Consider the following 57,671-nt stretch of genomic DNA (forward strand, 5'->3'; position numbering starts at 1 on the left):
GAAACAGGCTTTCTGTGGATAACTCTTTAAACACCAAGGTTTTAACCCTGCTATATCTTGAATTATCCTTAGTTATCCACAACTTATCCCATAATTCTTCTTATTCTCGCTAGGTTTATAATAAAGGTCATAGCTAGCATAAAGTCTAATAGTTGCCATTATTGATGAATTTATTGATGGATTCACATGAAACAATAGGCTTAAATAATATATTCTGCCTTTAACGGCAATAAAAAATGAAAAGAGGTTGATATGTTTACCGGAATTATAGAAAGCGTCGGCAAAGTAAAGTCTATGCAGCCGACTGGCGGTGATATCCGTCTAACGATAGAATCTGACGGTTTGGATTTTAGTGATGTAAAACTGGGAGATTCGATTGCTTCTAATGGCATTTGTTTGACCGTGGTCGAGTTTGGTAGTAATTACTACTCTGTTGATGTTTCACGTGAAACGATTGCTCGTACGGCTTTAGCGGAATTAAAGCCAGGTCATATTGTGAACCTAGAGAAAGCAATGCTGCCGACCACCCGTTTTGGTGGGCATATCGTCGCCGGTCACGTCGATGGGGTAGGTGTGGTCAGTAAGCTGCAAAAAGATGCGCGCTCTATTTATATCGAAGTTGAGATACCACACGAGCTGGCGCATTATACGGCGACCAAAGGTTCTATCACCCTTGATGGTATCAGCCTAACCACCAATTTAGTACGTGACAATATCGTTGCGCTGAATATCATTCCGCATACCGCGCAAGTGACCAATATAGCGCAGCATTGGTTGCTAGGAGCTAAGGTCAATGTAGAAGTGGATATCGTGGCGCGCTATTTAGAGCGTTTATTGAATAAATCGCAAGCAGATAGCTTAAATACAAGCAGTCCACAGAGCAAGATTACCGAGGCGTTTTTGGCAGATAATGGTTTTATGAAATAACGGCTAAAGTCTAAATTTATAACTGTCCTTCTGGTGATTTAGCTGTGATGCTGCTTTAATAAGGCTGGCAAACATTGCAAACGCATACTAGAGCGTGTCCTCAATTCAATCGATGGACATCTAAATGGTCTAAAAATGGCTAAATTTTGCCAAACTTCGTCAAATAGCTGGGTAATATCCCGATATTAACTGCACTATTTTCCTTGTTTGGCTACAATTTATCTCATTTTTATCACCGTTTTTAAAATGAGGACACGCCCTAGCTTTTAATGAACGTTTGCAAAATCTCTTGTAGTTTAAGTTTATTAATAGGCTTGGCTAAAAACTCATCCATGCCAACTTGCAAGCAGGCGCTGCGATCCTCTTCGGTATTATTTGCCGTCAGCGCCACGATAGGAATATCATCCCCTTGCGCACGAATAGCTTGGGTCGCTTGTAGTCCATCCATCACTGGCATCCGGCAGTCCATCAAAATAAGCGCAATTTCTTGGCGTTGTTCTTTTAACTTATCTAACGCTTGCTGCCCATCTTCTGCAACCACACTACGATAGCCAAGTTTCGCCAATATTTTACAGGCTATTTTTTGGTTGGTTAAACTGTCTTCTACCACTAAAATTAATGGCGCCAGAGTTTCGCTGCTAGCTTCATCTACAGCTGTGACTAATTGGCTACTATTTTCTTGGGTATTCTCTTGGGTGTCCTCTTCAATATTTTCTGGTTGTATCAAAGTTTGCCTAACAGCCAAGGTCAAACGCAGTAATTCAGAGAGTAACAATGCCACATCGATTGGCTTGTTTAAAAAGCCGTCACACCTATCTAATAGTATAGACGGAATACGGCGTTCAGCTTTCATGCTAACCAATATCTTTGGCAGCGCAGTATCAGCAAGCAAACTGTTTAAAGCCTGTTGTCTATCGATATAAACAGACAGTTCATCTTCCGCTTTTTTATGCAAAGCTGCTATATTTTCTGTGTTTATGCTTTTTATTTTTTCAAAGTCTATATCTTTATCACTGGCTAAGGCTTGATTGGAAAGCGCGATATTTACCTCTTCATAGTATTCATAATCTAGCAGCAAGATAGGGGCGAGGCTCTGCTTCTCTTTTGCTAACCTCTCTCTCAGTTGCTGTAGCGTGCTTCTGTCTATAAAAGTCGAGATGGTGGCTGGTATCGATAAATAGGCACATAAGCGGCGCAGATAGTCAGCTCGCAGCGGTTGTTTGATTACCGCAAGCAGATGAATCTGGGTCAGATGGGGATTAAGGTGGTAGACCGGCTGATAATTTGGCCGCTTGCAAGGCAGGTAAAGATTAAAAGTACTGCCTTTATTCACCGTGCTTTTTATTTCGATAAAACCACCCAGTAAGCGCGCAAAACTATTGGCGTTATTTAACCCGAGCCCTTTCTCAGTGCTGCTATGTTGAATGTAGTTAAGGTTCTGATTTTTGCTTGGATTATTTGCTTGATGGTTGTTTTGGCTGTTTTGGCTTTGGCGGTTATTTTGATTATTGTTCTGATTAAGATAAGTCAATAGTTGGTGTTGCTTTGCTATATCGATGCCTATACCGCTGTCTTTTATACTAAATCGAACCCAATCGTGTGCGGCATGACTGGCATTGTCGTTGTTGATGTCAGTGTTTTCAGGCGTGTTAGTATCTTTATTAACGTCTATCAAAGTTCGGTTTTTGATGGACAATACTTCTGTATTGCTCACCGTATCAATGGTCAATGCCACGTAGCCGGCCGTGGTGAATTTGACCGCATTGTCTAGTAAATTTCGTAATATTTGTTGCAGGCGTTTATGGTCGGTATCAATGCAACGCGGACTGTCCGGTGTAAAAAAGTAAAGCAGCTCTAGCCCTTGGTTTTTCGTCCTTTCTACGACTGATTGACTGACTTCTTGCCCAAGTTTATACAGGTCAACCGCCTCAATATTTAGGCGGGTTTTCCGCACCTCTATCTCACCGATATCTAGCATGTCATTAAGCATGGTAAGCATAGAATGACTGGTTTGAATTAAAATTGTGACAGTTTTATTTTGTTTAGCGGTTAAGGTGCTAGGGTCAATCGGCTCTAAGGTGTCAATCATCGCCTCTAACGGCAGGCGTAAATCGTGGCCCATCGTCGATTTAAGGGTATTAAACTCATCAAGTTGGCGTTGTAGCTGCTGGTTTCGTTGTTGTAAGTCCGCGCTTTGATTGACCATCTCATTGATATTATTCAGCAGTACTGTAAAGCCATGTACTTGCCCATGCTCACCAAACCACGGGGTAATATGCAACTGATAGGCTTTTTTATTATGTAATCCATACACCAATAAGGTACGAGTGACACGCAGCTCTACCAGTTTATATAATAGTGCCTGAGTTGTTTCGTCTTCTGCAAAGACAAAATCCGTCAATTGATAATTGCTATCGCTTTGAAAGGGCGTTGCAAATACTTGCTCAAAGCGCTGATTAAAAAAGCTGATTTGGCCATGTCTCATAATCATCAGCATGGGCAGCGGCGCATGATCAACCAAACGCTCGAGACGATGTTTCAGGGTGGTAATGCGTCGGTGATTATTATGCAGCTGATAACTGATGCGGCTAAGTGCGTGCCCTAAGCGCAAAAACTCAGCCGTGGTTTTATTTTCAATAAACGGCGGCGTGATGTAGGCATCTTTGGCATGGCTGCTTAACTCATCGGTATAAACGAGGAGCTGTTCCCAATTGGCACGGCGTTTGAGCGTATAGAGTAATGCCATGGTAAAAAACATGATGGCTATCATTAAAGGCAGCCAATAGCGATACGATATCCAATTGATATCGAGTGGCTTATGACGCAGGATGGTATAAATCTTATGACCACTTTCAAGCTCAATGGTGCCGATTAAGGCATTATTGTTTACCGTAGAGGCACTATAATGATTGCTACTAGAAGGCAGTGAAGCGATGACCTTGGGAAAGGCAATACCCCTAAACTCACGCTCATTAGGACGGGTATGACGATGAATATAAGTCTGTCCAGATGGCATCATAAAAATCAGCTGATAGCTGATGTCTTTTAGAAACGGCTTTTTTAAAATCTTTTTAATGTCAGTATTGTCAGGGTTGGCAAGCTCAGAAATCTCATACTGCAATGCATAAAAGCTCTCTATGCTGTCTTGCTTATTATCCTGCCTTATCTCATAAAACATGGTGAAGTAATACACTGACAACATCGCCAATAATGTCAGCGTATAAAAAATCAGCAAGCGTTGGAGAGACTGAAATTGTTGCATAAAAGCATGACCCTAAATCGACCGTAAGTCGGTGTGATGGCGCATCGTAAAATAATGATAAATCTGACAGATTTGCTTGCTATGGCTTATTTGATAAATAAGTAGCTGAGCCTGCTTACTATTATAGAGATAAATAGCACCATTAATAGCGCTGGATGGCTGCTATTACAATCATGGCACAACACCACAAACTCACCTATAATAGGCAAATTAACCATAAATAATGCCTGACTATGACCACACTTGCTGCACAATCTGATATATCTATTGACGCCAATCAACCTAAGCAAACTTTTATCACTGGGGCGCAGAGTGCCGCCAGCCCTTTAAGAGTGGTATTTGCTGGTACACCTGAGTTTGCTGCTGTCAGCCTTGAGTCGCTTATCAAGCAGCAAGATGCGTTGAATATAGATATCGTTGCGGTTTATACCCAGCCTGATCGCAAGGCAGGGCGCGGGCAAAAGTTATCAGCGTCTGCCGTCAAGCAAGTGGCATTGGCGCATGGTATTGCGGTTGAGCAGCCTCTCACCTTTAAAAAATCCAGCACAGAAGGTATGGCTGCACGTGAGAATTTACGTACTTATCAGCCAGATGTCATGATTGTCGCGGCTTATGGTCTGATTTTGCCGATTGGCGTATTGACCACGCCTACTTATGGCTGTCTAAATATTCATGCTTCGCTGTTGCCACGCTGGCGCGGTGCGGCGCCTATTCATCGTGCATTACTGGCGGGCGATTCTGAGACCGGCATTACTATTATGCAGATGGATAAGGGGCTTGATACCGGTGATATGCTCTACAAGGTCAGCGCGCCTATTGAAGCCAATGATACGGCTGCGAGCCTACATGATAAAATGGCTGAGCTTGGCGCTGCGGCAATTAAGACGGTATTAAAAGACTTAATGCATTATCAAGCGCAAGCAGTAGCCCAAGATGACAGCCAAGCCAATTATGCTGAAAAATTGGTCAAAACCGAAGGTGAAATCGACTGGACACAGTCTGCTACTAAGATTGAACGACAAATTCGTGGGCTGACGCCATGGCCAGGTGCTTATACTTTTTTAGCAGGGCAGCGGGTTAAAATTTTAGCCAGCTTACCTGTGAACCCATCACAGCAAACCAATGAGCCTGCTGGCACTGTCATCAGCGTCGGCCGCAAAGCGATACTGGTCGCTTGTGGCAAAGAAGATGAGACCAAACAAAAAAGCAATGAAGAATCAGCCAGTACTTTGGCTATTACCAACTTGCAATTCGCTGGTGGCAAGCCAATGACTGCTGAGCAAATCTGCCATGGTAATCAATTAAATGATGGCGACCAGTTTACGACCGATTCGAAATAACCTACGCCAAATTAAATCTGTATATTTTAATATCGGTAATTTAATACCAAATAATCCAACTTTTATCAGACGCGATCGACCAGACGTCAAGGAAATCCAATTTAATGAGACAAACCAACACTGCGCCAAGAAACAATAAGCTCAAACCATCAAGCAACCTTATTATGAATGGTAGCGTACGTGTACGGGTCATTCGCACTTTACTGGCCATTCAAAACGGTCAGTCGCTTGCCAGCGTTCTTGATCCGTTACTCAACAGTCTACATGATGGCGATAAAGGTTTTGCCCATGCGCTACTACTAACGACATTGCGTCAGTGGCACGCGCTGGCGCGTTTGCTCGATACCTTAGCTGACAACCCTATCGATGAAGTTGAAGTTCGTACCACCATTCAAGTGGGCTTAGTGCAGTTGCTGTATTTAGAAGTCGCTGACCATGCGGCGATTCATGAAACGGTTGAAGCGGCAAAAGAGATTGATTTTGCCCATGCAACAGGTTTGATTAATGCTATCTTGCGTAAAGTGGCTAAGAATCCAAGCAAATTTCGTAAGAAGTGCGATAAAAAGCATAGTCTACCGAATTGGCTCGCTTATCAGCTTAAGCAAGACTGGAGCGAGCAGTATGATGAGCTGACCCAAGGTTTGCGCCACGCGGCACCGATGTTTTTACGCGTAAACTCAGCGGTTAGCTCAGTAGAGGATTATCAGCAAGCACTTGATGGGGCAGAAATTGATGCAGACATCGTTGAGCTAACGACTGGTTTTAATTTAATGAACTCATCAGATACAGCTATAGCAACAACGCTATCCACCAAAGGTCTCCGGCTGCATCAAAGTACAGCCGTAAACGCTTTGCCTGATTTTGCTTTAGGAGTTGCCAGCGTACAAGACATGCATGCTCAACTTGCTGCGCCGATTATTAATAAAGCGTTAATGGCTAAAATAAGCGCTGATAAATCTAATACAGACATTGATTCAGAAGCCAATAATAATGAGCTGCATATCTTAGATGCTTGTGCGGCACCTGGTGGTAAATTGGCTCACTGGTTAGAGCTCATAAGCGCTAATAACGAATCATCGTTGTTTCACGTGAAACAAGATGATGCAGAAGCGACACCAGTAATTACTGATATCAAGGTAACGGCTATCGATAATGAAGCGCCGCGTATTGAGCGTATTCGTGAGAACTTACAGCGCTTAAATTTAAGTCAGCACGATTTGCAGAAGGCAGAGAAAAGTGTCGCACTGAATATTGTCTGTGCTGATGCCACCAGATGGCAGCATGGGAAAAATAAAAAAGCGGCTACCAATGAACCGGTATTTGATGCAATATTACTCGATTCTCCTTGTACCGCGACAGGTGTGATTCGCCGTCATCCTGATATCAGTATTTTGCGTACCGAAGAAGACGTTGAGCAAACCGCATTGTTGCAAGCCGATATTTTGCATAACTTGTGGCCACAATTGAAAGCGGGTGGTTATCTATTGTATGTGACCTGCTCTATCTTAAAGCAAGAAAACGTCGAGCAAATGCAGGATTTTATCAGTCATCATAATGATGCGGTAGCGATTGAGTTTACCGAAGACTGCAGTTGGGGTATCGCGCAAGCAATCGGGCGTCAGTGCTTGCCGATTGATAGCGAGAGTGGTGATGGTTTTTATTATGCATTGCTTCATAAGACAATGGCATAAAACTGCTGAATAAACCGTTTTAAATATTGAATAACCTCATTATAGACAGGACAATCTAATGAAATATATCAGTACCCGTGGTCAGACAGCGCCGATGGATTTTAGTGATGTGCTATTGATGGGTCTTGCGCCAGATGGCGGTTTGATACTGCCTGAGCACTATCCAAATATAGATAGCACGACCCTTGATGAATGGCGTACGCTCAGCTATCCACAGCTTGCCATGGCGATTATGCAGCGCTTTGCCACTGATATTCCTGCGGCTGATTTGCAAGATATCATCGAGCGTACTTATACCGCTGAGATATTTGGTTCTGATGAGATTGTCCCTGTCCGTAAGCTTGAAGATAATTTATATATTTTAGGACTATCAAACGGTCCGACATTGGCATTTAAAGACGTTGCCATGCAGTTCTTGGGCAATGCCTTTGAATACGTACTGAAAAGAAAAGACGCGCGTATTACTATTATTGGTGCGACCAGTGGCGACACGGGCAGCGCAGCAGAATATGCGCTACGTGGTAAAGACAATATCGAAGTCTTTATGCTGTCACCGCACGGCAAAATGAGCGAATTCCAGCGCGCGCAAATGTATAGCTTGAACGATGATAATATCCATAATATCGCCATCGATGGCATGTTTGATGATTGCCAAGATATCGTCAAAGCGCTGCAACAAGATGCCGAATTTAAAGCGGCTTATAACCTCGGTACGGTTAACTCTATTAACTGGGGTCGTATCCTTGCGCAAATCGTTTATTACTTTAAAGCTTATTTTGCCGTTACTACGAGCAATGACGAAAAAGTCAGCTTTAGCGTCCCATCAGGTAATTTTGGTAATATTTGCGCCGGTCATATTGCTCGCGAAATGGGACTGCCAGTTGACCGTTTAATCGTCGCTACCAACGAAAACGATGTACTAAACGACTTCTTTAATCAAGGTGCTTATCAGCCGCGTCCGACCGATAAAACTTACGTGACTTCTAGCCCGTCAATGGATATCTCTAAAGCCTCTAACTTTGAGCGCTTTGTCTATCTACTACTCGACAAAGACAGCGCCCGTGTCAGCGAGTTATTTGAAGGGGTGAAATCCGGTCAAGGTTTTGATTTGTCTGACTTGATGGAGGCGGTTAATACGCGTTATGGCTTTGCTGCGGGTAAATCGACCCATAGTGACCGCTTACAAACGATTAAAGCACTTTATGAGCAGCATGGTGAGTTGGTGGATCCGCACACAGCCGACGGTATTAAAGTCGCTAAAGAATTACAGCGCGAAGGTGAAGTGATAGTTTGTGCAGAAACAGCATTACCGGTTAAGTTTGCCGATACGATTGTCGAAGCTATTGGTTCAATAGAGATTGCTCGCCCTGCTCATACCGAAGGCTTAGAGGACTTACCGCAGCATGTGGTGGTGCTAGATAACAAGGCTGAACTGGTCGCTGAGCAAATCCGTCAGCACGTGACGCCAAATCTTGCGTAGGTAGCTTATTTATATAAAGTATTCATTGAAATTAATATCCAATTAAAGGTTACGCTATTGTAATAAAGTGTTTATGATTGTGTTATGGTAGATATAATTGTAATATTAGAAACAGCGTCGGCGAGTCATCATCATGCTCGGCGCTTTTTTAGCAATCAAACCCGTCAATCATATCAGTCGACAACACTGAACAGCTGCTCTAGAAGCTTTATGATGGTGATACTTAAGCCTTTTATGTTTTTATTTTCTAATCGTTATTTAATGACTAGAATGAGATTTTAAACCTAAGTAATAGACTTAAGTAGACCAGATTCGACGCTAATAGCGCTACATATTGTGGATATAACAATGAAGATGAGCTTAAAAAATATAGCAAAAGCACTATTGGTGACGACATTTAGTGGTGCAATGCTGATGACCACTGCCCACGCTAATAATCCACCGCCGACCATTAAAGCGGACGCACCCAATCGCTATATCGTCAAAAAAGGCGATACGTTGTGGGATATCTCAGGTCGCTATTTAGACAGCCCTTGGCGCTGGAAAGAGATTTGGGCGACCAATAAGCAAATCAAAAATCCCAACCTTATTTATCCTAATGACATTCTTATTTTATGTGTGATACAAGGTAAAACTTTAATTGGCGTTGATACAGGCGAGGGCTGTGCGGGCGTTGAAAAGCAGTTGACGGGTAATGTAGTGTCTAGCACAGTTTCGGTCACTTCGACCGCTAATAGTATTCCGCCTATTCCATGGTCTGCGATTCAGCATTGGCTCGATAAGACCATTATTGTTAATCCAGCAGATTTTAATACCACGCCCTATATTTTAGCTTCTAAAAAAGGCAATTTAATTACGGCAAGCGGCGATAAAGTCTATGCTAAAGGCGTACCACTTATCGTTGGACAGCGTTATGGTATTTACCGTGAAGGCGAGAAGTATGTCGAGCCTAAAACGCAAAAAATCATCGGTTTAGAAGTCACCCAAGTTGCTACCGGTTTGGTCACGTCTACAGAAACCAATGGTGTGACTAGCTTGCAGCTGATTGACAGTTATGGCAAAGAAGTCCGTGAAGGCGATCGCGTTTTTGTAGAATTAAACAATTCTATCCCGCCGGTATTTTATCCAACGCCTGCCACCGTCAACCGTGGCGGTATGATTGTCCGCGTCATGGATTCTATCAGCTCAGCCGCTAAAGGCAGCGTGGTTGCTATCAATCTAGGTAGCACGCACGGCGCTAAACCTGGTGATGTGTTGACCGTTTATCAAAAAGGCGCGGTCATACGCGATATCAAGGACAACGATACCCCAGTACGTTTGCCAAGTGAGCCTAGTGGTATGGTGATGGTGTTTAATACCTTTGATAATATCAGCTATGCGTATGTGCTTGACTCTGAGCTACCGCTCAACGTCGGTGATCAGCTCTTACCACCGCCTTACTTATAATTGACTTGAGCCTCTATTGAGTCATTATCCCCGTCAGTTACTATGAGTTAAGCGCTTATGACCGTGACCGCAGTCTCCTCTCTTTTATCCGATGAGCAGCGCGCAGTATTGGCGCTGTGGACTGAGGTGAATGCGTCATTATCGGCTTATGATAAGCTGGTTACTTCTTTTGGTAATGCCGAGCTTGCTTGGTGTGCCAAAGTAGAGGCATGGCGGCAGCTTGGCATTCATAGTATGCATCTTAAGCGTCACGAACAGCCAGAGCAAACGCAAGCCACTATCGATACCATCCAACAGGCATTGCTAGATAACAAATACGGTCTGCTATTTGCCGATCAGTCAGACTATCCTCCGCAGTTACTAGACATCTATGACCCACCGCCTTTATTGTTTTATCGTGGCGATAAAGCACGTTTGCAACAAGCGCAAATCGCCATCGTTGGGAGCCGAAAACCTACCACTCATGCCCAAAAAATCACCTTTGATATGGCGCAATATTTAGCGCAAGCCGGTTATATCATCACTAGCGGCCTTGCTATGGGTGTCGATAAGCGTGCACATTTAGGTGCTTTGGCTCAAGTTGATGCGGAATATCAAGGTCGTACGGTCGGCGTGATGGGTACAGGGATTGATGTCAATTATCCCAATCATCATGACAAGTTATTTAGCCAGATTATCGAGCAAGGTGGCTGTATCATCAGCGAGCTGCTACCGCATACGCAGCCACATAAGCATACCTTTCCACGCCGTAATCGCTTAGTTGCAGGACTCAGCCTCGCGACGATTGTCACTGAAGCAACGATTCAAAGTGGTTCGCTCATTACTGCGCGCCTAACCTCTGAGCAAGGCAAGCAAGTCTTTGCGATTCCAAGTCATATCGATAATAATAATGCTGCAGGTTGTCATCACTTGATACGTGAGGGCGCAACTTTAATTTATCATCCACAGCAAGTCCTCGAAGATATTAACAGTCAATTAGGCTATCAAAGCCGTAACTACAATTCATCGGATAACGCAGAACTTAATATTGAGCAAGCAAATCTTAGCCAAAGCTCTAATCCTCTAAATACAAACAGAACCTCTAGCACCACTATTGGTCACGCGCCGCAGTCTAATCTCAAATCTTCTTCCAATGCTATCGTTATTCCCGAGCATTTAACGCAGGTTTATGAGCAGCTTGACTGGCATGGACAAGATTTGGATGCATTATTAATCACTACTAACCTGACACCACCGCAATTGATTGGGCAACTTATGGAGCTTGAATTGTTAGGGGTTATCAGCGTGCAAGGTGGGCGTTATTTGCGGGTTTAGAGTTATGTTTTCTTTACTGTTAAGCTCCTCTATTTGCTAGTTTTTGAGTCTTTAGCCGAAAAGATTTTGGCAGTTTTAAACGCTACTTTTCGAGTCTTTCCGTGTCCTGTGTTATTATAAATGCTTAAATCTCTATCCTCTCGAAGCATTTAAACCATGAAAGAATCCCTGTCATTTATTACTCATTCTGTCGTTCAAGCTGCTCAGTGGCTAAAAGAAGGCGAGTTACTTGCTTATCCAACCGAAAGCGTCTGGGGTATCGGCTGTGATGCTTATGATAAAGCAGCAGTCCAGCGTATTTTAGATATTAAGCAGCGTCCACAAGCAAAGGGCATGATTGTGATTACTGATAGTGCAGAGCGTTTAGCGCCTTTATTAGATGCTTTAAAAGATCGTCAGCGCCAGCAAATCATCAAGAGTTGGCAGGCAGATAGTGACAATATAGCGCTACAATGCAAGCAAGCCCATACATGGTTATTGCCCATTCCGAGCACACTTACCACAACCATTCCTTCTTGGATAACGGGCCAACATCAGACTGTCGCGGTTAGAGTTATCGCCCATCCTACTATTCGTCAGTTGTGCCAGCAGATGGTTAGTGCTGATAACCCATTTGGGTTATTGGTTTCCACAAGTTGCAACCCGTCTGGTCATCAGCCTGCCAGTACCTTTGATGAAGCCTATGCTTATTTCGGCGAGCAAATAAGCTACTTGCAGACTGAAACGTTAGGTTATACGTTACCGAGCCAAATCCGTGATGCCACCACAGGTCTAATCGTTCGTTAGGGGGTAGCAATCATTCAAACAGACAGTATTACTACTTAGTTTCACTATTGACAGAAATAAAAGAATAGCGCACTATGAGTCAAGAAGGCAGTTATAAATTATAGAAAATATTGAGTAGATATCAATCATGAAACTAAATCCTGTGACCGAAAAGTTTATCTTACATTGGGGCGAAATGGGTTCGCAATGGGGCGTTAATCGTACCATGTCACAAATTCATGCATTGTTATATATCATCGGTAAGCCGTTAGATGCTGAAGAAATTACCGAAACCCTTGGTGTTGCTCGCTCTAATGTCTCAAACAGTATTAGAGAATTACAAAATTGGGGATTGGTACAAAAGGTTTCGATATTGGGCGACAGGCGTGATCATTTTACGACCAATACAGATGTTTGGGAGCTCGCACGTATCATTGTAGTTGAACGCCAAAAGCGTGAGCTGGATCCAACAGTACAGTTTTTACAAGAACTGATAGATAGTCCTGAGTTTGAACATGAAAATAGCGAAGTAAAAGCACGTATTCGTGATACCCAAGAATTCGTTGATACAGTCATCACTTGGTCATCTGAGATGCTTAGACTACCGACTAACGCCCTTAAAAAAGTTTTGAAACTAGGCGCGAGTATAAAAAAGGTTCTAGGGTAATCTAACTATGTAAAAATAAAAAATTTTCAGTATGTGTTTCTGTTTTGACAGAAATTAATGTAAGTATGTAAGGCTTATATAAACCCCCTTTATTAGCAGTAATGACAAATGGATGTGTGAAATGAAAGCAAATAAAACACATAGTAATAAAGAGCAATCGATCAAAAATGCTGTTAGATCAGTAGAGTGGCAAGACTTACGCCAACTGACTCGCGGCCAAATTGCTTACAACCTCATTTTGCCTTATCCGTTTTTATTGCTGTCGTGGTGGTTTGCCAGTCAATCTTGGTATGTAATGGCGTGCGTCGCGTCGTATCTATTTTTTGCTGCGGCCTTTCGCCAAGCTCACGATGGCTATCATCATAGCTTAGGTACGGGTAAACGTACGACTACCGCCATATTGCTGTTGCTTAGTGTGCTATTGATGACCAGCTTGCATAGCATTCGAGCTACTCATATGGCGCATCATCGTGACCCTCTAGGCGATAGTGATATTGAGGGCAGTTTGGCAAAAGTGTCATGGTGGCAAGCGATGTTAGGCGGCATAACCTATCGGCTCAATATCTATCGTCAAGGATTGCGTCTAAGCAGCCGTCGCAATCAAAACTTGGCTTGGTTAGAGTTTGGCTTAATTGCTTTAGCCGTCTTAGTTGCCCTTGTATTGACCGCGCTTACTATCCCAACTCTTGCTATGTTAGCGCAAGTGTTGATGTATCACCTACTGACCATGATGTTGGCGAATGCTAGTGTTGGAATCATTGCTGTTTGGGGTGTGCATCATGATTGTGATGAAACGATAGCCCGCACTGAGCGTAACCCATTGGTCAATATATTGACTTTTAACTTACTCTATCACGTAGAGCATCATCTATTTCCTGCTGTGCCATCCAATCATTTACCTGAGCTAGCCAAGCGTTTAGATGCAGTAGCGCCACACCTAACCAAGCAGCATGTATTGCCCAATATATCTGCTGTTATGAACTTTATAAATAATAGATGGAACAAACTAAAAGATAATTATCACCATAGCAACGATAAGAACGGGTGTCCTATTCGTAAGCGTTTTGCATAATAGGCAGGCTATATAAAACTGAGATAATTAATTATCTATCAATTATTCATAATGAATTCACCACCCACTACCGTAGCCATATTTATACTAAGTTAATCATTAACTTTTATAGGATAAATATAATGAAAATGAATGACAGGGTTGATGCTTATCCTTATTTACAAGTCATTATCTTATTTGCAGGGATTGGTAGTGTTATTGGTGGGCTAATTGTAGAGTTGTGCGTTTTATTGATATTTAGAAAAGTATACGTACATCTTTTTTAATTGGATTTATGACATCCGAATTTTACATGGGCTCAATTGTCATCTATTTAGGCATAAATTCATGGATGGAAATGGGAGTTTCGTTCGCTTTTATGTTTATCGTAGGTCTGTTCGGCGCTGTGAATGCTACTATCGCCAGCTGTATGGCTTTACCAAAAGTATGTAAAAGTGGTTTTGATATAACATCCGAAAAGGAAGAGGATAGTTACAAAGGATTAATTTTAATTGAATGATAAGCAAAAAATACAGGGAGTAGGGCATGAATATTCTAATCAGTGGTGGCTCAGGATTCTTAGGTAGCGCGTTCAGTGAAGCCCTTATCAAGCGCTATCGAAGTGAGAATAAGGAAGTGCATATTACGTGGCTGACCCGTGATAGTAGTCAGCCACATCCTGTCGATATTAAGATGATGACTTATGATGAGCTGACGAAATCTAATCAGAGCTTTGATGTCATTTTAAATCTAGCGGGCGCAGGGATTGCGGATAAGCGTTGGAGCGCTGCACGTAAAGAGCAACTGCTTGCCAGCCGTGTACAGCCTACCGAAGCGTTACTTGCTTTTATAGCGCGTAGTAGCACTAAACCTAAGCTGTTGGTTAGCGGTTCAGCGATTGGTTGGTATGGCGCTCAAGGTGATAAGCCTTTAATTGAGAGCGGTGACTTTAACACTGATTTTTCGCATAAATTATGTGACGATTGGGAACAGTTAGCATTGAAAGCTACCGATTATGGCGTTCCTGTTGCTATCGTGCGCACTGGTGTCGTTATTCATCCTGAGGGCGGCATGGTTAGTAAGTTATTAACACCCTTTAAAATGGGCGTTGGCGGTCAATTGGCTGATGGTAAGCAAATCATGAGTTGGATCAGCCGTGAAGATTGTGTAAGGGCAGTTATTTTTATCATCGAGCAGCATCTTACGGGTCAGCAGCAAGCTCAGTTAAATAATACCGGCAATACTTTAAACACAGCAAGCGATACGCCAGCCGTGGTCTATAACTTAACCGCGCCTAACCCTGTGACCAATCGTACTTTTACCAAGACGCTTGGCGCGTGGCTGCATCGTCCGACGTTTTTTACTTTACCAAAATTTTTATTAAAATTGATGTTTGGTGAGATGTCGACGTTGCTGATTGATGGGCAAAAAGTATTGCCACAAGCGCTACTCAATGCAGATTTTAAATTCAAACAGCCAACCCTTAAACAAGCGTTAGAGCAGCAAGTATAAGCAGCAACTATAAAAAGTGAGTAGCGAAAAAATTATCTCTTAAATGTAAGGGGTATCAACTTACATAATGGATTGTTTCATGTGAAACAATCTGCGCCTTAAAATAAGCTGACTTTTCGATAAACGTTTTGTATAACTGTGATTTCTTTTAAAACCTTTATACAGTTTCAATAAAAAATGATGCTGTCTATAACAGGTAAGAATATTGGCGTACTATAAGCCGGTCTTTGTCTGATTCAATTTTATTATGTGGCTTTTTATCATCCTTACCCAGCTGCTCGCGATGATGAGTAGCGAGATATTGTACTGGTTCATCAAACCGAAACGGCGCTTGGCTAAGACAGCTTTAGTCTTAAGCGTTTTTGTCATTAATAATGCTTTTCTTATTTACGGACTGAGTGAGTTTTGGCACGAGCGCTTCCATGTCTACTTGGTTGTCAGTATTTTACAAGGTTTTATGTTCTATGCAGGCTTAATAACCGCTGTCATTACCCTAGTTTATGTCTATATCCTGAAGAAAAAATACCATCCAATTATCATGAGAGCCGTTGCTGCTGTGGTTTATGCTGGTCTTGTGGGTTTAGCAGTATTTAATGCTTATTCGCCTGTCGTACATCACTTGGAAGTAACGACAGATAAGCCACTCAATAAACCAATGCAGATAGCTTTGGTGTCTGATACTCATTTGGGTAGATGGTTTGGCAATCGGCAGATAGATAAGATGGTCAAGCTGATAGATGCCCAAAGTCCAGATGTGGTGGTTATCGCGGGCGATGTCATGAACGATTCCACGGCTGCTTATGACAATACCAATATGCATGAGCATTTATCAAAACTAAGAGCGCCACTCGGTGTCTATGCTACTTTGGGTAATCACGATTATTCAGGTAATCAAGTTGCTATTGCTAATAGCAGTCGAGCGGGCAGGTATTCAAGTGATTGATAATAAAAGTGTCTGGTTGGATGACTCAGTCTTGCTGATAGGGCGTTCGGATGAAACCGATCCTGCACGCCCTGCCGCCACAGATTTACTTAGTGAAGTGAGGGCGGATAAACCGGTGATATTTTTAGAGCATAGCCCTGCCGATTTAGCACAAATCAAAGGTTTGCCCATTGATTTACATTTATCAGGGCATACCCATGGTGGGCAGATATTTCCTTTAACGACATTGCTAAAATGGTTCACGCCACTGGTTTATGGCGCCAAACAACTAGAAGGCACGCAGTTTTTGGTGACTTCAGGTTATGGTATCGGCGCGGTGCCATTTAGATTGGGTACGCGTTCTGAGATTTGGCTAATTACTTTGACAGGTCAAGCTTATTCATAGTAGCTGATTCATAGTAACTGATTCATAGTAACTAGCCGTTATGGTTATCCGTGCTTTTTTATCTATCTTTTTCCAATTGTCAGTTAATGCTAGCTTTTAGCTTGTTTTAATAGCTACCCGTATTTAGCTCGTAACCCACAGCCATTATTCAGCTATTCATGCAGCCACTAACTCTTGGGTGCTGATGACCTCACGTACAAAGCTAGAAAAACCATTAATAATATGACGCGTCTCTTGTCCAAGCCCTTGATGGACGCTCATAAAATGGATAAATCCATGCGGTGCGCCATAGACAGTATAGGTTTTGACCGCAACACCATGGCTTTCTAACTGCTTAGCATAAGCAAAAGCTTCATCACGCAAAACATCTAATTCGGCCGCGACGATATAAGTAGGGCAGATATGGCTATTGTCACCGAGCATAGGTGAGGTCAAGATATGCTGGCGCGGTAACGGGCTGTTTTCCAAACACGCGGCGTCGAATACCGCCACATCGGCATGATCTAATAGTAAACCCTCGCCATATAACTCCCAGCTAGGATAATCATTTTCAACATCCGTCACAGGATACAGAGGTATTTGCGCCATTGGCGATGGCACGCGCTGCAATATCTCAAAAGTTTTTTGCCCATTAATGCCCAAATCTTGCCATGCTTCTGCCGTTGGGGTGATGACTTGTTGAGCAACCATGGTTGATAGCCCGCCGCCCGCACTATCACCTGCCAGTACAATACGCGAAGGCAAAGCGCCAAATGCTTGGCAATTTTCAGCCAACCATCCATAAGCAGCAATACAATCTCGTAGCGCTGTCGGTGCAGGATATTCAGGTGCTAGACGATAATCAACACTAACCACCGGCCAGCCCGTTTGCTCACAGACGGCATGACAGAATTCATGATGGGTGTCGACATCACCGATACAAAATCCGCCACCATGAAAAAACAGCATCACGGTTTCATCAGGATTACGTTTCGGTTTCTTTTTAAAGCCAAAGCCTGTTGCACTTACTTGTTTTTGATAGCAACGAATGGTCATGTCACCATCATCAGCATTGGCAATGGTTTTGTCTTCCCACTCTACGGTAGGGCCATCTTTTTTGGTAAAGGGTTTAATACTGCTAAATAAGGTAGAGCTTGGCTGTTGCCAAACGTTTGGCGCTTGCATCGCAACGACGTCGGTCGCAAAGCGTTTGCGCAATTCGACCATGTCTACAAGGTGTAATGGCGTTTTAAGCTTGCTATTGACTGCAAGGATTAAGCGTAAATGGGCATCAACGTGTTCGTATTGCTTAGCGGTCGGTCCATCCAAATAGCCGACCAAGCTTTCTAATACTGACTCTGGTAAGCAGCCGATGCCTTTCATAGCGTAATGCAGTAGGTGCGGCTGATAGCTGGTCATTAGGTTATGATAAAGCACCTTATCTTTGATGGATAATGGCTTATCATCAGCGCTGGTTGCAATCTCTGCATTCTTTATTGGCAAAGTCGGTAAGTTTTCTGGTTTACGACTTTTTAATGAGCTACTTGATGCACTATCACATAAACTTTCAGGCTTTTCTTGAGCCAAAGCGGTTAGGTTAAGTGACCTCATTGCTTTATTAAGTAAGGTGTTGATTGATAATACTGTTGAATTAGGCATAACACCTCCTATAAATGATAGATAATATTTGCAGCCATCATATGATAAGTGGAAATAAAGTTGAGTATTCTTTGGTAATGGTTTAGGAGTGAATAGTAATTTATTTGGAATAACTGACGGTGTTCTGTTGGTTTTGTTAGCGAAATTAACCACTTATTGACAATAAGCGTAAAGGCAATGCGGTAATTTTAGGGCATAGTTGATAAGTATTATCCCAACATTAATGGATATCGAGAAAAATTCCTCAGATTAGGCTTGAAATTTGCCCTCATCACCTTTATCAAGCAGCTATCAGAAGAGGTTAAAAAAGCGATTGCTAAAAATCCGTGATTGATAAAAAAGTGAGTGATAACGGCTAGATGATTGTTAAAAGCCGATAAACCTATTAAGTAAGCAATGGAGAAGAACACAGTTTGGCTAGCTAGTCAGTAGCCGCTTTATTGCGTTTTTCAATCCATCATTATTATGTTAACAACCCCATTAATAATTATATCCCTATTAAGGAGCTATCATGAGCGAGCAGAATAATAACCACGAATCTAATGAGCAAAATATGTCACATGACAACGTCTCACACGACAACGTTTCGCACGATAATGTCGAACACGACGACAGTATTTTAAATGAAACCTTGCAAGAATTTGATCCACAAAATAATTCAGGTGCAGAGAGCACGATTGCAAACGATATCGATTTAGATACGTTTAAAGCGCGTATCGCTGAGCTAGAAAGCGAAGTCAAGCAAGCCAAAGAAGGCACCGCTCGCGCCAATGCCGAAGCGTATAACGCGCAAAAACGCATGGAGCAAGAAGCCGATAAAAGCAAAAGATTTGCGCTGCAGAAATTCGCCAAAGAGCTATTAGAAGTAGTCGATAATTTAGAGCGCGCTATCGAAAACGCTCATGCAGATGACCCTGTTACCGAAGGGGTAAGATTGACTCATAAAGCGTTGTTAGACGTGTTGAATAAAAATGGCGTTGAAGTCGTCGAGCCTCAAGGCGAGAAATTTAACGCTGATTTGCATGAAGCGGTCGGTATCGATGCCGATGCGCCAGCCGATACAGTAGGTACGGTCTTGCAAAAAGGCTATAGCTTAAACGGTCGTCTGTTGCGCCCAGCGATGGTACGCGTTGGTCAGTAGCAATCAAATATAGAAGGTTTAAGGTGTTAGTATTTAAAAAATAAGTCTTTAATTGTGCTAAACCCTATTATTAATGGGGTTTTACACAAAAAATCACACAAAAGGCAATATTTAGCTGTGGATTGACTTGAAAAAACGAAGCCTTAAACCGATATAAAGCAACAAGTGACCGATTAGATGTCGATAGTTTTCATAATCTAGGGTCTGATGATATAGATATTTTTATTTAAAAATAAATTAGGAGCAATTAATTATGGGTAAAGTAATTGGTATTGATTTAGGTACAACTAACTCATGTGTGGCAGTGATGGAAGGTGATAAAGTTAAAATCATCGAAAACGCTGAAGGTACACGTACCACGCCATCGATTGTCGCTTATAAAGATGACGAGATCCTTGTTGGTCAGTCAGCGAAGCGTCAAGCGGTCACCAACCCAAACAACACCCTATTTGCCATTAAGCGTCTGATTGGTCGTCGTTTTGATGATAAAGTCGTGCAAAAAGACATCGGTATGGTGCCTTATAAAATCGCCAAAGCTGATAACGGTGATGCGTGGGTAGAAATCAACGGTAAAAAATTAGCGCCACCACAGGTTTCTGCTGAAATCTTGAAAAAAATGAAAAAAACAGCCGAAGACTATCTTGGTGAAGCAGTTACCGAAGCCGTTGTTACTGTCCCAGCTTACTTTAATGACTCACAGCGTCAAGCAACCAAAGACGCCGGTAAAATTGCGGGTCTTGATGTAAAACGTATTATCAACGAGCCAACCGCTGCAGCACTTGCTTATGGTATGGATAAAAAGCAAGGCGATAGCACCGTTGCTGTATATGACTTGGGTGGTGGTACTTTTGACGTATCAATCATCGAAATCGCTGATGTCGATGGCGAACAGCAATTTGAAGTACTAGCAACCAACGGTGATACATTCCTTGGTGGTGAAGACTTTGACTCAGCGCTAATTGACTTTTTAGTAGCCGAATTCAAAAAAGACCAAGACGTCAACCTAAAAGGTGACTCTCTTGCGATGCAGCGTCTCAAAGAAGCGGCAGAAAAAGCGAAAATTGAGCTATCAAGTGCCCAAAGCACGGAAGTGAACTTGCCATATATCACTGCCGATAGCAGTGGTCCTAAGCATTTGGTTGTCACTATCAGCCGCTCAAAACTTGAGAGCTTAACGGAAGAATTGGTACAACGTACCATGGGTCCTTGTAAAACAGCTCTAGAAGATGCTGGTCTAAAAATCGGCGATGTCGATGACGTTATCTTGGTAGGTGGTCAGACTCGTATGCCTCTGGTACAGCAAAAAGTACAAGAGTTCTTCGGTCAAGAGCCACGTAAAGACGTTAACCCTGACGAAGCAGTTGCCGCTGGTGCTGCGATTCAAGGTGCGGTATTGTCTGGTGACAAAACTGACGTCCTATTGCTTGACGTAACGCCATTGACGCTAGGTATCGAAACAATGGGCGGTGTTATGACGCCAATCATTGAGAAAAATACCATGATTCCGACTAAGAAATCACAGGTATTCTCAACGGCAGAAGACAACCAACCAGCAGTCACCATTCAGGTTTATCAAGGTGAGCGTAAAATCGCTAACCAAAATAAACAGCTTGGCCGTTTTGACTTGACCGATATTCCACCAGCACCACGTGGTCTACCACAAATCGAAGTGACTTTTGACATCAACGCTGACGGTATCATGAATATCTCAGCGAAAGATAAAGGTACTGGTAAAGCACAAAGTATCCAAATTAAAGCGGATTCTGGTTTGTCGGACGAAGAAGTCGAACAAATGGTGCGTGATGCCGAAGCGAACGCTGCTGAAGACGAGAAATTCGCTAACTTAGCACAAGTTCGTAACGAAGCAGATGGTCGTATCCATGCGGTACAAAAAGCACTGAAAGACGCCGAAGATAAAGTGACTGAAGATGAAAAATCAACAGTAGAAACGGCTATCTCTGAGCTTGAAGCAGCTGCTAAAGAAGACGATCATGACGAAATCAAAACCAAGCTTGAAGCGTTAGACAATGCCTTCTTGCCAGTTAGCCAAAAGATTTATGCAGATAGTGGTGCAGGCGCAGAAGGTATGGATCCAAACCAGTTCCAACAAGGTGCGGATAATGCTGGCAACAGCAGCCAAGCTGATGACGACGTCGTCGATGCTGAGTTTACTGAAGTAGACGAAGACAAAAAATAAGCCATATTAAGAGCTAAAACTGACGTCTGATTTATCATAAAGAACGCACCTTTCGAGGTGCGTTCTTTTATTTTGCAAACTTAGCTCGGGCTAATGAGTAGGAAGTATTACCCAAAACTGATGGTTGTAACAAAAGATTTCATATATCAGCCTTTGTAACCCGAGTGCTGACAAACACTTGCAAAACTTAACTTTCTTACCATTAAACACTGACAGAGTCTTTGACATAGTTTGTTACTATGTATACATCGTTAGCAAACAAGGCGATATGGCTAAAAAAGCCCACATAAATAAATAACTTGTTTGTCCAAATTGATTTTAAGGAGCTACATATGAAAACTCTACAAAAAACTCTACTTGCACTAGCCGCTGGTTCTTTAGTAAGCATGGGTGCGCAAGCAGCTGTATCTTATGGTAACGGCTATACTGGTCAACCATACGTCGGCGTAAAAGTTGGTCAATTTGACTTAGACGTAGACGGTGCTGATAAGCCAACAGCTTATGGCGTATACGGCGGTTATAACTTTGATCCTAACTTCGGTATTGAAGCTGAATACGTAGGTTCAGATGACGCTGATTACTATAACGGTGATATCGACGCTAAGTCTTATGGCGCATACGGTACTTATCGCTATCAGTTCCCTAACACTGGTTTATATGCCAAAGGTAAGTTAGGTGTGGCTAAAACTAAGGTAGAAGGTAACTATTTAAGTAGTAATAGCAGTCGTAACACCTACTCAGATAGCGATACTAGTCTAGCTGGTGGTGTAGGTCTTGGATATTCAGTGAACCCTAACTTCAGCGTTGAAGCTGAGTATGACAAATTAGGTAGTGATGCTGATCTTATGACCGTTGGTGCACAACTTAAATTCTAATTATTTGAATCTTAAGTTCTTTAATTAGCAATAGCTTGAATAGTTAGTAAAATAAAAAACGATCACTTCGGTGGTCGTTTTTTTATGCGAAAAGAAAAAGTGCTGTAAGCGTCATTAAAAAAACGAGCATTACTAAAATTGTTCTGTTAGTATTGCGCGTTCAACAATAGTCTAACTAATTTGTACGCCTTGTAATACCCATCCAGACTGCATTTTAGTTTATTTAACAGGAACATATATGAATACTTTACAAAAAGCTTTGATCGCATTATCAGTTGGTTCTTTACTGAGTGTGAGTGCTCAAGCAGCAGTTAATTATGCAGGTCAGCCGTATGTTGGTGTTAAAGTTGGTAAGTTTCTGGTAGATACTGATGGTTTAGATGATCCTACTGCTTACGGTATTTATGCGGGTTATAACTTTGATCCTAACTTTGGTGCCGAAATTGAGTATGTAGGCTCTAGTGACACTGATATTGAGACGGGTGTTAGGGGTGTTAATGCTGAATACAACCTTAAAACTTATGGCGCCTACGGCACCTACCGTTATCAATTCCCTAATACTGGTCTATACGCTAAAGGTAAACTGGGATTTGCTAAAGCTGAGATTGATGTTTCTGCCAGCAATGTTTTAGGAGGCTCTGTTAACGAAAGTGATAGCGACAGCGGTCTTGCTGGTGGTATCGGTTTAGGTTATAACTTTAACCCTAACATGAGCCTTGAAGCTGAATATGACTATGTTGCTGAAGATATTGCGCTATTAACTGTTGGTGCACATTTCAAATTCTAGTATGAGTTTAGAGTTTGAGATTTTTAAAGTTAAATCAGTTAAATAAATAAAAAACGATCACTTCGGTGGTCGTTTTTTTATGCGTATAACTTTTAAGGCGCTGTTTGATAACAAAATGTGCTACATTGAAAGCTAGATTGGCAAGAATAGGGAATATGACAATAATGGAAATGCTTTGGATGATTCAACCTTGGCACTGGCTCGTATTAGGCTTTGTGCTGCTGATCGTCGAGATGTTTGTGCCGACGTTTGCCAGCCTTTGGTTTGGGGCAGCCGCTATTATCGTTGCCGCCCTCTTATGGTTAATACCTATCCCTGTCTCCGTCCAAATCATTATTTGGTTGGTACTTTCGGCTATCTTTTTAGTAGCGTGGTTTAAATTTATCAAACCCTTGTCTGTCGATCGCACCAAAGCGGGATTGGGCGGCAGTGTGATTATCGGTGAGACTGGTATGATTATCGTCGCGCCGCAACCTGAGAGAGCTGGTATGGTACGTTTTAGCGTGCCTATCGTTGGTGCTGCTGAGTGGATGTGCCGTACCAGAGGCGAGCAAGTAGCGGTTGGTGATCGGGTGATAGTGACAGATATCGTCGGTAATGAGCTGATTGTCAGTACGATGACCTCGCAAGCGGTCATTAATAAAAATAGTTAAGCAGAATAATAGGGGTGGAACATGGAAAGTTTTAGTATTGTGATGGTGGTATTGATTGCATTGGTGGTATTTACAGTGTTTAAAGGGGTGCGCATTGTCCCACAAGGGTATAAGTGGGTGGTGCAGAGACTGGGTAAATATAGCCAAACCTTAGAGCCGGGACTCAATATTATTATTCCTTATGTTGATAATGTCGCTTATAAAGTCACAACCAAAGACATCGTGCTTGATATTCCCTCACAAGAAGTTATTACCCGAGATAACGTGGTAATTATCGCCAACGCTGTTGCTTATATTAATATTGTCCGTCCTGATAAAGCCGTTTATGGTATCGAGGATTATGAATACGGTATTCGTAATTTGGTACAGACGTCTTTGCGCTCAATCATTGGTGAGATGGATTTGGACAGCGCTTTATCAAGCCGTGATGAAATCAAAACTAAGCTAAAACACGCCATCTCAGAAGATATTGCTGATTGGGGTATTACCCTGAAAACGGTAGAAATCCAAGATATTAACCCTTCGCAGACCATGCAAGCGTCAATGGAAGAACAAGCGGCGGCAGAGCGTTTACGTCGTGCGACCGTGACCCGTGCTGATGGTCAAAAGCAAGCGGCTATCTTAGAGGCTGATGGTCGTTTGGAAGCCTCACGCCGTGATGCTGAAGCGCAAGTGGTATTGGCGAAAGGTTCAGAAGAGTCTATTCGCCTTATTACGGCGGCGATGGGCAAAGAAGAAATGCCGATTGTGTACCTATTGGGTGAGCAATATATTAAGTCGATTCGCCAGTTAGCAGAATCGGATAACGCAAAAATGGTGGTATTACCCGCTGATATTTTAAGCACTATTAAAGGCATGGTTGGCGATAAGCTTAAGGTTTAATCAAACATGTTTTAAGCTGTTATAGAAGTAACTCTTAAAAGTAGCCAACGAGTAAAAATAGTCAGTGAGCGTTTTACGTGCTGGCTATTTTTTTAACTTTAATTTGTCCGTAATCATGTCAGTGATTTTTTAGCGTACGATATTTTTGTTGTTTAATAATAAAAATACGCCTATAAAATAAATGTATAAGGAAAATAATAATGACCACGAAAGATATAAATGCTGTAATTATTGCTATAAATGAATTTGCGCAAGGTAGCCCATTGCCTTATACCGTACTTGATGCGACGCATATTAATGCCGCTTATCCTGAGCAGAAAGTAGAGATTCGTGGCGGCGGCTACGGTTCAGATGCGGCGGCACATCCAACCAATGCCAATCAATTTTATGCCCTTACCGATCGTGGTCCTAATGCCGATTTTGATGGGATTGCTGGTAAGGGTAAGCAGTTTCTTGTGCCAAATTATACGCCGTCTATTGGGTTGTTTGAATTGCAAGCTGGCGGCAAAATTATCAAAGTAAAAGAGCTGCTGCTGAAAGACAGGCAAGGCAATCCCATCTCTGGGTTACCGAATCCAAAGGCACTGGGCGGCACCAATGAAGTACCTTATGACGTCAATGGTCAGCCGATGACCGTTAACCCAAATTTACCTTTTGATGCGGTGACCAATCCGATTAAAACCGATATCAATGGTTTAGATCCTGAAGGGCTAGCGGCGCTGCAAGATGGTAGTTTTTGGGTCAGTGATGAATATGGCCCACACCTTGTGCATTATGATGCCAATGGGATAGAGATAGCCCGTATCAATGCTTTTGCCAATGATGAGCGTAATAATGTAATTATCAATGGTAAGCAGGTTCTGTTACCGACAGAATTTACCAAGCGTCGTGCCAATCGTGGTATGGAAGCATTGACGATGACGCCAGACCAAACAACACTGGTCGGTATCATGGAGTCCTCTATGGACAATCCTGATAAGTCAGGGCGTTTGTCTTCTTTGGTGCGTATGGTGACGATCAATTTGGTTTCGGGACAAATAGCCCAGTATCTATATCGATTAGATAAAGCGGAGCACGTGACTTCTGGCATCGCGGCCTTAAGTAGTCATGAGTTTTATCTGATTGAACATGATCGCAAGTTCCCGCTACAAGATAAGTCAGCGCAAAAACTAATCTACAAAATAGATATCGCGCAAGCAACAGATATCGAAACTATTTTAAATGATGAGAATGTTAAGCAAGATGAAACGCTTGGCTTGCTAGTCAATGGACAAACGCTTGAGCAGTTGATTGCAGTAGACGAAAAAAACTGGCAAATGCTTGAAAACATAAACATTACGCCTGTTAAAAAAGCCTTGGTTGTCGATGTGTTAGCTACTTTAGATTATCCGCATGATAAGCTTGAAGGCTTATGGTTACGGCAAGATGGCTCATTAGGTTTGCTTAATGATGATGATTTTGCCATGACTGATTCAGAGGTCATCAACCCAAAAAGCACGGTTGAGCAAAAGTATCTCGATAAAGATAAAACCATTGAAGATGCCAATCGCTTATATATCGTCATGCCGACTGAATAGAGTAGCGTGATTTTTCGTAACTATTTATTCTTAACTATTTATTCTTACTACAGACAATAAAAAAGACCTCATACAAGTGAGGTCTTTTTTATTGTTAAATATTGACTCAGTGTATTTTAGATAACCTTGGAGAAGCGGTTTTTATGTTTTTTCTCAAGGTATTCATCAAATACCATAGCGACGTTGCGACCTAATAGACGACCTCTAGGTAATACGCGAATACCAGCAGCATCCATATCAATCAAGCGATCCTGTTGCATCTCACCCAACTGTTGGATTTCATCGATAAAGTAGGTAATAGCGTCGATACCAAATTTCTGATTGATATCTCGAAAATCCATATAGTCGTGACAGAGTAAATTCATAATCACGTATTCACGTAAGCGATCTTTAATCGAGGTTTTAATCACATTGACCGCGGGCATGACGGTTGGATTATTACGTGCTGCGTCGATATTATCTTTATATACCTGCAAATCGGTGTGGTTTTGTAAGATATAGCTGCTATTAGCATTAGAGATTTGACTGATTGACGACACCCCAAAGCCCAATAAATCACAATCGCCCATGATGGTATAACCCTGAAAATTGCGATGTAATTTGCCTTCGCGCTGGGCGATGGCAAGCTCATCATCAGGTTTGGCAAAATGGTCAATACCAATATATTGATAACCGGCTTCGGTTAAGGTATTGATGGTATTGCCAAGCATCGTAAGCTTGGCGGCTGGCGTCGGTAAGTCCGCTTCTTTAATCTGGCGTTGAGATTTAAAACGCTCAGGCAGATGGGCATAGTTAAATACCGATAAGCGATCGGGCGCCATTTCAATAATGCGGCGTACCGTTGTATCCAAAGTTTTAGGCGTTTGATGCGGTAAGCCGTAAATCAGGTCGACGTTGATAGAATGGAAGCCCAACGCGCGCGCTTCAGTAAGCACATTTTCAATAAGTTCAGCAGAATTTATACGGTTGACGGCAATTTGTACTTTTTCATCTAAGTCTTGTACGCCCAAACTTACGCGGTTAAAACCCAAGTTACGTAGTACTTTTAATGTCTCGTCACCCAGCTCGCGCGGGTCGATTTCAATAGAGTAATCGCCTTGGTCTTCTGGCAAAAATTCAAACTGGGTCTGCAAAAATTCCCACAGTTGTACCAACTCATTATCTTGTAAAAAGGTTGGCGTACCACCACCGAAATGCAGCTGTTTGACCAGTGGTTTTTTGCCGTCTTCTGGTGTTTGTAATAAGCTACGTTTATGCTTAATTTCCGCCATCAAATATTCTAAATAATCACCGGCATCGCTATTTTTTTTGGTGATGATTTTATTACAAGCACAGTAATAGCAAAGATGCCGACAAAACGGAATATGAAAATACAGCGATAAGGGCGCATGGGCTTCGCGCTCTTGTAGAATTTTGCTCTCGAGTCCTGCTGGCATCGGTGAGAATTCTAAAGCGGTCGGGTAGGAGGTATAGCGCGGCCCAGAACGATTGTATTTATTAATAATCTCTTCATCGAATGCTGGCAGCTGCTTACTGGTGATGCTGCCACGGGTACTGGCATACGGATTGTCCGGCTGCGTCACAGGGCGTACCGTGGTCGGCTGCTCGCTAGCATGAGCGAAAGACGTTTGGTCGCTATTGATATCGGATGGTTCTGACATGCGAGATTCCTCGGTTTAACTGTATAAATCGCCATTTAAGTAATAAGCAGTATAACAAATCATTGGTTATAGTGGCATGGATGGCAAGTTTTCGTATATACCCATAAAGTTGTATTGCTATCTGGAATAAAAAAAGACCTCAGGATTGGCCTAAAGTCTTTTTTATAACTATTAATGATTTGGCTATGACTCTTCCCTTAATTTAATCACTTCACCAACGGCTTTTTGGGAGATTTCGCTACTGCTGAAAGGCAGACGAATCCACTCTTTAGCTGAATAACGACGCGTCTGATCGCGATGATAAGGGCGCGTACTATCCCCTGCTTGTGAATAGGCAAGCAGCGCCTCTACGACAGGACCTTTAGCATCAAAAGTCACCGCTTGCATGTAGGTTGGCCCATTGGTCACTGGACCATAAGTGCCATCGCTGTTTTGACTTGAGCTTGCGACATTGAAGACGCCTTCAGGACCATAACCACCATGCATAGGAATTTTCTCACCATTTTTGCCTGCATCAATAACGAATTGCAAGCTGCCTAACGGGGCATCAAGCGCGATATCTTTACTGTTAAAGTAAGCAATTGAGTCACCTAATGCTCTACGCGTGTTCTCATTAATGATTAGATCACGCGGCGTATTAATAGGGTCAGCCTCATTAAAAGGGGTTTCGAATCCTGCATTAGTAAGTCCACTAACACGAAGGTTGGTCCAAAATTTTCTAAAGACATGAGCGCCTTTGCTATCAAGATTATTACGACGATCCCAAGTAGCTAAGACATTACATGCTTGAGTGGCATCGATAGTACTACCGCCAGTCAGAGGTAATATAGGAAGTTCTTTACAATTATCTATTACATCATTGAGTACCAGTTCAGCCGCATAACTACGATTACCATAGACAACTTCTTTCATATTTTTTATGTTAAAAGTAGTACCACCTAAACCATCTTTATTATCTAATCGATCCAAGATTTGCGTAAACGCCATGCGAGTTCGCAATGACAATGGAGTAGCTTCAGGAGTTGATACTCCAGCGAAAGATACTAAATTACGTTGTAGTAGTGGTGAGAATCCAGTTAATGGTTGTTCTGCATTACTGAGCCAATAACTGTCGTTAGAATTAAGGGCATAATCATCACGTATTATGAATGGTAAGTTTGAACCACCAAAAATCCCCGCTTGCGGTGAGTCAGCATCATTCCCCCATTCACAGGCAGCAGTACTACCATTAAGTGCAGGTAAGTCTGAGGCAATCAGGAGAGGAAGAGCAGCTCCAGCGTTAGCACTACAAGCTGCTAACTTTTCTCTAGTGACATTAGGTACGGTTGAAATATCAGCATAAAGCGCTTTACCGTTACGATCAGTAGCAATGGTATTGACAAACCCTAGGCCTAGAATGTTTTGCATTCTATCGACGAGATCCTCAACGCTAGTGGCCATATTCATACTGCGCCACTGATTAAGTGCTCTTGGATTTTCAGAAGCCGCGTCACGGATAGTATAAACGACGTTATTAGCATCACCCCATGCTGGTAAATTAGGATTAAGTAGTTTAGCGTTTAAGATTGGTCCATATTGTGAAACATATATGTTTCGAGTCATTGTTTGATTGTTTGGCATCTTAATAGTGACTGGAACCGTTTCAATGTCACGTTGTTCAACCATGCCTGCGCTGTTGACATAGTTGTATTTAAAAGGATTACCCTTGACTAGACTAAGCTGATAAAGCGTAAAGCGCTTAGCAGTTGATACCGTATGGCTCCAAGCGACGTCTTTATTAAAGCCGATATTGATAAAAGGTTGCCCTTGCTGAGCCGAACCCATCACGTCAAGCTCACCTGGTATTGTGGTATGAAACTCATAAAAACGCTGTACGCCTTCCCATGGTTCATGCGGATTGCCATACATCACGCCACTATCAGTACCTGTTACTTCACTACCAAAGGCATAAGCGTTACTACCGCCATCTAATACATTGATAGTCGTCATGTCGAATTCTTCATCCGACTCTGCTATAGGTTCAGGGCTACTCATTCTAGAGCTACCCATGACGATACCTGACACTGGAGGAGCTGTGTCTACGATTTGTCTGACGAAGTTAGAGAGTCCACCACGTAAGTTGGCTTTGCCATAAACCGTCAACAAATCATCTAGCGTGATCTCACGTACCCATTCCGCATTGGCACAAGCAGGATCGATATTAGCCGTACCTGTATCACGTAGATAACGGCTAAAGCCTGCAGCATAGCCTGTGACCGCATCGATAGTTTCAGGGTCTTGCGCTGCTAGAAATTCAGCACGCCTAGCGGGAGTGTTATACCATGTGTAAAAAACGTCGCTTCCTTCGTTACCTTGAGCACCTAAATAAAGCACGCTTTCACCTCTAGCAACGACAACTTCACGCGCTAGCGAACAAAAATTATCTTCGGCAAAGGCATAACCTACACCGTAGCCCAAGCCTTTATAGTCTTTAGCGGTGATATGCGGGATACCAAACTCAGTGCGCTGGATATCCACTGCATAGGTGTCATTAGTATTTCCATTGCTACTAAAATTGTCACTATCCGAACAACCAGGCAATCCCAACGAGACTGCCGCCGTTAATAGCGTAAGTGTGTACACACGCCGATTAAGCACTTTGATGCTCATAAGCTTACCCATCCATGGTTAATTGGTATTATTTAAAGCTGGAGCAGAAAATCATTCAACATGCTTTAAACGATCAATAAATTCCTTTTATTGCTCATGCTTTTTTATTGTTTAGGTTTATTAATCGTCAGGCTTTTCAATGGTTAATCGTGATGTCAGTTAAAACATCAAAATGTACTTAAAACCTATAGAAATTTGATGAATAAGGTAAACAAAAAGCATTTCCCAATCATATAACAATTTCAAACGTCTACGCTAGTGAATAAACCAAATAAATAAAAACACGACATTTGCGCACTGATTAATAATACTCTATTATCGATAAATATCTATATTAGGAAACGCTCATGTCGTTTGCCCAAGTCTATACGCGCTCAGTCGTCGGACTGCATGCCCCGCAAGTGATTATCGAGGTGCATTTATCACAAGGCTTGCCAGCGCTGACCATTGTCGGTTTGCCTGCTGCTGCCGTACGTGAAAGTAAAGATAGGGTGCGCTCGGCGATTTTGAATTCGGGATTTCAATTCCCTAATCGCCGTCTGACGATTAATTTAGCACCAGCAGACTTACCAAAAGATGGCGCAAGGCTAGATTTGCCTATTGCCATCGGTATTTTAGCGGCAAGCGGGCAACTTGAGCCAGAAGTACTGTCAGGGTTTGAGTTTATCGGCGAGTTGGCGCTCAATGGCGAGCTGCGGCAGGTAAGTGGTAGCTTGGCGGTCGCACGGGCAATGAAAGCAGAGTCACTAGTGGCAAAGTCTGCAACAGCTGACGAACAAGAGCCGCGCCAGTTACAGCAATTACGTCAATTAATAGTACCGATTGATAATGGCGCGGAAGCCAGCCGTGTTGAAGGCGTCGAGATATTAGGCGCTCAAAGCCTAAAAGCGGTTTGTGACCACTTACAATCGTTAGCTGACCCAAGCGTAATCACTGAGAGACTGGAGATAGTCACGCCCAGTCCGGCGCAGCAGCATATTGGTTATCAGGTAGATTTGGCGGATGTAAAAGGTCAGCATCATGCTAGGCGGGCGTTAGAGATTGCTGCAGCCGGTGGTCATTCACTGTTGTTTACAGGACCACCCGGTTCCGGCAAGACTTTGATGGCGTCACGCCTACCGACTATCTTGCCTGATTTGAGTGATGAGGATGCATTAGAAGTTGCCAGTACCTATTCAGTAGCAGACAGCGCCTATGATTATGGTACGCGGCCATTTCGCCAAGTTCACCATACTATATCAGCTGTTGCTTTGGTCGGTGGTGGTTCTCGTCCCAAACCTGGTGAGATTACCCTTGCCAATAAGGGCGTATTATTTTTGGACGAATTACCAGAGTTTGACCGTACGGTGTTAGAAGTTTTACGTCAGCCGTTGGAAGCAAAGCAAATCACCATTAGCCGTGCAAACTCACAGCTTACTTTTCCGGCAAATTTTCAACTAGTGGCGGCGATGAATCCTTGTCCGTGTGGCTATGATGGCGACGGATCAGGACGATGTCGCTGCCGACCGGAGCAAATTAAGCGCTATCAAGATAAGCTATCAGGGCCACTGCTTGATCGCATTGATTTGCATATTACCGTGCCCGCACTGCCAATAGCTGATTTGCAAAATGCTCAAGCTGGTGAAACCTCGGCACAAGTGCGAATTCGGGTCGCTGCTGCCCATAAGCAGCAATTAAAACGCCAAAAAAAGGTCAATAACGAGCTGAGTCCCAGCGAGATTGATAAATATATTCAGCTAGGAGAGGGTGAGCAGCAGTTATTACAGCTCGCTCAGCAACGTCTTAATCTATCTGCCCGTGGCTATCATCGTGTACTACGCGTCGCGCGTACCATTGCTGATTTAGCGGATAGTACTGATATTACCAGCGCTCATGTGTCAGAGGCGCTGAGTTATCGTAGTAAATAACTTACTTGAAGTTCAATTATTTATAATCTACTTTTTTTAAAAGGTATTTAACCAATGCCGCAAAATCATCAAATGCTGCAGTAGGGTTGAGTTCGCGAATATCTTGCCCGTAGTTATAACCATAAGACAGTCCAAGCGTATCCATATTGGCGTTTTGTCCGGCTAAGATATCGTTTCTTGAATCGCCAATCATGACCGCTTGTGCTGGAGTTACATTTAACGTCTCACAGACATGCAATAACGGTGCGGGGTTTGGTTTCTTAAGGGGCAGGCTATCTCCGCCCAGTACTTCAGAAAATAGATCCTGCCAACCAAAGGATTGCAGTATTTTAGGGACAAAACGAATCGGTTTATTGGTCACTAATGCCAGCGTATAGCCCGCTGCTTTGAGTCTTTTGAGGCCGCTATCGACATCTGGATAAGCGACGGTTTTGCTACCGCTAATATTTTTATAAGCGTCAAAAAACACCTGCTCGGCGTGATCCGCTGCCTCGACCGTTAATTCACCTTCTAGTACTTCTATTTTACCCACCAACGCGCGTTCGACCAGCATTCTTGAGCCATTACCGACCCAGTTACGTATGGTGCTAATCGGATAGGTCTCTTTACCAAGCGTGGTTAGCATGGCGTTCGTCGCATCAGCCAAATCTGGTACGCTATCAATCAATGTGCCATCAAAGTCAAAAATTAAAAGCTGCTTATCCATTATTTCTCGCCTTTCGGGTTATCACGTCTGTTTCTTACATTCATGTTTTAACCATAGCATAAGAAGCCATTAAAGCGCATGCAAAGCGCGTTTTTGCTCGATTATTTAACCTCTTCATAGCGCTCACGGTGTGCCGCTTTCATCTTTAGATAGGTTTCATTTTTACGGCACTTATCCCATTTTTGTTTAAAAATACGCGCAGATTCTGCTTTGATAGGGTCTTCAATTTGCCGTGGTAATTCTTCGCGTCCATGCGCACCGCTTTGGCCTTTTTTATCATTGGGCACGGGTCCCTTATACTTTTTGCCGCCTTTATGATTGGCATAGCGGCGGGCGCGGGTATAACCCATTTGGATAAATTTGCGCGCCATATCGGCACCGACAAAGTCATCAGCAGCTAAATAATCTAAAAACATCTGATAAATAATTTCGCTACTCTCAAGCGCGATATCAGGCGTCGCAAAGCGCCAGTGCGGCAGGATTTCGGATTTATAAGGCTCGACCAATAACACGCCTTGCTCACCGCGACCGACGCGATACAGCTCAGGCTGCGCGCGTAAGTTTAGGTTTTTATAATCCAAATCATAATCAAACTCTCTCATGGCTTCTACCTCTTGCAGCTAATTGGTTGTTTTAGTATAGAGAGCATTTGCACTTCAAAAACAGCCTAAAAATGTTATGTATTAGTGTGGGTATCAGATGTTATTGATAGGTATCCCTGTAATGTTTATAAAATTTTAAGCATAAAAAAAGCCCCAAACATAAATGTTCGGGGCTTTTTAGAATTCTTAAACGAATGGTGGCTCGAGGCAGGTTCGAACTGCCGACACACGGATTTTCAATCCGTTGCTCTACCGACTGAGCTATCGAGCCGTCTTCGTTGAGGCGCTATTAAACTAAATATCGGCGTTACTGTCAAGTGGTTTTTGCATAATATGCGATAAAAAGGCATAAATAGTCAAATATAAGCCAAATTCAAGCTTTTAACCTCACATTTAATCCTTAACGCGCAGTAGCTCATACTCGCTCATGATACGATGAATATCGGCATCGACTGGGACAAACTCACGGACGCCTTTTTTCACTTCGGCATCATAGACCAGTTTGATAAATTTAGCATCGATAGCGCGACCACGATTTTGGCTATGGACAGTGAGATATTGCAAGCGCTTGGCATCCGTTTGTCCATCATCAAAGCAGGCAACGGCAGCGATAGGCTTGTCATTAAACATACCGACATACAGGGTTTGACCACGCTTAAACCCTTGTTCAACGAGATTTAGTACTTCTGCGCCACTTGGCTGGTTCTCATCGCTGTCATATAAGGCATGCAGGCGCTCGGATAGTTCGTTTTCACGCGCAGGCTTTTTAATCAGTGGCGCATCCAAGCTGTTGATGGCGATCGCTTCTAAAGGCATAATCAGTTCCTATAAATAATCGGTTGCTATAAGGTGATACAGCGTGGCATCGAGTGTAGCATTGTAGAGTCGGTGCGGTTCATGATTGATAATACTGAACTCACTATTTTAGCAGAATGACAGGATTTTGTGCGTGGTTTACTGCTTGGTCGTGGCAGTAAATGCTAGGGTTTGCTATGATGAAGATAGACGATGCTTTTTATGCGAAAAGCTAATACTTTGGCTTTTATGCATAAGCTTTTTGAATAAGCATTGAACCCATTTTTAGCTTAGTTTTTTATATTTTTTATTCATTGTTTTATCATTTGCTTTAGACGCTAGTAAGAATGACTTGGGCGCTTTTTCGCCCTATTTTATTGACCGCTTTTCATTTATAGAGAGTAGCCATGACTGCCAATTCTACGACGACAACCAATACCGCCGATGCAACTGGGCAAAACCAATCTGCCAATCTAAATTTACATGGTCGCCCAGCCCGTACCGCTACCGTTGAGCGTAATACTGCTGAAACGCAAGTCACTTGCACCGTCAATCTTGATGGAACGGGACAAGGAACTGTAGATACTGGCGTGCCATTTCTAGACCATATGATTGATCAAATCAAGCGTCATGGTTTGTTTGACTTAGACATCAAATGTACCGGCGACACCTTTATCGATGATCACCATAGTGTCGAAGATACGGGTATTACGCTTGGGCAAGCATTCAATAAAGCATTGGGCGATAAAAAAGGCATCCGTCGTTACGGGCACTTTTACGCGCCACTCGATGAGTCACTGACGCGCGCGGTTGTTGATTTATCAGGCCGTCCCGGTTTACATATGGACATTCCTTTTACCCGCTCGCATGTTGGTAACTTCGATGTCGATTTATTTAGCGAGTTCTTCTATGGCTTCGTCAACCATTCATGGATGACGGTGCATTTGGATAACCTTAAAGGCAAAAACAGCCATCACCAGATCGAATCTACCTTTAAAGCCTTTGCTCGTGCGCTGCGTATGGCTTGCGAATATGATGAGCGTGCGCTGAATACCTTGCCATCGACCAAAGAGGCTTTTTAGATGAGTCGAGCCACAAAAATAGCATTATTAGATTATGGCATGGGTAATCTGCACTCGGCCAGCAAGGCATTGTCAGCGGTAGGCGCGGAAGTCTCTATTACCAATGACCCAAAAGTGGTCGCGGCGGCTGATAAGATTTTCTTCCCCGGTGTCGGTGCGATGCGCGATTGTATCGCTGGCATGCAGGATGCGGGTATTGACGAGGTCATACGTCAGGCGATATTTAATAAGCCTGTTATGGCCATCTGTGTTGGCATGCAGGCGTTGTTTGAGCAGTCCGCTGAGAATGGTGGTACAAAATGTTTGGGCATCTTAGATGGCAATGTAGAAGCGTTTGACCCGACGTGGAAAGACGAGCAAGGGGCGACCATTAAAGTGCCGCACATGGGCTGGAATACTATTAACGGTATGGATTTTGACCATCCATTGTGGAATGGCATCGAAGACAATGCGCACTTTTACTTTGTGCACAGCTATTATTGCGCGCCTAGCGATAACGCGCAAGTGGCGGCCGTTTGTGATTATGGTCAGCCGTTTTGTGCCAGTATTTTGCAAGACAATTTATTTGCCACCCAATTCCATCCAGAAAAAAGCCACACCGCGGGCTTACAGCTATTAAAGAACTTTGTCGATTGGAATATTTAACCAGTATGCTTTAAATGTTTGACTGGACCGTTTTGATTAAACAGCTTCGATTAAACAGGAAGGTAGGTTAGCAAATGCATAATCTACCTTTTTTATTTTTAATTTATACTTAGTTGTTTTTTTTATTTATACTCAGCTATCTTCTATCTCTTATACGCGGAATAAAATCGTGGATTTTTATCTCTTCAAAAACGGTGTTGTGGCTGCCACAGGGTTAGACAAAGATGCCTTGCATATTTATGTGGGCATCAGCGTGTACCTATTAAGTTTAATCTTGCTACGTCCAATTTTCAAAAAATACAGTGTCAGGGCGTTTATCGCTTTAATTATGGTGACCGCCATCGCCTTATTGGGCGAATATTTGGACAATCGCCAGACGATTACCGAGCTGGGTATCACAGCGATAGGCAGCACGGAGCTAAAAGCCAGTATTCATGATTTGATTAATACCTGTCTGCTGTCGTATGTGCTCTATGGCTTTACCGTATGGACAAAGACGTTTCAGTCAATCAATACCGTCAAACCTATGATTAAAAGGCAGAAAAAAACGGACTATTCATAAGTCCGTTTTTTTATTTCTATCATTAACACTTTGCTTAATAAAAACTTTAATAGTTCTGACTATTAGCCTCATCATACAGCTCGCGCACCACTTCACCAATGACTTTAATACCATCCGTTAAGGTCTGTTCGTCAGCGGCGATACTCATACGGATACATTCATGGGCATGTTGGTAATTACTGACATCGACACCAGGGAAGAAATATTCACTTGGTACAATCAATGTGCCTTTTTCTTTAAGGCGCTCGTATAGCTCAAGCGTGCTAATCGGCAAACCTTTAAACCATAACCATAAAAATATCGCGCCCTCAGGCTTATGAATCATCAATGGATAATCACCCAAAGCATCTTTTAAAAGCTTTACCGCTAATGTCGCTTGCTTTTGATAAAAGGGTTTAATCTCATTATCAGCTAACTGCTTGATACGGTCATCGTTCACCAATGGCGTGGCAATTGCCGCCCCAAAGCGGGTCGGTGCTAGATTGACCACCGCATTCATCGCGCTGACTGCTTCAATCACTTTAGCATCGGCCACGATAATGCCGGTACGCATACCGGGCAAGCCAATTTTAGACAGGCTAAAGCAAAGAATCGTATTGTTATCCCAACTTAATTGCGCGTCTGAATAAATGATATTAGGGAAGGGCATACCGTAGGCGTTATCGATAATCAGCGGTATCTCATAACGCTTGGCAATCTCGGCCAAATGCGCCATTTCCTCATCGGTCAGCACATTGCCCGTTGGATTGGTCGGACGCGAACAGCAAATCGCGCCAATGCGACCTTCTTTTAGCGCTGGCAAGTTCTCTAACGCCTCAAAATCCACACGATATTTAAAGAAACCTGCTTCGCCATCATGAGTCACTTCATCGATATGCGGCAATACTGCTGCGAAATGTTGACCTTCGACATGCACGTCACTATAGCCGATATATTCAGGGGTTAATGGCAGTAGAATTGATTTATCGATAGACTGGCTTTCTTTATCTTGGCTGTGCTCATCAAGCTTATTATCACTGAAGGCCCCACCAAATAAATTAAACAAATAGAAAAAAGCATTCTGTGAACCGTTGGTCAAAGCGATGTTTTCTGCCGTCAAATTCCAATCATAATGACGGTTAAAAAAGCCAACCAACGCATCGATAAAGGCGGCATCACCCTGCGGATTGGAGTAATTTGCCATACTAATAATTGCGCTACTATTGGTTTCGCCTGCATCGTTATCATTACCAAGCGCTTTATAAGTCTCTAAAAATAGCTCATTAACGGCATCAATCTTGGCAGGATTACCACCGCCCAGCATATTGACAGGCTGATCGCTTTTTAGCGCATCGCCCAAGTCATCCATCAATTGCGAGATGCCAGTTGGCTGGGTAAATTTTTGACCGAACTTTGAGAATTTCATAAGGCTACCGTACTTTCCTAAATGGTTTATGAGGGCTATATCTGAATGCTGAGATGGGCATTAGTATAGCAAATAGTCAGTTTTAAACGAGCTTGAATATGAATACTGGCTGATATTGACAATATCGACCGTTATATCATCGCTCTTACCCGCGCCATAATCCCGCGCCCAATCACCAATCGCACATAAATAATGGCAATAGCAAACAGCAAACCAACTAACGCCACACCGCCAATACCTAAACTTGCCCACGGCACACTAAAGCGCAGATTAAACCATTGGGTAATAGCAGCCCAAGCCCCGATATTAGCGATAATAACTGCAAATAAGGCGGCACTAATGCCAAGTATGCCAAGCTCTAAGATATTGAGCATATATAGGTCGCGCTTTTGCATGCCAAGTAGCCTAAATGATGCGCTATCTGCCATGCGGTCTTGTGAGGTGGAGAGTAGCGAGCTAATTAAGACCATGATACCGGTCAATAATGCCAGTAAGGTGAAGACGTAAACCAAACGGCTCATTTGTACGACCAACTCTTGGACTTGCTGCGCGATAGCCGTGCCGTCTATGGTCGTTACCGCAGGAAACTCGCGTACTAACTGACCTTGGAGTTTTGGAATATCCTCTGCTGCGACATGAGCGGTAGCAAATTGGATTTGCGGGGCAGCTGATAAAACCGCTGGCTCAAATAAAAAGTAAAAATAGGGGCTGGGTCCTTTTTCATAGCGCGAGCGGATACTGGTGATTTGCCCGACAACCTCAATCCCTTGGATATTAAAGCGCACCTGATCACCCATGCCAACATTTAGCAAACTGGCTGCCGTATCCAAAATTGATAACGGCGCAACGGTTTGTGCTGAGTCACTATCTGCAGTTTCAATAGGTGCATAAAGCTTGTCATCTGCTAGCGATTCCGTAATAAACTCAGTGTCCATCACCGTATCGGCATAGCTTAAATTAAAGACGCGTGCAGGGTCATCGAAGCCGTCAACAGGTTCGATATCTTGTACGGGTACATTATTAGCAGTGACGACGCGGGCACGAATGACAGGATAATAGCTGACAGGTGCAGCAATGATGTTATCAATCTCATCATGCTGGTCGCTTTGAATATCGAGTAAAAATAAATTGGGCGCATCTTCAGGATAAGCATTAATAAACTGGGTATTGATACTATGATTAAGCGTGGTAATCAGGGTTAAGACCGCCACTGACAGTGATAAAGTGACAAAGAATAATGCCGACTGATTGCCTTTACGGGCAAGGTTATGGATAGCAATACGCTGCATCCAGCTGATATTAGAATACTTGGCAAACTTAGTCAGCAGCCATAACCATCCGCGCGCCAAGAGCCAAAATATTGCTACGAAACCTGTAAGTCCTATCAGTAGCTGCGCACCTAGTATCAAAGAGTCTACTTCATAAGCAAAAAACGCATAAAGCCCGATTAGCGTCAGTCCATACCATAATAATGGCAAACGTCGATACCACGGCAGATTTTGCGAGTTTGTGCTCGCCCCTTGATTAAGTAAAGTAGCAGGCTTGGTCGTACTTAGCGTGCTTAAACCACGTTGAGCGATAAGCAAGGTCAGCACTAAAGCGATAATAATGGTTTTAATGGCGCTGATAGGATTGATGGCTAGACCAACATCAGCTGGTAAGATAGCAATCAGATACGGCTGACCAACTTTCAGTAAGCCAAAACTTAGAGCAATTGCTGCCACACAAGCGATGATAGTGGTAACAATCAACAGCTGATAATAGTTGCGTTTCAGCGACCTAAGCGGCTCACCTAATGCCAAGCGAATGGCATTATTAGACTGCTGCTTGGTCACAAAAGCCGTAATCACGCCATACATCGCTACCGCAGATAATAACAGCACGGCGATGACGAGCAGCTTTAAAAACATCAAGACATTGTCAGAGATACGCGAGACAGAGGTATCTGCCGATTCGGCATCAGATAGCTCGATATCAGGATAATTGCTTAGTATTTGCGTCAGCTTATCTCGCTGCACGGCCATTAATTCAGGCTCACCAGCCAGCTCAATACGATAGTTTATACGGCTACGCTGTCCCAATAAATTGGTCGTTACAAGCGCATCTTGATGCATCAAAACTCGCCCGCCAAAACCAAAGGCGGTCAACGGACGGTCAGGCTCTTTGGTCAATACATCGCTAATGGTAAATTCAGCATCACCAATGGTGATTTGGTCACCGACGCTTGCATTTAAGCTGTTCAGGACTTCTGGTGCGACGACGACATTATCAGCGCTTAATTGCTGCCATAACGGTTGCCCTGAAGCAAGCTCAGCTTCTCCGTATAAAGGATAAGCTGGAGAGACGGCTTTGACGCTGGCAAGCAAGGTTTGCTCATCGGTCACCACCATGGCGCTAAACTGATAGTCATATACTATTTGCGTATCAGTAACCGTCTCTACCTGCGTTAATACTTCGCTTGGCCAGTCTTGTTTGCTGTTTAATATCAAATCGCCGCCAACGAGCGCGCGCTGATTATCATTGATATAAGTATCAACCGATTGCTGCACGGAGTCGAGGGTCAAGTAGGTTGCAAGCGATAACGTTAGCGTCAATAAAAATAATAGCGGATAAATCCAGCGTTGCCACCAACTGCGACTTAAGGCTTGTGCGCCCAATCCTTGTAAGCCCAATATGGGCAAATTCAAAATACTGCTAAACAACTGGCGCATGATACCGCCAGTATAATCTGACTCTTTTGCCATGTTGGTATCAGTCGTAGCAGTAGCATCGATGGCTGAATGTTTCTCTGTTTGCTTATTATTCTTTAAGTTATTCATTAAGAGACAATCCGCCCGTCATGCATGGTAATAACCCGATCTGCCATCTCCGCAAGCGCAGCATCATGGGTTACAACAACCAGTGCTGAGCCAACTTGCTGCCGTAAATCTAAGAGTAATTGCATGACTTGATTGGCATTTTGCTCATCTAAGTTACCCGTTGGTTCATCGGCAAAGACGATTTTTGGCTGTGACACCAAGGCGCGCGCCACGGCAGTACGCTGCTGCTCACCACCGGATAATTGATTGGGTAAGCTGTCGCGCCGATGCCCCAAATCAACCGCTTCAATCAGCTCGTTTACCCGTGCTTTATTCGGACGGCGGGCGATATCAAGCGGAAAAGCAATATTTTCTGCTACCGTCAATGTCGGTAATAGATGAAACGACTGAAAGACAAAGCCCATATCGCGTTGACGAATGACTGCCAGCGCATCTTCATCAAGGCTGCTTAAGGTTTGTCCCGCTAACTCAACCGAGCCACTATCAGGATAATCTAACGCCGCTAATAGACCTAACAAGGTAGATTTACCCGAGCCAGATTTACCCATAATGACCACAAACTCGCCCGCATTGACATATATATCGACGTCTTTGATGATAGATAGCTTTTGCTCACCGACTTGCACGGTTTTATTCAGCTTGGAGGCGGTAAGTAGTGCTTTGTTATTGGGTGTAGCGGTCATTGGGTAGTCTCAGTAGGTGTGCTAGATTTCGTTGCTGTATTGGCGTGATTAGCTTCTAACTTTTCAATTTTAGGCTGTAAAATTGGCAAAATATTATCATTAACGATAATGGTATAGCCTTCTTTGGTTGGATGAATCGCATCGGCTTGGTTGAGCTTAGGGTCGCCGCCCACACCATCTAAAAAGAAAGGAATCAGCGTCACATTCATATCTTTAGCCACTCTTGGGTATATCGCGGCAAAGGACTCTACATAGTCCGAGCCAAGGTTGTCATAAATCTGCATGCCACCTAAGATAACCTCGCTACCATTATCCTGCAGGCGTTTAACAGCGGTGCGAATATTGGCTTCGACCGTTGCTACATCAATACCGCGGATGGCGTCATTGGCACCAACAGTCAAAATCGTAATATCAGGCTTGGTTTGCAAAACCCAATCTAAGCGATTGACGAGGCCCGTACTGGTTTCACCGCTTAAGCCTGAATTGACTACTTTGACATTTTTATAGCCAAGCTCTTGTAAGCGTGCTTCTAGCTGAGCGGGATAATTGGCATCATTATCGACGCCCAATCCTTCGGTTAATGAATCGCCCAATGCCAGTATCGTTAATGGCGCTTGCTGCTGCTCAGTTGCCTCTGTTATTTTCTGAGTTTCGTTAGTTTGCGTGTTGATGTTTTGAGTGCTAGTAGTTTGCGTACTATCATCAGCTGTATTGCTATCAGGCTCTTTTTGACAGCCGCTAACCACAAGGGTAACGCTTAATGCCGCCGCTATTATTAAAGGTTTAGCCAAATAAGAAGATATATTTATCATGATTTTGCTGTCCTATTTACAATCAAACCAGTGTAGCAAACTAAGCTTATGAGCAATATGGCGCGACAGTTAACGGTATTGCCTGCCTGTCAGTTGATATTAATGGTAAAAATTAAACCTTCTTACCATCGACCATCACTGGACGGCTGACCATCCATGCAAAACCCACGTTTACTACCATCAAAACCAACATGATGAATAAAGGCAAATCCCAGCTGTCCGTGGCTTCATGCAACCAGCCGGTACCCAGCGGACCAAAGAACGCAATCAGATAACCGACCGCTTGCGCCATGCCCGACAGCTCGCTTGATTGATTGGCAGTATAAGTCCGCATCGAAAACAGCATCATACTTAAGGTAAAAATCGCTGAACAACCAATGCCCATCAGCGCCGACCATAACCATGCTAAATCAGCTGATAAATAACTGACTCCTAAAATACCAATCACGTTTAAGACCGCAGCAAGTACCGCTAGCGCCTGAATAGGACGTCCGCGATTGACTAACCAGGTTAAGCTTAAAATTGCTACTGGTGCCATAAACTGGAAGACCGAGTTCATCTGCCCCGCGCTTACCGCTGATAGCCCTTTACTGAGCCAAATCGAGGGTAAAAAACTGGCAACGGTATAAAAAAGCAGCGATTGCAAGCCCATAAATACCGCAATTTGCCAAGCAAAAGGTGTACGCCACATAGAAATAGGTGATGGCGCTTGCACACCTTCAGCAAGCGGTACAACAGGTTGATGGTTTGACGAACCCAAACGCAAGCGTAGCAGCACCCAAATCATTAAGGCAAACAAACCTAAAATCGACCAACCACCAAGCGCCCATTGCCAGCCAACTTGCCCAGATAATGGCAGAACAACACCTGCGACAATCCCTGCCGACACCGTCATGGTGAGACTAAATAGACCCGTAATCAACGGAATATGATTCGGTGTGCGCTGCTTGATAACAGGCGCAGCAAGGGTATTGGCAAAACCAATCGCTAACGTTAGCAATAACGTGCCGCCTAAAAAGCCAATCCAAGTAGGAATAACGCTGCGAATAATCATACCCATCGTTAAGAGGGCAATCATTGCAATCAAGGTATTTTCAAGACCAAAACGCTTCCCAATCGCTGGCGAAATAAATGCCCCAAGCGCAAAGGTCAGCATCGGCACCGCGCCAAGCCAGCCAATTTGGGTTTCGGAGATATTGAGCGCCCCTTGAACCACCGGCGCAATAGAACCCAGCGCCACGATCGGCGAGCGCATATTAGTCGCCAATAGAATCATGGCACATAGCACCAGCCAAAACGTAAAGCGTGAAGAGGGTAGCTTAAAGTTTGACGGCGCACCCGACTGAGACGTGGGAGACTGGGACGGCAAATCAGTTTGCAAATTAGGAGAGGTAGACATAGCAGCACGACTATCAGCATAAGAAAAAGGACACGTCATTAAAAAGCGCTGGCGCACCATCGCTTATAAAATAACACCAGAGTACGTCACTAAGACGGCAATTAAGACGGTAATTAAGGCTAAGACAATATATTAGAATGTACGAGTTTAGGATATAAAAACACTAGCAGAAAGCCCGTCATATAAGCTTACCACCCATTTAATTTAGCAGGGTAAACTTAGTATATGAGTAGTGATTTTTAGTTTTTGCTTATAAGTCGATTTTGCTTATCAAGCGCTTATGATAGAAATTGGCTTAAAAAACACTCTATACAAAGGCTAAGCTATAAAGGACTAAGCGCAAAAAAATAGCGCCAGTCCCTGTTAGCTTGCAACGTTAAATTGCAAAGGACTGGACGCTATTATAGGAACAGAGGTTAGGCAAATACTACCAGCATATAGTAACAAATAAGGCGTTTATACAGACTTACCTAGTTGGGCAGCTTTAAGGGCGGTTTCTTGCTGTTGGTCGACCAGTGAATCGCATTTATTGGGGTCATTACCACAAAATGAGCAATGCTCGTCGCCCATTAATTTCGCCACACCGCCGCAAGAACCTCTAAGCGGCTTTTTTTTGACCATATAACCGATACCCATGAAGATAAAAAACAGCATGAAGACGGTAAAGGTGATAGCAAGCATGGGGAGCAATTGGTTAAGCATAGAGGGAACCTCTCGTTTAAAATATAGGACAGTCATCTAGTCGATAACTTGCTTATAGTATAGCAAAATTTCGCCTTACCCGTTTGTGCTTAGCAGGCATAGTAAAGCCCATGCTTTTGATATTAGGACTTTTTGTCGGCACGTAAGGCTTTCATCGCAGGGGTTTCTACTACTTGCCAATCATCGATACTGTCGGCCGCTGCACCGAGCTTTACATTATCAGCCAAAATAACAAATAAGGCGGCGATATTGTGCTTTTTGGCAGTGGCAAGGGCTTTCTCATAAGGCATCGCGGTCAAAGCGGTTGCCCAAGCATCAGCCAGTGCGACTGTTTCTGCTGCTACAGTCACTGATGGCGCGCCACCAACAATGGGCTCACCCGTTGTCGGGTCAATGGTATGGCTGTAATGCTTACCATCAAAAACGACGGAATTGCGATAGTTGCCAGAGGTTGCTAGCGACATAGTAGAGCCATTATTAATAGGTTGGCGAATCACTGCCATGGTTTGGCGCGCGCTTACCGTGCTGCCTTCGATGGGCGCATCAATAGCGATTTGCCACGGTTGCTGCTGAGCGCTGACCCCAGAGGTCGCCACTTCGCCGCCAATTTCAACCATGTAATTGCGAATCTGATAGTCATCTCTGAGTACATCGGCAATGACGTCAACGCCATAACCTTTAGCAACCGCCGAAAAATCAAGCTCGACGCCATCTTTGGTTTTATAGATAGTTTGCTCTTTTTGTATCACGCTTTTAAAGTCGACCAAGGCTTTGGCTTGTGCAATCTCAAGCGCTGTCGGTGGACTTTGTAAGCGCTCAACCGTCATGGTACTGCCAAAGCCCCATGTTTCAATCAATGGCATTACCGTCGGATCAAACGCGCCGCCCGACAGCTCATAAACCTGCCTAGACGCTTCCAACACATGGTTAAAATCGGCGTCGATAGCAATGGGCGTATCTTTGCCTAATTGATTAAATTTAGAAATAGTAGAGTCTGCTTGATAAGTGGACATGCTGTCATTGATGTCTTGCAAGCGCTTATCGATGGCGGCTTGTATGGCGGCTTCATCAGCGCCTTTGGGCAATTGATAACTAATATGGTAACTGGTACCCATGGTCTCGCCGCTGAGATTGTTATAATCGGGCTTTTGCTGGCAGGCGCTAATACTTAATACAGAGCCGATAGCGATTACGGACAAGAAGGCGGGTTTTATGAATTTGTTAGCAGAAGAAAACGCGGTTAAATTTGTCATATAAGTCATCACAGCTTGATAAAGCGAAGGGGTGAGTGGGGCGTTAGTTAGTAAAGAATGGTTATTTAAGAACCATTAATAAACAACTAACTAAGCTAAGCGCTGCCTATTTTACACCCCTTGTCACCCATAACGCCAATCATCGACTTAAAACCTAATTGCTGAGTTTGTTAGATTTATTTTATTTTCGATTCACGGATGAGCTTATAAAGCTTTGGCGGCGATAAACGATTGACTCTAGTGGCGAGCTTTTCTTTATTGCCGGCAACGATAATATATTCTTCACCTTTAGTCAGTGCTTTGACGACCTGTTTGGCAAAGGCTGTCGCGGTCAATCCTTTATTGGTTGCCTCGTCCATCGTTCCTTGCGCGCTCCCATCACCCGTTAAGGCATTTATAGAGACATTGGTTTGAATAAAACCTGGAAATATCGTCGCCACCTCGATACCTTGGTCATGCAATTCAGCGCGTAGACTGTTTGCCCACATATGGATAGCCGCTTTTGCAGCACCATAAGCGCCGCGATATTGGGTGCCAAGTAAACCTGCCACGCTCGATACCATGACAATTTTGCCGCCGCCTTGCGCAATCATATCGGGCAATACCAATCTGGTCAGCCGCGTTTGCGCAAAGTAATCTATCTCCATGATTTGGCGTTCGACGTCTTCAGTGGTTTCCATGATAAGCGAGCGTTGACTGACGCCGGCATTATTAATCAGCCAATCCGCTTTTCCAGTTTTAGCCTTGACCGTTTCATAAGCTTCTTTTGCTTGCTTAGCATCGGCGATATCAAAGGGGACGACGATATGTTTTTTGCTGTTTTTGCAGCGACTTTTAACCGCTTCTAATTTATCCTTATCACGGCCACTTAAAATAATGCTGGCACCGCGTTTGGCAAAGGCGATAGATAGTGCTTCACCAATACCACTAGAAGCACCGGTTATCCAAATGGTTAAATCTTTAACTTTGGTTTTCATAAGAATCCTTTCTTGTGCGAATATGTTTTTCATCACATCATCTAATTTATTTAGCCCATAAAAAAAGAGCCTCCATTGAGACTCTTAATTTAGCATATATTATCTGGGTAATACTGTTTGCTTGATGAACAGATTTTATCACCCGATTTAATCAAGCAGCTTAACCACCCGCTTAACCACCGAAGTCATCAAGCATGATGTTTTCATCTTCCACGCCCAAGCTGTGTAGCATGTCGATTACCGCCGCGTTCATCATCGGTGGCCCACACATGTAGTATTCACAGTCTTCTGGGTTTGGATGGTCTTTGAGATAATTCTCAAGTAGCACGTTATGGATAAAGCCCGTTGGACCTTCCCAATTGTCTTCTGGTAATGGATCAGACAAGGCCACATGCCACTCAAAGTTATCAAACTCTTCTTCTAGTTGATCATAATCTTCAACGTAGAACATCTCACGAATCGAGCGCGCACCATACCAAAAGCTAATCTTACGGTCGGTATGTAAGCGCTTGAGCTGATCGAAGATGTGCGAGCGCATCGGTGCCATACCCGCACCACCACCGACGAAAATCATTTCAGCGTCAGTCTTTTTGGCAAAGAATTCACCATAAGGACCCGAAACTGTCACTTTATCGCCAGGTACGAGGCTAAATACCCAAGAGGACATTTTGCCGGGTGGAATACCGTCAGGACCACGTGGCGGTGGGCTGGCGATACGGATATTAAACTTAATAAGGCCTTTTTCTTCAGGGTAGTTGGCCATCGAATACGCACGAATCACCGGCTCATCAACTTTTGACACATAGTTGAAGATACCAAATTTTTCCCAGTCTTCGCGATACTCTTCGTCAATCACAAAGTCTTTATAATGCACTTCATGCGGTGGCGCCTCTAACTGTACATAACCACCGGCACGGAAGTTAACTTCTTCGCCATCTGGAATTTTAAGCACCAACTCTTTAATAAAGGTGGCAACGTTATCATTAGAGATAACTTCACATTCCCACTTTTGTACATCAAAGAATTCAGGGTCAATCTCGATTTTCATGTCTTGCTTTACCGCAACCTGACAGGCAAGACGCATGTGGTTACGGATTTCACCTTGGGTAAAGTACCCTTCTTCGGTGGGCAGGATAGATCCGCCCCCTTCAATAACGCGGCAACGACACTGCGCACACGTACCACCACCACCACAGGCTGAAGATAAGAAAATACCTTCGCTCGCCAGTGTTTGTAGTAGCTTGCCGCCTGCGGGTGTCACGACGTCATTATCGGGATTATCATTAATATGGATAGTAACATCGCCTGAACTGACCAGTCTTGAGCGCGCCGCCAAAATAATGGCAACGAGTCCCATGATGATCAAGGTAAACATAGCAACGCCACCAATCGCCGTAGCGTAATCCATGGTAGGTATCCTTAATCTATGGAGTAGGGGTGCGAAAAGACGTCATTGCGTGTTTCCTGAACCCCTACCGAATAAATGAATTAAATAGGTCAAATCGCTAAATAGGCTTTTAAGCGTAGCGGTTTAAATTGACATACCGCCGAAAGACATAAAGCCAAGTGACATCAGACCAACCGTGATAAAGGTAATACCAAGACCACGCAGCGGTGCTGGAATGTCTGAGTATTTTAGCTTTTCACGGATACCCGCCAAGGCGGTAATTGCCAATGCCCAACCGAAGCCTGCGCCGACGCCATAGACGACTGATTCGCCAAAATTATAATCACGCTCAACCATAAACAGTACGCCACCTAAGATGGCACAGTTGACGGTAATCAGGGGTAAGAATACCCCGAGGGCGTTATACAGACTTGGGACGAACTTATCCAAGAACATCTCTAGAATCTGTACCGTCGCAGCAATCAAACCGATATAACTGAGTAGGCCTAAGAAGCTTAAATCGATATCAGGGAAACCTGCCCATGCCAGCGCACCATCTTTTAGGATGAACTGAAACAGCAGATTGTTTAGCGGTACAGTAATCGCCATGACGACGACGACGGCTACCCCAAGACCGATAGCGGTTGAGACCTTTTTTGATACCGCTAAAAAGGTACACATGCCTAAGAAGTAGGCCAGCGCCATATTCTCGATAAAGACCGAGGTTATAAATAAACTGACATAATGTCCCATTAGTGACCGCCCCCTTGTGCCATGCCTTTAGATTGCGGCTTCATTACAAATTCAGCTTCTTCGACCTGTTCTGGTTTCCAGATACGGATAATCACGATAAACAGGGCAATAATAAAGAACGCTGACGGTGGCAATAGCAATAGACCGTTTGGTACGTACCAGCCACCATCGGTAGCGGTTTGCAAAATAGTCATGCCAAACCAGCTGCCTGCGCCCAAAATCTCACGAATACTGGCGACAAATAGCAATACTGCCGAGTAACCAAGACCGTTACCAATACCATCTAAAAAGCTTGGTACTGGCGGATTGCTCATCGCAAATGCTTCAGCACGGCCCATAACGATACAGTTGGTGATAATCAAACCAACGAATACCGACAGACCTTTACTGACATCATAAGCGACCGCTTTTAAGATTTGGTCAACCACAATAACCAATGACGCAATAATCGTCATCTGCACGATAATACGAATGCTTGATGGGATTTGCTTACGGATAATAGAGATAAAGAAGCTTGAAAATGCCGTGACCAAGGTCAACGCCACACTCATTACCAACGCATTCGCCACACTCGTAGTAACTGCCAATGCCGAACAAATACCTAAGATTTGTAGCGCAATAGGGTTATTATCAAAAATAGGCGAGGTTAAAATACCTTTTGTATCAGCCATGTTATGCCTCCTTGCCGTGTGCTGCTGGTACTACTGCGACCAGTTCGGTTACGGGATGCGTCTGCTGTTGATGTAAGTTCTGACCCAGCTTTTTATACGGGCTTTGACTGGCTTTGACTTCTGCACCTGTCAATGTCTTACCGCTTTCTTCACGCAGCTGGTCTAAGTATGGCTTATAGCCTTGCTCACCGAGCCAAAACTGAATCATGTTACTTACGCCGCGACCGGTTAAGGTTGCTCCACTGATACCATCAACCCAGTTATCTTTTGGATTACCAGCTTTGGTCACACCAGTGGCAACAGCGCCGTTTTCGTCATAAGAGTGAATGCCGCTCCACATGGCGCGCCACTCAGGCTCCTCGATACGAGCACCTAGACCCGGGGTTTCTTTATGCTCGTAGAAACTGATACCTTTGATGGTATTCATGTCACTTTCAAGCGTTAAGAAACCATAAATCGTACCCCATAGTCCATAACCTTGAATCGGCAGGACCACCATTTCAGGCTTTCCGGCGTCATCACTTTTAACATAGACCTTGGCGTATTTAGGAACACGACCGATACCGGCAGGGTCGTTGCTGCCCAAGTCTTCACTTAAGGCTTTGTTCTTGGTTGCTTGACTGGCATCGTAAGCGTTACGATCAGGAATACCTGCAGCTTTTAACGCGTCGTCATCGAGGTAGTTACCTTTACTTAGGTCAACGATTTTTACCTCAAAATCTTTAAAACGCTCAGCCACATCTTCATTGGTATCTGACGCCGGGTCAAACATACCGGCGGCAACTAAGATGTTTTTGTTACGGTCTAAGCGCGCGTTTTCAACTTGCGCTGGTTTTAAACCAACAGCAGCGGCTGAGACCAATACAGAACACACCAAGCATAGCGTCAACGCCACACTGATGGTTTTTGCATTATTACTTTTGGGCTTGGACATAGCGAACCCTCCGTGCTGTTTGGCGCTTGATATTTGCTTGCGTCACAAAGTAATCAAATAGTGGCGCAAATAAGTTGGCGAATAAAATGGCAAGCATGATGCCTTCTGGGAAGGCTGGGTTGACGACACGAATCAATACGGTCATAAAACCAATCAAGATACCATAAGCCCAGCGGCCTTTATTGGTATGCGCAGCTGATACAGGATCGGTTGCCATAAATACGGCACCAAAGGCGAAGCCACCGATAACTAAGTGCCAATAGAACGGCAGTTTCATCATCATATTGTCTTCAGAGCCAATCATGTTAAAGACTAGCGATGTGGCAATTAGACCAACCACACAACCTGCCATGATGCGCCATGAGGCAATGCGCGTCCAAAGTAGAACGACTGCACCTAATAAGATAGCCAGCGTCGATACTTCACCGATACTGCCTTGCATATTACCTAAGAAGGCATCAGTCCACGTAATGGCATTGCCATAGACATCAACGAAGTCTTGTGGGACGACGCCAAGGGCAGCCAAACCAAGTGGTGTTGCACCCGAAAAACCATCAACCGCGGTCCATACTGAGTCGCCAGACATATAAGCTGGATAGGCAAAGTATAAGAAAGCACGACCCGATAGGGCAGGGTTAAGGAAGTTTTTACCCGTACCGCCGAATACTTCTTTTGCCACGACCACACCAAAGATAATACCTAAGGCAACTTGCCATAAAGGAATATCTGGTGGTAGACAGAGCGCAAATAGGACAGAAGTTACAAAGAAACCTTCGTTGACTTCATGCCCGCGCACCACGGCAAAGATAATCTCACAGAGAATACCGACCCCAAAGGTGACCAGATAAATCGGTAAGAATTGCATCGCCCCGTAGACAAAGCTTGCCCAGATACTGTCTGGGTTGTAGCCTGCCATACTGGTGATAACCGTGCGCCAACCTTCAGGCTGCAAGCCTAGCGTTGCAATCGCCGTTAATGCTTGATGACCGATATTGTACATACCCCAAAACATTGCAGGGAAGGTACATAGCCAAACGGTAATCATAATACGCTTAAGGTCAATGCCGTCGCGTACGTGTGATGATGCGTATGTCGTTGAGCCTGGTTGACGTAAAAACGTATCAAACATCTCAAAGATGGCATAATATTTTTCGTGTTTGCCACCCTTGGTGAAAGACGGCTCCATACGATCGAACATATTGTGTAAAAATTTCATCGTGGTTAGCCCTCCAGCTCAATGCGCGTTAAGTTATCACGCAAAATATCGCCGAATTCATATTTGCCAGGAGATACGAAGGTGCATAATGCCAAATCTTCTTCGTCCAATTCAAGTACGCCCAAATCGACGGCGCTAATGATGTCTTCGACAATCAAAGCACGTAATAGCTGCGTTGGCAGGTAGTCTTGTGGCATGACTTCTTCATAGACACCGATTGGCACCATTGCGCGCGGCGAACCATTGCTCGAAGTGGTAAAGTCGTATTTCTTACTACCAAAGAACTTAGAAATGTAGATAGGCAGTTTTGAGAAACGGTTGCTACCGATACTTAAGAAATGGAACGCTGGGCGCTCACGACCTTCGGTTAGCACACTGACTTGATTATGGAAGCGACCAAGATAAGCGGTATTACCAAACACTTTGCGACCCGATAGCACAGAACCTGAAATGATACGGTTCTCACTTGCTTCAAGCTCACCTTTAGTCAATGCTGTGATATCAGCACCGCGTTCGGTGACGATTAAATGCGGGTTTTTAACCGCAGGACCGGCAAGGCTAAGCATACGGCGCGTGTATAAGCGACCGGTGGTAAATAGCTTACCAATGGCAATCACGTCTTGATAGCCAATCGTCCAAACCGTCACACCGCGCATGATAGGATGCAAAAAGTGAATGTGCGTGCCCGCAAGACCGGCTGGATGTTTACCGGCAAAGCTATGATACTCAGTGACATTATTAGCCGCCGTTTTGGCAACTGGCGTCAACTGGGCATCACCGTGATGGCAGACAAAGGTCTTGGGGCTGAGCGTTGATAATACGGCAAGTCCGTCATTAAACGCCTGCAGTTGCTCATTAATCAGCAACATCGGGTCAAACGCTAATGGATTGGTATCCATGGCGGTGACAAAGATGGCGTGAGGACGGGCACCGATTTCAGGAGAACGGCTATAGGGGCGCGTACGGAACGCGGTCCATTCACCAGAGGCAAGCAGTTGGGTTTCAACGACTTCAGAATCTAGGTCAGCAAGTTGCTGGGAGTCGTAGCGCTGAAATTCTACTTCTTCACCGTTTGGGTCGACCGCAATCACAAGACTTTCGAACACACGACGCTCACCGCGATTAACGGCGATGACCTTACCAGCAGCAGGGGCAGTGTAGATAACGCCGACACGTTTTTTATCTTCAAAAACGGGCTGACCTTTAGCTACGATGTCGCCTTCTTTGACATTCATCGTGGGCTTCATGCCCACATAATCATAGCCAACAAGTGCCACATGGGCGGGTCTGTGCTCAGATATCTCGCGGGAGGGTTCACCAGTGATGGGTAAATCCAAACCTTTTTTGATGGTAATCATAAGCGAAAACTTAGTCCATAGTCTAAAACGATACCAGACGTCCTGTTTGGTATATCGGCAGCATGAATAACAGCGTCATCAATAAAGTCCTTAATCAAGCCCCAAAAAGGGCGTGAAAAAGCGCTCTAGACATAACACATCATCATAACTACAAGTAAGAGTATTAACGCTGACCTTAGACTCCTTAACAACACGTTAATGTCTTATTCGAATGACCAAAGTGACGACTGGCTACCAAGGTGTACACTAAAACCTTTAAATCTCATGCCATCCTCAACTAGGATGACGTTAGATAAAAGACAGTTTTACCATACGATTTATTAAAATCTTAAAATTTGTCGTATTCAAAATCCTAATAGCTATAAATCCTAATAACGATAAATCAGAACATCTGTAAACCATAGAATCTTTAAATCACAGGATCTTTAAATCACAGGATCTGTGTATTTTAAGCAGCGCTATTCATTCGAGTGAATATAAATGAGGAATAAGTGACTTGTTTATGTTTTGTCCAAGCCATCTTTTAGAAAACTATCCAAGCGCTGTTTAACGAACTATGGTTACAGGGTAAACTCAATTGCTTGATAAGCGCAATTTGTAAGCGTAAGCATTAATCTGGTTGTTAATACTTAGCTCATATTTACCTTGTGCTGATTGAAATCGTCGATAGGTAGCAGACGATTAGGTTTTATCGCACAAATACAAATTTACCTAGGATTATACGCTAAACTGACCTAAAATTGCCAGTTGGTAATTGAATTTACCTAATGTTGCTAGTGAATCCACGTGCTAAAACTTATGGTTATGATTGTCGTTTTTTTGCCATTATCTAGCCGAATTTTAAGCAATTTTTATATTTTCTACTGTCATTTTAATATTTAACGAATTTCTCCTAACAGCCGCTTTTAATTTGCTATGCTAAATGACTTTATAAGCAGTCGCTTTTAAGTAGCCATTGGTTAAGTGGCTCTTGATTCAGTAGCTATTGACGCTTGTTTCACTTTTTAATGGTTTTTTTATTGTCCATATCGTTTTTATAAGGAATGCTATATGTGTGCTGTCCCTGTCATTATCCCTGCTATTGATTTAAAAGATGGTAAATGTGTGCGCTTAAAACAAGGTCGTATGGAAGACGATACGGTATTTTCTGATGATCCGGTCGCCATGGCGGCGCGTTGGGTCAATGAAGGCGCACGTCGCTTGCATTTGGTCGATTTGAATGGCGCATTTGACGGGATTCCAGTACATAAGCAAGTGGTCAATGACATTGCTAAAGCCTTCCCTAAGCTGCCGATTCAATTGGGCGGCGGTGTGCGCAATATGAAAACCATCGAGCAGTATATTAGCGCGGGTCTCACTTACATTATTATTGGTACCAAAGCCGTTGAAGAGCCTGATTTTGTGGCCGAAGCTTGCCGCGAATTTGCCGGACATATCATCGTCGGTATCGATGCCAAAGACGGCATGGTGGCGACACACGGTTGGGCAAACGTGACCGATACTAAAGCGACTGAGCTTGCCAAGCGCTTTGCTGATGTCGGCGTATCGTCAATCGTTTATACCGATATCAACCGCGATGGTATGATGCAAGGCGTCAACGTTGAGCAGACCGTCAACTTAGCGCGTGAAGGCGGCTTACCTGTGATTGCATCAGGCGGCGTCACCGATATGAAAGATATCGAATTGCTAAAACCTTATGGTGATTGTATCGAAGGTATTATTACTGGTCGTGCTATCTATGAAGGCACCTTAGATTTGGGTGAAGCGCAGCTTTATCTGGATGGTAAGTAGTTTTTAAATAGCTATATTTGCATAGCATGATTGCAAATGTAGCATAGAGTTAGAATACAAAAGGGATGCTTATGGCAGCGTATTTTGACCAGCCTGAATTACGTAGGCTACGTAGCCTACGCAGGTCAAGCAGGCTAGGCAAGTCACGCATAACGACAAAGGCGTGCGCTCAGTTACTATTGCTCTTAAGCATCGTTTTAAGTATGCCCACTTATGCGGCTGAAAAAAGCAGTACAAGTGAGAGTGTGGCACTCACTGATGAGGTTGCTGATAATAATGCCGTTAATAATGAACCAAGCGCTCAGCCGACTACCGCACCAACTGTTAATGACCCAGCTACCAGTGATTTAAATAACGGGCCAAATAGTACTATAGCTATCACACCTGAGATTCCGAATACTTCTGACACTGCGCCGCCGACGCCCGTCGAGCTACCACCTGTTATCAGCGGTGAAAGTACCAACAATGCTCAAATCGAAACCACCCCAACACCATTAAAAGACAATGACATTCGTCAACGTATTAGTGGCATTTTTTCCGAAATTGACGGCTTACAAGCAGTTAATGTTAGCGTCAACCAAGGCGTTGTTACCTTAACGGGTGAGACTCCTAATGAGAAAAAAGCCCAGCAAGCCATTAATTTGACCAATCGCTTAACGGACGTGGTGACAGTCGAAGATAGAATCAATCGCACGCTTGATGTGCAAGATAATGTCTCGACCGTTTATCAAAGCCTCAAGGCACAAACCAAAAACCTAGTCAAAGCTTTGCCACTGTTGCTAGTAGGAATTGTTTTATTTGCCTTGGTCACGTGGTTTGGCAGCTGGTTATCTAACCGCAAAAAAATGTGGCAACGCCTTACGCCCAATCCTTTTGTTGCAGAGCTGCTAGCCCAGACCGTTAAAGTCATCTTTATCGTTTTCGGTCTTATTTTAGCGTTAAGTTTGATAGGTGCTGAGACTATCTTGGGCACGCTACTTGGCGGCGCAGGCGTTATCGGTATTGCCGTTGGTTTTGCCGTCAAGGATACGATTGAGAACTATATTGCCTCGCTTATGCTCAGTATTCGCCAACCGTTTCGCGCCCGCGATCATATTTTGATTAATAATCAAGAAGGCATTGTGGTACGTCTGACCTCACGTGCGACGATTTTGATGACTTTAGATGGTAACCAGTTACGGATTCCCAATGCCGAAGTCTTTAAAGCAACGATTTTAAATTACACCAAAAACCCTGAGCGCCGTTTTACTTTTGAATTAGGCGTAGATGCCAATGATGATCCGCTCGCTGCTATCAAAGTAGGTATCGATGCGATATGTCAGTTGGGTTTTGCTCTAGATAAACCAAAAGTCACAGCGGTCATTAAAGAAGTTGGTGACTCAAATATTATTTTGCAGTTTCAAGTATGGGTCAATCAATTGGAAGCTGATTTCTCCAAAGCCCGCAGTATCGCCATTCGCGAAACTAAGCATGCGTTAGAAGATGAAGGCTTTAGCTTACCCGAGCCTATTTATCAGCTGCGTTTTAACCATAAGCTAGAAAAAGCGTTTGAACAGTTCCAAAGCAGTCAAACGAGCGATAAGGCGCAAACGCAAGTAATAGTACCGCCAAATATTGCTAAAGCTTCTCAGGCTTCTAGCCCTTCTAAAACATCTAATGAAGCGCAAGCTCCTGAAACCACAATGGAAGATAAGGATAAAAAACAAGCCAAAGCGCGGGCAAAACATATCCTGCAAGGTCGAAATGCCGACGAAGTGCTTGATGCACGTCCTGATGAAAAATTGATGGAAAAGGTCGAGCAAGAAATTGCTGAAAATTCAGATGAGACGGATTTATTGAGTAACAATAGCCCGCAAGAATAGCCCACAAGAGTAGCGTTGAAGATTACCTATTAAAAGGTGAGTACTAACTATAAAAGTCGGCATAAAAAATGCAGTGAAACATCTATCTACATTTTATTAAAATAGACGAGACATTTTTTATGCAAATCAAACATCTGATTATTTTTGCTTTGGCAGGTATTGTTATTTTATTAGGGTTTAATATGATTAACGGCAGCCAACGTGAAAAAAATAGAGAAGTAATAGCCGCTAGTAATGAAGTAGAACAGGCTAATGCTGATACTAGCAACGTCAATAGCAATACAGCAGATATCGCAAGCCAGCCCTTAGGACAGCAGCCAAAAGCCATTATCGATAAGGCAACCACTCAGATAGCGCAAGCAGAGCAGACGAGCCAACAACGTGCCGAGCAAATGACAGATACACAGTAGTCGTTTTAGTGCCTAAAGTTCTTAGTGACTAATTTTTTTAGGGTTTAAATAAGCTGCATTTCAATATAGCCGTTTAATTAAGCGCCAATTAAGCGCT

The 57,671-nt window shown here is 43.6% G+C and carries 47 protein-coding genes and 1 tRNA gene; 26 read left to right on the top strand and 22 right to left on the bottom strand.

Features of this window, described 5'->3' with window-relative positions; translation table 11 throughout:
- Nucleotides 1-252 precede the first annotated feature (252 nt).
- Nucleotides 253-927, top strand: coding sequence for a riboflavin synthase (locus tag JMX50_RS12110; protein WP_201629751.1), 675 nt, complete (start codon nt 253-255; stop codon nt 925-927).
- A 259-nt stretch (nt 928-1,186) separates the two neighbouring features.
- Here the strand turns inward: JMX50_RS12110 and JMX50_RS12115 are convergent, their stop codons facing one another.
- Nucleotides 1,187-4,189 (bottom strand): response regulator, encoded by a 3,003-nt coding sequence (locus JMX50_RS12115; RefSeq protein WP_201629752.1) that lies wholly within the window; start codon nt 4,187-4,189, stop codon nt 1,187-1,189.
- Between the two features lie 233 nt (nt 4,190-4,422).
- On the opposite strand from JMX50_RS12115, the gene fmt reads away from it, so the two are divergent.
- From fmt to JMX50_RS13230, 11 genes are all read left to right on the top strand, one after another.
- Nucleotides 4,423-5,529, top strand: coding sequence for a methionyl-tRNA formyltransferase (gene fmt, locus JMX50_RS12120; RefSeq protein ID WP_201629754.1), 1,107 nt, complete (start codon nt 4,423-4,425; stop codon nt 5,527-5,529).
- A 104-nt stretch (nt 5,530-5,633) separates the two neighbouring features.
- Complete coding sequence (locus tag JMX50_RS12125; protein ID WP_201629756.1) at nt 5,634-7,220, top strand: transcription antitermination factor NusB; 1,587 nt, start codon at nt 5,634-5,636, stop codon at nt 7,218-7,220.
- A 58-nt stretch (nt 7,221-7,278) separates the two neighbouring features.
- Complete coding sequence (thrC, locus tag JMX50_RS12130) at nt 7,279-8,700, top strand: threonine synthase (protein ID WP_201629758.1); 1,422 nt, start codon at nt 7,279-7,281, stop codon at nt 8,698-8,700.
- A gap of 348 nt (nt 8,701-9,048) precedes the next feature.
- Nucleotides 9,049-10,146 carry a LysM peptidoglycan-binding domain-containing protein gene (locus tag JMX50_RS12135; protein ID WP_201563847.1) on the top strand — a complete coding sequence of 366 codons (1,098 nt, stop codon included), beginning with the start codon at nt 9,049-9,051 and terminating at the stop codon, nt 10,144-10,146.
- 57 nt (nt 10,147-10,203) lie between these two features.
- On the top strand, nt 10,204-11,460 hold the full coding sequence (dprA, locus tag JMX50_RS12140) for a DNA-processing protein DprA (protein ID WP_201629767.1): 1,257 nt from the start codon (nt 10,204-10,206) through the stop codon (nt 11,458-11,460).
- Nucleotides 11,461-11,616: 156 nt separating this feature from the next.
- Nucleotides 11,617-12,246, top strand: a complete 630-nt coding sequence (locus JMX50_RS12145) for an L-threonylcarbamoyladenylate synthase (protein WP_201629772.1) — start codon at nt 11,617-11,619, stop codon at nt 12,244-12,246.
- A 127-nt stretch (nt 12,247-12,373) separates the two neighbouring features.
- On the top strand, nt 12,374-12,892 hold the full coding sequence (locus tag JMX50_RS12150; protein ID WP_201629780.1) for a GbsR/MarR family transcriptional regulator: 519 nt from the start codon (nt 12,374-12,376) through the stop codon (nt 12,890-12,892).
- A gap of 121 nt (nt 12,893-13,013) precedes the next feature.
- The gene (locus tag JMX50_RS12155; protein ID WP_201629782.1) at nt 13,014-13,964 is read left to right on the top strand and encodes a fatty acid desaturase family protein; all 951 of its coding nucleotides are present in this window, start codon (nt 13,014-13,016) and stop codon (nt 13,962-13,964) included.
- Between the two features lie 525 nt (nt 13,965-14,489).
- On the top strand, nt 14,490-15,455 hold the full coding sequence (locus JMX50_RS12160; protein ID WP_201629784.1) for an epimerase: 966 nt from the start codon (nt 14,490-14,492) through the stop codon (nt 15,453-15,455).
- 247 nt (nt 15,456-15,702) lie between these two features.
- Nucleotides 15,703-16,398, top strand: a complete 696-nt coding sequence (locus tag JMX50_RS13225; protein ID WP_227671049.1) for a metallophosphoesterase — start codon at nt 15,703-15,705, stop codon at nt 16,396-16,398.
- Nucleotides 16,391-16,783, top strand: a complete 393-nt coding sequence (locus tag JMX50_RS13230) for a hypothetical protein (RefSeq protein WP_227671050.1) — start codon at nt 16,391-16,393, stop codon at nt 16,781-16,783. Before JMX50_RS13225 ends, JMX50_RS13230 begins: the two co-directional genes overlap by 8 nt.
- Nucleotides 16,784-16,939: 156 nt before the next feature.
- On the opposite strand, the gene JMX50_RS12170 is transcribed toward JMX50_RS13230, so the two are convergent.
- Nucleotides 16,940-18,421 carry an alpha/beta hydrolase gene (locus JMX50_RS12170; protein WP_201629786.1) on the bottom strand — a complete coding sequence of 494 codons (1,482 nt, stop codon included), beginning with the start codon at nt 18,419-18,421 and terminating at the stop codon, nt 16,940-16,942.
- 511 nt (nt 18,422-18,932) lie between these two features.
- Here JMX50_RS12170 and grpE point away from each other — a divergent pair.
- From grpE to JMX50_RS12205, 7 genes are all read left to right on the top strand, one after another.
- Nucleotides 18,933-19,562, top strand: coding sequence for a nucleotide exchange factor GrpE (grpE, locus tag JMX50_RS12175; protein WP_201629788.1), 630 nt, complete (start codon nt 18,933-18,935; stop codon nt 19,560-19,562).
- Nucleotides 19,563-19,815: 253 nt separating this feature from the next.
- Nucleotides 19,816-21,759 (top strand): molecular chaperone DnaK, encoded by a 1,944-nt coding sequence (gene dnaK / locus JMX50_RS12180; protein ID WP_201629796.1) that lies wholly within the window; start codon nt 19,816-19,818, stop codon nt 21,757-21,759.
- Nucleotides 21,760-22,091: 332 nt separating this feature from the next.
- Nucleotides 22,092-22,634 carry a porin family protein gene (locus JMX50_RS12185; protein WP_201563866.1) on the top strand — a complete coding sequence of 181 codons (543 nt, stop codon included), beginning with the start codon at nt 22,092-22,094 and terminating at the stop codon, nt 22,632-22,634.
- Between the two features lie 238 nt (nt 22,635-22,872).
- Nucleotides 22,873-23,421 carry a porin family protein gene (locus JMX50_RS12190; protein ID WP_201629798.1) on the top strand — a complete coding sequence of 183 codons (549 nt, stop codon included), beginning with the start codon at nt 22,873-22,875 and terminating at the stop codon, nt 23,419-23,421.
- Nucleotides 23,422-23,585: 164 nt separating this feature from the next.
- The gene (locus JMX50_RS12195) at nt 23,586-24,074 is read left to right on the top strand and encodes an NfeD family protein (protein WP_227671051.1); all 489 of its coding nucleotides are present in this window, start codon (nt 23,586-23,588) and stop codon (nt 24,072-24,074) included.
- Between the two features lie 21 nt (nt 24,075-24,095).
- On the top strand, nt 24,096-24,956 hold the full coding sequence (locus JMX50_RS12200) for an SPFH domain-containing protein (protein WP_201563875.1): 861 nt from the start codon (nt 24,096-24,098) through the stop codon (nt 24,954-24,956).
- Between the two features lie 200 nt (nt 24,957-25,156).
- Complete coding sequence (locus JMX50_RS12205) at nt 25,157-26,533, top strand: esterase-like activity of phytase family protein (RefSeq protein ID WP_201629800.1); 1,377 nt, start codon at nt 25,157-25,159, stop codon at nt 26,531-26,533.
- Nucleotides 26,534-26,649: 116 nt separating this feature from the next.
- Here the strand turns inward: JMX50_RS12205 and hemN are convergent, their stop codons facing one another.
- Together hemN and JMX50_RS12215 are read right to left on the bottom strand one after the other, a co-directional pair.
- On the bottom strand, nt 26,650-28,194 hold the full coding sequence (gene hemN / locus JMX50_RS12210) for an oxygen-independent coproporphyrinogen III oxidase (RefSeq protein ID WP_227671053.1): 1,545 nt from the start codon (nt 28,192-28,194) through the stop codon (nt 26,650-26,652).
- Between the two features lie 183 nt (nt 28,195-28,377).
- Nucleotides 28,378-30,843, bottom strand: a complete 2,466-nt coding sequence (locus JMX50_RS12215) for a penicillin acylase family protein (RefSeq protein WP_201629802.1) — start codon at nt 30,841-30,843, stop codon at nt 28,378-28,380.
- 347 nt (nt 30,844-31,190) lie between these two features.
- Here JMX50_RS12215 and JMX50_RS12220 point away from each other — a divergent pair, with 347 nt between their 5' ends.
- On the top strand, nt 31,191-32,750 hold the full coding sequence (locus tag JMX50_RS12220; protein ID WP_201629804.1) for a YifB family Mg chelatase-like AAA ATPase: 1,560 nt from the start codon (nt 31,191-31,193) through the stop codon (nt 32,748-32,750).
- A 16-nt stretch (nt 32,751-32,766) separates the two neighbouring features.
- Here the strand turns inward: JMX50_RS12220 and JMX50_RS12225 are convergent, their stop codons facing one another.
- The 4 genes from JMX50_RS12225 to JMX50_RS12240 form a co-directional block, all read right to left on the bottom strand.
- A complete protein-coding gene (locus JMX50_RS12225) occupies nt 32,767-33,456 on the bottom strand; it encodes a phosphoglycolate phosphatase (RefSeq protein WP_201629806.1) in 690 nt (229 codons plus the stop codon).
- Nucleotides 33,457-33,557: 101 nt separating this feature from the next.
- Nucleotides 33,558-34,058: a DUF4385 domain-containing protein gene (locus JMX50_RS12230; RefSeq protein WP_201629808.1), complete on the bottom strand. Its 501-nt coding sequence runs from the start codon at nt 34,056-34,058 to the stop codon at nt 33,558-33,560.
- Nucleotides 34,059-34,253: 195 nt separating this feature from the next.
- Nucleotides 34,254-34,329, bottom strand: a tRNA-Phe gene (locus tag JMX50_RS12235).
- Between the two features lie 122 nt (nt 34,330-34,451).
- Entirely contained in the window at nt 34,452-34,874 is a 423-nt protein-coding gene (locus JMX50_RS12240) for a hypothetical protein (protein ID WP_201629809.1), read from the bottom strand.
- Nucleotides 34,875-35,260: 386 nt separating this feature from the next.
- Between JMX50_RS12240 and hisB the strand changes: the two genes are divergently transcribed.
- The 3 genes from hisB to JMX50_RS12255 all read left to right on the top strand — a co-directional run bounded on the left by hisB (nt 35,261) and on the right by JMX50_RS12255 (nt 37,142).
- The gene (gene hisB, locus JMX50_RS12245) at nt 35,261-35,935 is read left to right on the top strand and encodes an imidazoleglycerol-phosphate dehydratase HisB (protein ID WP_201620162.1); all 675 of its coding nucleotides are present in this window, start codon (nt 35,261-35,263) and stop codon (nt 35,933-35,935) included.
- A complete protein-coding gene (hisH, locus tag JMX50_RS12250; RefSeq protein ID WP_201629810.1) occupies nt 35,936-36,580 on the top strand; it encodes an imidazole glycerol phosphate synthase subunit HisH in 645 nt (214 codons plus the stop codon). It begins immediately after the preceding gene.
- A 169-nt stretch (nt 36,581-36,749) separates the two neighbouring features.
- Complete coding sequence (locus JMX50_RS12255) at nt 36,750-37,142, top strand: hypothetical protein (protein ID WP_201629811.1); 393 nt, start codon at nt 36,750-36,752, stop codon at nt 37,140-37,142.
- 46 nt (nt 37,143-37,188) lie between these two features.
- On the opposite strand, the gene JMX50_RS12260 is transcribed toward JMX50_RS12255, so the two are convergent.
- From JMX50_RS12260 to JMX50_RS12325, 14 genes are all read right to left on the bottom strand, one after another.
- Nucleotides 37,189-38,547 (bottom strand): valine--pyruvate transaminase, encoded by a 1,359-nt coding sequence (locus JMX50_RS12260; RefSeq protein WP_201629813.1) that lies wholly within the window; start codon nt 38,545-38,547, stop codon nt 37,189-37,191.
- A 131-nt stretch (nt 38,548-38,678) separates the two neighbouring features.
- Complete coding sequence (locus tag JMX50_RS12265; protein ID WP_413786837.1) at nt 38,679-41,366, bottom strand: ABC transporter permease; 2,688 nt, start codon at nt 41,364-41,366, stop codon at nt 38,679-38,681.
- On the bottom strand, nt 41,366-42,049 hold the full coding sequence (locus JMX50_RS12270; RefSeq protein ID WP_201629814.1) for an ABC transporter ATP-binding protein: 684 nt from the start codon (nt 42,047-42,049) through the stop codon (nt 41,366-41,368). Before JMX50_RS12270 ends, JMX50_RS12265 begins: the two co-directional genes overlap by 1 nt.
- Nucleotides 42,046-42,861, bottom strand: coding sequence for an arylesterase (locus JMX50_RS12275; protein ID WP_201629815.1), 816 nt, complete (start codon nt 42,859-42,861; stop codon nt 42,046-42,048). Before JMX50_RS12275 ends, JMX50_RS12270 begins: the two co-directional genes overlap by 4 nt.
- Before the next feature lie 112 nt (nt 42,862-42,973).
- On the bottom strand, nt 42,974-44,299 hold the full coding sequence (locus JMX50_RS12280) for an MFS transporter (RefSeq protein ID WP_201629817.1): 1,326 nt from the start codon (nt 44,297-44,299) through the stop codon (nt 42,974-42,976).
- Nucleotides 44,300-44,716: 417 nt separating this feature from the next.
- The gene (nqrM, locus tag JMX50_RS12285) at nt 44,717-44,962 is read right to left on the bottom strand and encodes a (Na+)-NQR maturation NqrM (RefSeq protein WP_201563905.1); all 246 of its coding nucleotides are present in this window, start codon (nt 44,960-44,962) and stop codon (nt 44,717-44,719) included.
- A gap of 122 nt (nt 44,963-45,084) precedes the next feature.
- On the bottom strand, nt 45,085-46,215 hold the full coding sequence (locus JMX50_RS12290) for an FAD:protein FMN transferase (protein WP_201629819.1): 1,131 nt from the start codon (nt 46,213-46,215) through the stop codon (nt 45,085-45,087).
- 176 nt (nt 46,216-46,391) lie between these two features.
- Complete coding sequence (locus JMX50_RS12295) at nt 46,392-47,192, bottom strand: SDR family NAD(P)-dependent oxidoreductase (RefSeq protein WP_201629827.1); 801 nt, start codon at nt 47,190-47,192, stop codon at nt 46,392-46,394.
- 172 nt (nt 47,193-47,364) lie between these two features.
- On the bottom strand, nt 47,365-48,600 hold the full coding sequence (gene nqrF / locus JMX50_RS12300; RefSeq protein WP_201625644.1) for an NADH:ubiquinone reductase (Na(+)-transporting) subunit F: 1,236 nt from the start codon (nt 48,598-48,600) through the stop codon (nt 47,365-47,367).
- 123 nt (nt 48,601-48,723) lie between these two features.
- The gene (nqrE, locus tag JMX50_RS12305) at nt 48,724-49,332 is read right to left on the bottom strand and encodes an NADH:ubiquinone reductase (Na(+)-transporting) subunit E (RefSeq protein ID WP_011281361.1); all 609 of its coding nucleotides are present in this window, start codon (nt 49,330-49,332) and stop codon (nt 48,724-48,726) included.
- On the bottom strand, nt 49,332-50,003 hold the full coding sequence (locus JMX50_RS12310) for an NADH:ubiquinone reductase (Na(+)-transporting) subunit D (RefSeq protein WP_201563913.1): 672 nt from the start codon (nt 50,001-50,003) through the stop codon (nt 49,332-49,334). The genes nqrE and JMX50_RS12310 overlap by 1 nt, the downstream gene beginning before the upstream one ends.
- Nucleotide 50,004: 1 nt before the next feature.
- Nucleotides 50,005-50,937 (bottom strand): Na(+)-translocating NADH-quinone reductase subunit C, encoded by a 933-nt coding sequence (locus JMX50_RS12315; protein WP_201629828.1) that lies wholly within the window; start codon nt 50,935-50,937, stop codon nt 50,005-50,007.
- Complete coding sequence (locus JMX50_RS12320; RefSeq protein ID WP_201563917.1) at nt 50,918-52,153, bottom strand: NADH:ubiquinone reductase (Na(+)-transporting) subunit B; 1,236 nt, start codon at nt 52,151-52,153, stop codon at nt 50,918-50,920. The genes JMX50_RS12315 and JMX50_RS12320 overlap by 20 nt, the downstream gene beginning before the upstream one ends.
- A gap of 5 nt (nt 52,154-52,158) precedes the next feature.
- Nucleotides 52,159-53,511 (bottom strand): Na(+)-translocating NADH-quinone reductase subunit A, encoded by a 1,353-nt coding sequence (locus JMX50_RS12325; protein ID WP_201629829.1) that lies wholly within the window; start codon nt 53,509-53,511, stop codon nt 52,159-52,161.
- A 1,050-nt stretch (nt 53,512-54,561) separates the two neighbouring features.
- Here JMX50_RS12325 and hisA point away from each other — a divergent pair.
- The 3 genes from hisA to JMX50_RS12340 all read left to right on the top strand — a co-directional run bounded on the left by hisA (nt 54,562) and on the right by JMX50_RS12340 (nt 57,574).
- Complete coding sequence (hisA, locus tag JMX50_RS12330; RefSeq protein ID WP_183619188.1) at nt 54,562-55,302, top strand: 1-(5-phosphoribosyl)-5-[(5-phosphoribosylamino)methylideneamino]imidazole-4-carboxamide isomerase; 741 nt, start codon at nt 54,562-54,564, stop codon at nt 55,300-55,302.
- A gap of 203 nt (nt 55,303-55,505) precedes the next feature.
- On the top strand, nt 55,506-57,164 hold the full coding sequence (locus tag JMX50_RS12335; protein WP_227671056.1) for a mechanosensitive ion channel family protein: 1,659 nt from the start codon (nt 55,506-55,508) through the stop codon (nt 57,162-57,164).
- Nucleotides 57,165-57,283: 119 nt separating this feature from the next.
- Entirely contained in the window at nt 57,284-57,574 is a 291-nt protein-coding gene (locus tag JMX50_RS12340; protein ID WP_201625640.1) for a hypothetical protein, read from the top strand.
- Nucleotides 57,575-57,671: the final 97 nt, after the last annotated feature.

Origin of the sequence: Psychrobacter maritimus (assembly GCF_904846345.1) — a bacterium.
Lineage (GTDB): Bacteria > Pseudomonadota > Gammaproteobacteria > Pseudomonadales > Moraxellaceae > Psychrobacter > Psychrobacter maritimus.

Bases quoted from the DNA above. Each gene is read 5' to 3' on its own strand.
- JMX50_RS12110 (WP_201629751.1), top strand. From the start codon at position 253: ATGTTTACCGGAATTATAGAAAGCGTCGGCAAAGTAAAGTCTATGCAG.
- JMX50_RS12115 (WP_201629752.1), bottom strand. From the start codon at position 4,189: ATGCAACAATTTCAGTCTCTCCAACGCTTGCTGATTTTTTATACGCTG.
- fmt (WP_201629754.1), top strand. From the start codon at position 4,423: ATGACCACACTTGCTGCACAATCTGATATATCTATTGACGCCAATCAA.
- JMX50_RS12125 (WP_201629756.1), top strand. From the start codon at position 5,634: ATGAGACAAACCAACACTGCGCCAAGAAACAATAAGCTCAAACCATCA.
- thrC (WP_201629758.1), top strand. From the start codon at position 7,279: ATGAAATATATCAGTACCCGTGGTCAGACAGCGCCGATGGATTTTAGT.
- JMX50_RS12135 (WP_201563847.1), top strand. From the start codon at position 9,049: ATGAAGATGAGCTTAAAAAATATAGCAAAAGCACTATTGGTGACGACA.
- dprA (WP_201629767.1), top strand. From the start codon at position 10,204: ATGACCGTGACCGCAGTCTCCTCTCTTTTATCCGATGAGCAGCGCGCA.
- JMX50_RS12145 (WP_201629772.1), top strand. From the start codon at position 11,617: ATGAAAGAATCCCTGTCATTTATTACTCATTCTGTCGTTCAAGCTGCT.
- JMX50_RS12150 (WP_201629780.1), top strand. From the start codon at position 12,374: ATGAAACTAAATCCTGTGACCGAAAAGTTTATCTTACATTGGGGCGAA.
- JMX50_RS12155 (WP_201629782.1), top strand. From the start codon at position 13,014: ATGAAAGCAAATAAAACACATAGTAATAAAGAGCAATCGATCAAAAAT.
- JMX50_RS12160 (WP_201629784.1), top strand. From the start codon at position 14,490: ATGAATATTCTAATCAGTGGTGGCTCAGGATTCTTAGGTAGCGCGTTC.
- JMX50_RS13225 (WP_227671049.1), top strand. From the start codon at position 15,703: ATGTGGCTTTTTATCATCCTTACCCAGCTGCTCGCGATGATGAGTAGC.
- JMX50_RS12170 (WP_201629786.1), bottom strand. From the start codon at position 18,421: ATGCCTAATTCAACAGTATTATCAATCAACACCTTACTTAATAAAGCA.
- grpE (WP_201629788.1), top strand. From the start codon at position 18,933: ATGAGCGAGCAGAATAATAACCACGAATCTAATGAGCAAAATATGTCA.
- dnaK (WP_201629796.1), top strand. From the start codon at position 19,816: ATGGGTAAAGTAATTGGTATTGATTTAGGTACAACTAACTCATGTGTG.
- JMX50_RS12185 (WP_201563866.1), top strand. From the start codon at position 22,092: ATGAAAACTCTACAAAAAACTCTACTTGCACTAGCCGCTGGTTCTTTA.
- JMX50_RS12190 (WP_201629798.1), top strand. From the start codon at position 22,873: ATGAATACTTTACAAAAAGCTTTGATCGCATTATCAGTTGGTTCTTTA.
- JMX50_RS12195 (WP_227671051.1), top strand. From the start codon at position 23,586: ATGGAAATGCTTTGGATGATTCAACCTTGGCACTGGCTCGTATTAGGC.
- JMX50_RS12200 (WP_201563875.1), top strand. From the start codon at position 24,096: ATGGAAAGTTTTAGTATTGTGATGGTGGTATTGATTGCATTGGTGGTA.
- JMX50_RS12205 (WP_201629800.1), top strand. From the start codon at position 25,157: ATGACCACGAAAGATATAAATGCTGTAATTATTGCTATAAATGAATTT.
- hemN (WP_227671053.1), bottom strand. From the start codon at position 28,194: ATGTCAGAACCATCCGATATCAATAGCGACCAAACGTCTTTCGCTCAT.
- JMX50_RS12215 (WP_201629802.1), bottom strand. From the start codon at position 30,843: ATGAGCATCAAAGTGCTTAATCGGCGTGTGTACACACTTACGCTATTA.
- JMX50_RS12220 (WP_201629804.1), top strand. From the start codon at position 31,191: ATGTCGTTTGCCCAAGTCTATACGCGCTCAGTCGTCGGACTGCATGCC.
- JMX50_RS12225 (WP_201629806.1), bottom strand. From the start codon at position 33,456: ATGGATAAGCAGCTTTTAATTTTTGACTTTGATGGCACATTGATTGAT.
- JMX50_RS12230 (WP_201629808.1), bottom strand. From the start codon at position 34,058: ATGAGAGAGTTTGATTATGATTTGGATTATAAAAACCTAAACTTACGC.
- JMX50_RS12240 (WP_201629809.1), bottom strand. From the start codon at position 34,874: ATGCCTTTAGAAGCGATCGCCATCAACAGCTTGGATGCGCCACTGATT.
- hisB (WP_201620162.1), top strand. From the start codon at position 35,261: ATGACTGCCAATTCTACGACGACAACCAATACCGCCGATGCAACTGGG.
- hisH (WP_201629810.1), top strand. From the start codon at position 35,936: ATGAGTCGAGCCACAAAAATAGCATTATTAGATTATGGCATGGGTAAT.
- JMX50_RS12260 (WP_201629813.1), bottom strand. From the start codon at position 38,547: ATGAAATTCTCAAAGTTCGGTCAAAAATTTACCCAGCCAACTGGCATC.
- JMX50_RS12265 (WP_413786837.1), bottom strand. From the start codon at position 41,366: ATGAATAACTTAAAGAATAATAAGCAAACAGAGAAACATTCAGCCATC.
- JMX50_RS12270 (WP_201629814.1), bottom strand. From the start codon at position 42,049: ATGACCGCTACACCCAATAACAAAGCACTACTTACCGCCTCCAAGCTG.
- JMX50_RS12275 (WP_201629815.1), bottom strand. From the start codon at position 42,861: ATGATAAATATATCTTCTTATTTGGCTAAACCTTTAATAATAGCGGCG.
- JMX50_RS12280 (WP_201629817.1), bottom strand. From the start codon at position 44,299: ATGACGTGTCCTTTTTCTTATGCTGATAGTCGTGCTGCTATGTCTACC.
- nqrM (WP_201563905.1), bottom strand. From the start codon at position 44,962: ATGCTTAACCAATTGCTCCCCATGCTTGCTATCACCTTTACCGTCTTC.
- JMX50_RS12290 (WP_201629819.1), bottom strand. From the start codon at position 46,215: ATGACAAATTTAACCGCGTTTTCTTCTGCTAACAAATTCATAAAACCC.
- JMX50_RS12295 (WP_201629827.1), bottom strand. From the start codon at position 47,192: ATGAAAACCAAAGTTAAAGATTTAACCATTTGGATAACCGGTGCTTCT.
- nqrF (WP_201625644.1), bottom strand. From the start codon at position 48,600: ATGGATTACGCTACGGCGATTGGTGGCGTTGCTATGTTTACCTTGATC.
- nqrE (WP_011281361.1), bottom strand. From the start codon at position 49,332: ATGGGACATTATGTCAGTTTATTTATAACCTCGGTCTTTATCGAGAAT.
- JMX50_RS12310 (WP_201563913.1), bottom strand. From the start codon at position 50,003: ATGGCTGATACAAAAGGTATTTTAACCTCGCCTATTTTTGATAATAAC.
- JMX50_RS12315 (WP_201629828.1), bottom strand. From the start codon at position 50,937: ATGTCCAAGCCCAAAAGTAATAATGCAAAAACCATCAGTGTGGCGTTG.
- JMX50_RS12320 (WP_201563917.1), bottom strand. From the start codon at position 52,153: ATGAAATTTTTACACAATATGTTCGATCGTATGGAGCCGTCTTTCACC.
- JMX50_RS12325 (WP_201629829.1), bottom strand. From the start codon at position 53,511: ATGATTACCATCAAAAAAGGTTTGGATTTACCCATCACTGGTGAACCC.
- hisA (WP_183619188.1), top strand. From the start codon at position 54,562: ATGTGTGCTGTCCCTGTCATTATCCCTGCTATTGATTTAAAAGATGGT.
- JMX50_RS12335 (WP_227671056.1), top strand. From the start codon at position 55,506: ATGCCCACTTATGCGGCTGAAAAAAGCAGTACAAGTGAGAGTGTGGCA.
- JMX50_RS12340 (WP_201625640.1), top strand. From the start codon at position 57,284: ATGCAAATCAAACATCTGATTATTTTTGCTTTGGCAGGTATTGTTATT.